General features: G+C 61.2%; 56 protein-coding genes (2 of these 56 running past the window's edge). 27 read left to right on the top strand and 29 right to left on the bottom strand.

The window, feature by feature from the left end:
• From HBN54_RS12005 to HBN54_RS11975, 7 genes are all read right to left on the bottom strand, one after another.
• Nucleotides 1-1349 carry the 5' portion of an efflux RND transporter permease subunit gene (locus HBN54_RS12005; RefSeq protein ID WP_235955506.1) on the bottom strand. 10 nt of this gene lie to the left of the window's left edge, so only the first 1349 of its 1359 coding nucleotides appear in the window; the start codon lies at nt 1347-1349; the stop codon falls past the left edge of the window.
• Between the two features lie 227 nt (nt 1350-1576).
• Nucleotides 1577-1963, bottom strand: a complete 387-nt coding sequence (locus tag HBN54_RS12000; RefSeq protein WP_168673449.1) for an HYC_CC_PP family protein — start codon at nt 1961-1963, stop codon at nt 1577-1579.
• 230 nt (nt 1964-2193) lie between these two features.
• A complete protein-coding gene (locus HBN54_RS11995) occupies nt 2194-3054 on the bottom strand; it encodes a formate/nitrite transporter family protein (protein ID WP_168673448.1) in 861 nt (286 codons plus the stop codon).
• Between the two features lie 151 nt (nt 3055-3205).
• Nucleotides 3206-3580, bottom strand: a complete 375-nt coding sequence (locus HBN54_RS11990) for a DUF6799 domain-containing protein (RefSeq protein WP_168673447.1) — start codon at nt 3578-3580, stop codon at nt 3206-3208.
• Between the two features lie 287 nt (nt 3581-3867).
• Nucleotides 3868-4077, bottom strand: a complete 210-nt coding sequence (locus HBN54_RS11985; RefSeq protein WP_168673446.1) for a heavy-metal-associated domain-containing protein — start codon at nt 4075-4077, stop codon at nt 3868-3870.
• 135 nt (nt 4078-4212) lie between these two features.
• Nucleotides 4213-6699 carry a multicopper oxidase domain-containing protein gene (locus HBN54_RS11980; RefSeq protein ID WP_168673445.1) on the bottom strand — a complete coding sequence of 829 codons (2487 nt, stop codon included), beginning with the start codon at nt 6697-6699 and terminating at the stop codon, nt 4213-4215.
• Between the two features lie 180 nt (nt 6700-6879).
• Entirely contained in the window at nt 6880-7266 is a 387-nt protein-coding gene (locus tag HBN54_RS11975; protein ID WP_168673444.1) for a helix-turn-helix transcriptional regulator, read from the bottom strand.
• Nucleotides 7267-7951: 685 nt separating this feature from the next.
• On the opposite strand from HBN54_RS11975, the gene HBN54_RS11970 reads away from it, so the two are divergent.
• From HBN54_RS11970 to HBN54_RS11960, 3 genes are all read left to right on the top strand, one after another.
• Nucleotides 7952-10222 carry a heavy metal translocating P-type ATPase gene (locus HBN54_RS11970; protein ID WP_168673443.1) on the top strand — a complete coding sequence of 757 codons (2271 nt, stop codon included), beginning with the start codon at nt 7952-7954 and terminating at the stop codon, nt 10220-10222.
• 106 nt (nt 10223-10328) lie between these two features.
• Nucleotides 10329-10706, top strand: coding sequence for a cupredoxin domain-containing protein (locus HBN54_RS11965; protein WP_168673442.1), 378 nt, complete (start codon nt 10329-10331; stop codon nt 10704-10706).
• Nucleotides 10706-11341, top strand: a complete 636-nt coding sequence (locus HBN54_RS11960; protein WP_168673441.1) for a helix-turn-helix domain-containing protein — start codon at nt 10706-10708, stop codon at nt 11339-11341. The genes HBN54_RS11965 and HBN54_RS11960 overlap by 1 nt, the downstream gene beginning before the upstream one ends.
• Before the next feature lie 221 nt (nt 11342-11562).
• On the opposite strand, the gene HBN54_RS11955 is transcribed toward HBN54_RS11960, so the two are convergent.
• From HBN54_RS11955 to HBN54_RS11940, 4 genes are all read right to left on the bottom strand, one after another.
• Nucleotides 11563-11736 (bottom strand): hypothetical protein, encoded by a 174-nt coding sequence (locus HBN54_RS11955; protein ID WP_168673440.1) that lies wholly within the window; start codon nt 11734-11736, stop codon nt 11563-11565.
• Nucleotides 11737-11811: 75 nt separating this feature from the next.
• Nucleotides 11812-12270, bottom strand: coding sequence for a hypothetical protein (locus HBN54_RS11950; protein ID WP_168673439.1), 459 nt, complete (start codon nt 12268-12270; stop codon nt 11812-11814).
• A gap of 66 nt (nt 12271-12336) precedes the next feature.
• Complete coding sequence (locus tag HBN54_RS11945; RefSeq protein ID WP_168673283.1) at nt 12337-12549, bottom strand: hypothetical protein; 213 nt, start codon at nt 12547-12549, stop codon at nt 12337-12339.
• A gap of 144 nt (nt 12550-12693) precedes the next feature.
• The gene (locus HBN54_RS11940; RefSeq protein ID WP_168673438.1) at nt 12694-13611 is read right to left on the bottom strand and encodes a DUF58 domain-containing protein; all 918 of its coding nucleotides are present in this window, start codon (nt 13609-13611) and stop codon (nt 12694-12696) included.
• Between the two features lie 274 nt (nt 13612-13885).
• On the opposite strand from HBN54_RS11940, the gene HBN54_RS11935 reads away from it, so the two are divergent.
• On the top strand, nt 13886-14254 hold the full coding sequence (locus HBN54_RS11935; protein ID WP_168673437.1) for a DUF3276 family protein: 369 nt from the start codon (nt 13886-13888) through the stop codon (nt 14252-14254).
• 247 nt (nt 14255-14501) lie between these two features.
• Entirely contained in the window at nt 14502-15602 is a 1101-nt protein-coding gene (gene ychF / locus HBN54_RS11930) for a redox-regulated ATPase YchF (protein WP_168673436.1), read from the top strand.
• A 192-nt stretch (nt 15603-15794) separates the two neighbouring features.
• Here the strand turns inward: ychF and HBN54_RS11925 are convergent, their stop codons facing one another.
• On the bottom strand, nt 15795-17264 hold the full coding sequence (locus tag HBN54_RS11925) for a M48 family metalloprotease (RefSeq protein WP_168673435.1): 1470 nt from the start codon (nt 17262-17264) through the stop codon (nt 15795-15797).
• A gap of 264 nt (nt 17265-17528) precedes the next feature.
• Between HBN54_RS11925 and HBN54_RS11920 the strand changes: the two genes are divergently transcribed.
• Nucleotides 17529-18401, top strand: a complete 873-nt coding sequence (locus HBN54_RS11920) for a hypothetical protein (protein WP_168673282.1) — start codon at nt 17529-17531, stop codon at nt 18399-18401.
• Between the two features lie 273 nt (nt 18402-18674).
• On the opposite strand, the gene HBN54_RS11915 is transcribed toward HBN54_RS11920, so the two are convergent.
• Complete coding sequence (locus tag HBN54_RS11915; protein ID WP_168673434.1) at nt 18675-20141, bottom strand: M48 family metalloprotease; 1467 nt, start codon at nt 20139-20141, stop codon at nt 18675-18677.
• Nucleotides 20142-20258: 117 nt separating this feature from the next.
• Nucleotides 20259-21590: a type IX secretion system plug protein gene (locus tag HBN54_RS11910; protein ID WP_168673433.1), complete on the bottom strand. Its 1332-nt coding sequence runs from the start codon at nt 21588-21590 to the stop codon at nt 20259-20261.
• Between the two features lie 160 nt (nt 21591-21750).
• Between HBN54_RS11910 and HBN54_RS11905 the strand changes: the two genes are divergently transcribed.
• Both HBN54_RS11905 and HBN54_RS11900 read left to right on the top strand, forming a co-directional pair.
• Nucleotides 21751-22386: a carbonic anhydrase family protein gene (locus tag HBN54_RS11905; RefSeq protein ID WP_168673432.1), complete on the top strand. Its 636-nt coding sequence runs from the start codon at nt 21751-21753 to the stop codon at nt 22384-22386.
• Nucleotides 22387-22634: 248 nt separating this feature from the next.
• Nucleotides 22635-23093: a hypothetical protein gene (locus tag HBN54_RS11900; protein ID WP_168673431.1), complete on the top strand. Its 459-nt coding sequence runs from the start codon at nt 22635-22637 to the stop codon at nt 23091-23093.
• Nucleotides 23094-23362: 269 nt separating this feature from the next.
• Here the strand turns inward: HBN54_RS11900 and abc-f are convergent, their stop codons facing one another.
• Both abc-f and HBN54_RS11890 read right to left on the bottom strand, forming a co-directional pair.
• On the bottom strand, nt 23363-25273 hold the full coding sequence (abc-f, locus tag HBN54_RS11895) for a ribosomal protection-like ABC-F family protein (RefSeq protein ID WP_168673430.1): 1911 nt from the start codon (nt 25271-25273) through the stop codon (nt 23363-23365).
• A 204-nt stretch (nt 25274-25477) separates the two neighbouring features.
• Nucleotides 25478-28141, bottom strand: coding sequence for an AsmA family protein (locus HBN54_RS11890; protein WP_168673429.1), 2664 nt, complete (start codon nt 28139-28141; stop codon nt 25478-25480).
• Between the two features lie 207 nt (nt 28142-28348).
• Between HBN54_RS11890 and HBN54_RS11885 the strand changes: the two genes are divergently transcribed.
• Both HBN54_RS11885 and HBN54_RS11880 read left to right on the top strand, forming a co-directional pair.
• Nucleotides 28349-28906, top strand: a complete 558-nt coding sequence (locus HBN54_RS11885; RefSeq protein ID WP_168673428.1) for a DUF1572 family protein — start codon at nt 28349-28351, stop codon at nt 28904-28906.
• Nucleotides 28907-29016: 110 nt separating this feature from the next.
• Nucleotides 29017-29577, top strand: coding sequence for a 2'-5' RNA ligase family protein (locus tag HBN54_RS11880; protein ID WP_168673427.1), 561 nt, complete (start codon nt 29017-29019; stop codon nt 29575-29577).
• An 81-nt stretch (nt 29578-29658) separates the two neighbouring features.
• On the opposite strand, the gene HBN54_RS11875 is transcribed toward HBN54_RS11880, so the two are convergent.
• The 4 genes from HBN54_RS11875 to HBN54_RS11860 all read right to left on the bottom strand — a co-directional run bounded on the left by HBN54_RS11875 (nt 29659) and on the right by HBN54_RS11860 (nt 33663).
• Nucleotides 29659-30291 carry a DNA-3-methyladenine glycosylase family protein gene (locus HBN54_RS11875; protein WP_168673426.1) on the bottom strand — a complete coding sequence of 211 codons (633 nt, stop codon included), beginning with the start codon at nt 30289-30291 and terminating at the stop codon, nt 29659-29661.
• Nucleotides 30292-30312: 21 nt separating this feature from the next.
• Nucleotides 30313-30975 (bottom strand): metallophosphoesterase, encoded by a 663-nt coding sequence (locus HBN54_RS11870; RefSeq protein WP_168673425.1) that lies wholly within the window; start codon nt 30973-30975, stop codon nt 30313-30315.
• Between the two features lie 49 nt (nt 30976-31024).
• Entirely contained in the window at nt 31025-32305 is a 1281-nt protein-coding gene (locus tag HBN54_RS11865; RefSeq protein WP_168673424.1) for a cation:proton antiporter, read from the bottom strand.
• Nucleotides 32306-32619: 314 nt separating this feature from the next.
• Complete coding sequence (locus tag HBN54_RS11860; protein WP_168673423.1) at nt 32620-33663, bottom strand: threonine aldolase family protein; 1044 nt, start codon at nt 33661-33663, stop codon at nt 32620-32622.
• Nucleotides 33664-33925: 262 nt separating this feature from the next.
• On the opposite strand from HBN54_RS11860, the gene HBN54_RS11855 reads away from it, so the two are divergent.
• Nucleotides 33926-34231, top strand: coding sequence for a hypothetical protein (locus HBN54_RS11855; RefSeq protein ID WP_168673281.1), 306 nt, complete (start codon nt 33926-33928; stop codon nt 34229-34231).
• A gap of 180 nt (nt 34232-34411) precedes the next feature.
• Here the strand turns inward: HBN54_RS11855 and HBN54_RS11850 are convergent, their stop codons facing one another.
• Nucleotides 34412-34915 (bottom strand): metallophosphoesterase family protein, encoded by a 504-nt coding sequence (locus tag HBN54_RS11850; protein ID WP_168673422.1) that lies wholly within the window; start codon nt 34913-34915, stop codon nt 34412-34414.
• Nucleotides 34916-35054: 139 nt separating this feature from the next.
• On the opposite strand from HBN54_RS11850, the gene HBN54_RS11845 reads away from it, so the two are divergent.
• Nucleotides 35055-35756, top strand: coding sequence for an NUDIX hydrolase (locus HBN54_RS11845; RefSeq protein WP_168673421.1), 702 nt, complete (start codon nt 35055-35057; stop codon nt 35754-35756).
• 17 nt (nt 35757-35773) lie between these two features.
• Entirely contained in the window at nt 35774-36262 is a 489-nt protein-coding gene (locus tag HBN54_RS11840) for a hypothetical protein (protein ID WP_168673420.1), read from the top strand.
• An 8-nt stretch (nt 36263-36270) separates the two neighbouring features.
• Here HBN54_RS11840 and coaD read toward each other — a convergent pair whose 3' ends face one another.
• The 3 genes from coaD to HBN54_RS11825 form a co-directional block, all read right to left on the bottom strand.
• Nucleotides 36271-36738, bottom strand: a complete 468-nt coding sequence (gene coaD, locus HBN54_RS11835) for a pantetheine-phosphate adenylyltransferase (protein ID WP_168673419.1) — start codon at nt 36736-36738, stop codon at nt 36271-36273.
• Between the two features lie 109 nt (nt 36739-36847).
• Nucleotides 36848-37666: a DUF3822 family protein gene (locus HBN54_RS11830; RefSeq protein ID WP_168673418.1), complete on the bottom strand. Its 819-nt coding sequence runs from the start codon at nt 37664-37666 to the stop codon at nt 36848-36850.
• Nucleotides 37667-37851: 185 nt separating this feature from the next.
• Nucleotides 37852-38355, bottom strand: a complete 504-nt coding sequence (locus HBN54_RS11825) for an NUDIX domain-containing protein (RefSeq protein WP_168673417.1) — start codon at nt 38353-38355, stop codon at nt 37852-37854.
• Nucleotides 38356-38589: 234 nt separating this feature from the next.
• Between HBN54_RS11825 and HBN54_RS11820 the strand changes: the two genes are divergently transcribed.
• From HBN54_RS11820 to HBN54_RS11805, 4 genes are all read left to right on the top strand, one after another.
• Nucleotides 38590-39033 carry a PaaI family thioesterase gene (locus tag HBN54_RS11820; protein ID WP_168673416.1) on the top strand — a complete coding sequence of 148 codons (444 nt, stop codon included), beginning with the start codon at nt 38590-38592 and terminating at the stop codon, nt 39031-39033.
• A gap of 1 nt (nt 39034) precedes the next feature.
• The gene (locus HBN54_RS11815) at nt 39035-39406 is read left to right on the top strand and encodes a hypothetical protein (RefSeq protein ID WP_168673415.1); all 372 of its coding nucleotides are present in this window, start codon (nt 39035-39037) and stop codon (nt 39404-39406) included.
• Nucleotides 39407-39680: 274 nt separating this feature from the next.
• Nucleotides 39681-41111: an ATP-dependent DNA helicase gene (locus HBN54_RS11810; protein WP_168673414.1), complete on the top strand. Its 1431-nt coding sequence runs from the start codon at nt 39681-39683 to the stop codon at nt 41109-41111.
• A 170-nt stretch (nt 41112-41281) separates the two neighbouring features.
• On the top strand, nt 41282-41818 hold the full coding sequence (locus HBN54_RS11805; protein ID WP_168673413.1) for a DUF1573 domain-containing protein: 537 nt from the start codon (nt 41282-41284) through the stop codon (nt 41816-41818).
• A 136-nt stretch (nt 41819-41954) separates the two neighbouring features.
• Here HBN54_RS11805 and HBN54_RS11800 read toward each other — a convergent pair whose 3' ends face one another.
• The 4 genes from HBN54_RS11800 to HBN54_RS11785 form a co-directional block, all read right to left on the bottom strand.
• Nucleotides 41955-42332, bottom strand: coding sequence for a DUF423 domain-containing protein (locus HBN54_RS11800; RefSeq protein WP_168673412.1), 378 nt, complete (start codon nt 42330-42332; stop codon nt 41955-41957).
• A gap of 59 nt (nt 42333-42391) precedes the next feature.
• On the bottom strand, nt 42392-43597 hold the full coding sequence (locus HBN54_RS11795; protein ID WP_168673411.1) for an aspartyl protease family protein: 1206 nt from the start codon (nt 43595-43597) through the stop codon (nt 42392-42394).
• A gap of 616 nt (nt 43598-44213) precedes the next feature.
• Nucleotides 44214-45284, bottom strand: coding sequence for an o-succinylbenzoate synthase (locus HBN54_RS11790; RefSeq protein ID WP_168673410.1), 1071 nt, complete (start codon nt 45282-45284; stop codon nt 44214-44216).
• A gap of 49 nt (nt 45285-45333) precedes the next feature.
• Nucleotides 45334-45597, bottom strand: a complete 264-nt coding sequence (locus HBN54_RS11785; protein WP_168673409.1) for a KGG domain-containing protein — start codon at nt 45595-45597, stop codon at nt 45334-45336.
• Between the two features lie 276 nt (nt 45598-45873).
• On the opposite strand from HBN54_RS11785, the gene egtB reads away from it, so the two are divergent.
• The 6 genes from egtB (at nt 45874) to HBN54_RS11755 (ending at nt 52278) form a co-directional block, all read left to right on the top strand.
• Nucleotides 45874-47250 carry an ergothioneine biosynthesis protein EgtB gene (gene egtB / locus HBN54_RS11780; RefSeq protein WP_168673408.1) on the top strand — a complete coding sequence of 459 codons (1377 nt, stop codon included), beginning with the start codon at nt 45874-45876 and terminating at the stop codon, nt 47248-47250.
• Between the two features lie 87 nt (nt 47251-47337).
• Nucleotides 47338-48294, top strand: a complete 957-nt coding sequence (gene egtD / locus HBN54_RS11775; RefSeq protein WP_168673407.1) for an L-histidine N(alpha)-methyltransferase — start codon at nt 47338-47340, stop codon at nt 48292-48294.
• 108 nt (nt 48295-48402) lie between these two features.
• On the top strand, nt 48403-49506 hold the full coding sequence (locus HBN54_RS11770; RefSeq protein WP_168673406.1) for a pyridoxal phosphate-dependent aminotransferase: 1104 nt from the start codon (nt 48403-48405) through the stop codon (nt 49504-49506).
• 321 nt (nt 49507-49827) lie between these two features.
• The gene (locus HBN54_RS11765; RefSeq protein WP_168673405.1) at nt 49828-51186 is read left to right on the top strand and encodes an MATE family efflux transporter; all 1359 of its coding nucleotides are present in this window, start codon (nt 49828-49830) and stop codon (nt 51184-51186) included.
• A gap of 85 nt (nt 51187-51271) precedes the next feature.
• Nucleotides 51272-51856, top strand: coding sequence for a DUF922 domain-containing protein (locus HBN54_RS11760; RefSeq protein WP_168673404.1), 585 nt, complete (start codon nt 51272-51274; stop codon nt 51854-51856).
• A gap of 68 nt (nt 51857-51924) precedes the next feature.
• Complete coding sequence (locus HBN54_RS11755; protein WP_168673403.1) at nt 51925-52278, top strand: tRNA-binding protein; 354 nt, start codon at nt 51925-51927, stop codon at nt 52276-52278.
• Here the strand turns inward: HBN54_RS11755 and HBN54_RS11750 are convergent.
• Nucleotides 52275-52685: a DUF4296 domain-containing protein gene (locus tag HBN54_RS11750; protein ID WP_168673402.1), complete on the bottom strand. Its 411-nt coding sequence runs from the start codon at nt 52683-52685 to the stop codon at nt 52275-52277. The two genes, HBN54_RS11755 and HBN54_RS11750, sit on opposite strands and share 4 nt — an antisense overlap.
• A gap of 139 nt (nt 52686-52824) precedes the next feature.
• On the opposite strand from HBN54_RS11750, the gene HBN54_RS11745 reads away from it, so the two are divergent.
• From HBN54_RS11745 to HBN54_RS11730, 4 genes are all read left to right on the top strand, one after another.
• The gene (locus HBN54_RS11745; protein WP_168673401.1) at nt 52825-53727 is read left to right on the top strand and encodes a DUF58 domain-containing protein; all 903 of its coding nucleotides are present in this window, start codon (nt 52825-52827) and stop codon (nt 53725-53727) included.
• A 130-nt stretch (nt 53728-53857) separates the two neighbouring features.
• Nucleotides 53858-54742 carry a hypothetical protein gene (locus tag HBN54_RS11740; protein WP_168673400.1) on the top strand — a complete coding sequence of 295 codons (885 nt, stop codon included), beginning with the start codon at nt 53858-53860 and terminating at the stop codon, nt 54740-54742.
• Between the two features lie 77 nt (nt 54743-54819).
• The gene (locus HBN54_RS11735; RefSeq protein WP_168673399.1) at nt 54820-55842 is read left to right on the top strand and encodes a vWA domain-containing protein; all 1023 of its coding nucleotides are present in this window, start codon (nt 54820-54822) and stop codon (nt 55840-55842) included.
• A 164-nt stretch (nt 55843-56006) separates the two neighbouring features.
• A protein-coding gene (locus HBN54_RS11730; RefSeq protein WP_168673398.1) for a YggS family pyridoxal phosphate-dependent enzyme crosses the window boundary here: on the top strand, nt 56007-56320 show its 5' end (the start). 361 nt of this gene lie beyond the right edge of the window; the window shows 314 of its 675 coding nt (coding positions 1-314); the start codon lies at nt 56007-56009; its stop codon lies off the right edge, out of view.

Raw genomic sequence — 56320 nt, 5'->3', positions numbered from 1 at the left:
ACGCGAGATGCCTCGGCTGCGCTCGGCATGACGTTCTTTTTAATACCCGGCGGCTCGGGTATGCCCGCACCCGCCGCTTCCTCGGCCGCCTGATGCAGCGCCAGGTTGCGGTAAGCATTCTCGGCCATCACAATACCGTTATCGACAATCACCCCAATGGCCAGCGCAATGCCCGTCAGCGACATAATATTGGACGAGATGCCAAAGGCATTGAGCAGAATGAAGCTGGCCGCGATGGTAATCGGAATCTGGAGCAGGATGCTCAGGGCGCTGCGCCAGTGGAAGAGGAAGACCAACACCACCAGCGACACCACGGCCATTTCCTCCAGCAGCGTGTGCTGGATGTTGGCCACCGATTCTTCGATGAGGCCGCTGCGGTCGTACACGATGTTGAACGACACGCCGGCGGGCAGGCCCTTGGCTACTTCGGTCATTTTGGCCTTCACGCGGGTAATTACCTCGTCGGCGTTCTCGCCGTAGCGCATCACCACGATGCCACCTACGGCCTCGCCCTGGCCGTTGTGGTCAAAGATGCCGAGGCGAGCTTCGCCGGTCATTTGCACCGTACCCAGGTCGCGCAGGCGCAGGGGCACGCCGTTGGGGCGGGTGAGCACCGGCACGTTTTCGAGAGTGGCCACGTCCTGGATGTAGCCGTTGGTTTTGATGATGTAGCCCGTGCCGCCCTGCTCAAATTTGCGCCCGCCGGCCTCGTTATTGTTGCTGCGCACCGCCGCCAGCACCTGCGGCAAACTCACGTTGTAATAGGTGAGCTTGGTAGGGTCCACGGTCACTTGGTACTCGGGCTGGAAGCCGCCGAAGCTGGCCACCTCGCTCACGCCGGGCACGGTTTGCAGGCCGAATTTCACGTACCAATCCTGCAGGGCGCGCTGCTCGCCCAGGTCCAGCTTGGGCGCGTTAAGGGTGTACCAGAGCACATGTCCCACGCCCGTGCCATCGGGGCCCAGGGTGGGCGTGAGGCCGGCCGGCAGCAGGCGCTGGGCGTAGTTGAGGCGCTCCAGCACCCGCTCGCGGGCCCAGTAGATGTCGGTGTTATCGTTAAAAATGACGTACACGAAACTCATGCCGAACATGGAGGCGGCGCGCACGGCTTTAACCTGGGCCAGCCCCTGCAGGTTGGTCACGAGCGGATACGTCACCTGGTCCTCGATAATCTGCGGCCCGCGCCCGGCCCACTCGGTGAACACAATCACCTGGTTTTCGGACAAGTCGGGAATCGCGTCAATCTTGCTGGCCCGGATGGAGAAAATGCCCCACACCAGCAGTGCGGCCGATAGCAGCAGCACCACGCCCCGGTTGCGCAGGGATAAGGAAATAAGTCGCTCAATCATTTGATTAGTTGCTGGTAGTTGAGGAGGCTGTTCAGGATTTCGGCAGCACGTCATGCTTCATCTGGCGTCCGCTTGTCGAAGCATCTCTCCTGCTTCGTTGCTACCAGCATTGATTACTTACGCGGTAGAGATGCTTCGACTGCGCTCAGCATGACTTTCTCAAAAACAGCCGTACGCGCGAAAGCCCCACGGCCGAACGGCCGGGGGCACCAGGCAACACCCAAAAGCTAAATCAGGAAGGCGTGGCCCCGCACGTAGGCGGGGCAGGCGGGCGGCGGGGCGGCAGTAGCCCGTAGCGGCGCGGTCGGCTCATCGGCCGGATAAGTGAGGATTGGCAAGCGGTAGGCCAGCCGCAACTCGGGCGGCGCAGGCACGGCCAAGAGCACCGGCAGCTTGAGCTGCGCGGTGTTAAGCTTCACATCTTTGAGGGTACTGGTTACCTTCTGGTCGTGGCAGCAGCCGGCGGGCTTTTTGGGCACCGGGCAGCAGCAAGCTGCCTCGTGAGCCACCGAAACGCCCGTCATTGTTTCCCCACAGAAGTGCATGCTGTAGACCAACCCGGGGCTGGACAGCAGGTAACTGATGAGGAGGAACAGACTAAGGAGGCGCTTCAAAGCAGCAGAACAACGAGTTAGCGGAGGATATAGCCGCGTACAAAGGTACGGCGGCTATCCAGCCAGGGTTTACACAATTCAGTGGCTGGCCTTACATAATTTGTGCCTGTCCATCCACGACTACCAGGGTAGCGGCCAGCATCAGGAAGGAGTAGGGCAAGGGTTTTGGTGGTGCGTCTGGGAAAGAAAAAAGGGGTGAGAAAGCAAATGAACAGTTATTCGCCGACAACTTATGCGGCCTGTTTATCGGCATGACTATTACCACCTTTGGTCACTACTTGCGCGTGGTTGAGGCCGGCCACCAGCAGCACCCCGCCCAGAATATTGCCCAGCAGCGCCGGCACCGTGAACCCGCCCAGCACCTGTCCCCAAGAAGCTCCACCCGATGCGGCCAGCGTAAAGACCTCTACGGTGCCGGCAATAACGTGGCTGAAGTGGCAGATGCCCACGACATAGGTGATGATGATAATTACCCAGATGCGCCCCGTGTCGGCAAAAGGTAATATCCACACCATCAGGGCAATCATCCAGCCGGCGAATATGCCGCGCAGCAGCACGGTGCCGAAGCTGGGGGCCAGCTCCTCCTGGCCCATGTGGGCAAACTCGGCCCGGATGGCGGGCTCGAACGCGTCGGAGTGCGCCACCACCAGGGCCAGGGCCAGGCAGCCCAGCAGGTTGGCTACCAGCACTACGCCCCACAGCCGCAGCACATTTCGCAGGCTGCGCCAGGTGGGCAGCTCCAGCAGCGGCAGAATCGGGGTGAGCGTATTTTCGGTGAACAGCTGCTGCCGTCCCAGTATCACCACCAGGAAGCCCAGGCTGTAGCCCAGGTTGGCCACCAGCGGACGCCAGGCCGAATCGGGCAGGTAGTGCACCATCACCCCCTCGGCCATCATCGATAGCCCCATCGACAGGCCCGCCGCCAGCCCCGACCAGAACAGCGCGTCCGACGGGCGGGCCAGTTCCTCCCGGCCTTCTTTGAGGATGGCTTCGTGAATGATTTTGCTGGATGGCGCGCTACGCTCTTTGGCCTCCTGCTGCTCTTCCTGCGCGGTTGTGGGCTGACTGGTGGTGGGTAGGGGTTGCTGCATCGGCGTAAGTGGGTTTTCAGAAAAAGGATATCCTCTCTATATACTGAAAACTACGACGGTGGTTCACCGTTGCCCGGCTACAGCCGCGTGCGTTTCAATGCCACGGTGACGGGACTCGCGCTCATGCGGTGGCGACTGTAGGCCGGGGCGCCTACATTTTCATTTTGCCCATCTTCCCGTCTTTCATCATGCCGGATTTTTTCATCTCGTCCATCGATTCCATCTTGCCGCTCATCATCATGCACTGGCCGTCTTTCATCTTCATGGTGGTGCCGTCCTTCATTTTGCAGGTGCCGTCGGTCATGCAGGTGGTGCCGTCGGCCATGGTCATGTCGGCGGTCATGGGCATCATCTTGCCGCCTTTCATCATCATCATTTTGCCGTCTTTCATCATGCAGCAGTCCTTGGACATCTTGCCTTTTTGCATGTGGCCGGCCATAGGCTTGGCAGCAGGAGTGGTTTGGGCCTGGGCATCGGTGAGGCCGGCAAACAAGAGGGCGGCCAGGATATAGGGAAGCTTTTTCATGAGTAGGAGTGAAGAATTATTGTTGGGAAAAATTGAATAGCTGGCCGGCCAGGCACCCTTCTGCCAGTTATTTGGAGACAAAATGTCGGCGCGGAATCAGTGGTAGCAAAGGTCTGCCGGGGCTGGATGGGAGGCCATGACAAGTGCGGCCTTGATGAATGAGCTTTATCATGTTTTGCGAGGCCATCCGTCCGGGAAGCAAATGCTCAACAGCGGTGCAGGCACGGAACCGCCGCTAACTAAAAACGCCCGGCGTTACCGGGCGTTTTTAAGGAAGGTGCCAGGCGTTAGGCCGCCTGAATCCGGAAACCGGCCTTCTCCACGGCCTGCACCACCTGCTCGGCCGTGAGCTTATCGGAGGTGACGGTGAGAATCTTATCGGGGTTGGCGGTATCTACCTGCCAGTTGCCGGCGCCGGCTTCCTGGTTGAGGGCGGGCGTCACAGATTTGATGCAGCCGCCGCAGTTGATGTTAGTTTTGAATTGGAGCGTTTTCATGTTGATTAGAGCTAAAGGACCACCGGTGGTCCGTATGAATAAAACGCACAAAGCGGCCGCGAGGTGCTACCAAAGGGGTACAGAATTGCGCCCCCGGCTTGCATGATTACCCGGCTCAGGCACCTGCTTCCGGGCTTAAAAGCGCAGGTTCAGGCCGCCGCCGCCGCCGAAGCGGCTGTCGTAGCTGCCCATCAGCGAGAAGTTGCGCGAGAGCAGGTATTCGGCCCCGCTGCGCCACACGACTTCTTTGGAAAAGCGGCGGTTATTGTCCAGCTTGTTCACCCACCCAAAGTCGGCCTGGTACTCGTAGTAGCCGGACACGAGCAGGCGCGGCATCACCATAATGGCCCGGCCTAGGCTCAGGCGGGGCCGCAGCTGATTGTCGATGCGGGCATCGAGGCTGAACAGGTAGGGCGTCAGGAAACGCACGCCGACCACGGCCGTGGTGGTGGTTTTGGTGACCATCCGGCCCGTGGCCCCGGGCTCGTTGAGTGGGGCGGGCTGCTGCTGCCGGGAGTTCTCCACGTTCACGCCCCCAAACACGCGGAAGTAGTCGTAGAGGTAGCGCTCGTAGGTGGCCTCCGATTCCATGTTGCGGTTCCAGCCGTTCTCCACGCTCAGGTTGAACTGGTTGCGGACGTTGGACGACACCAAGTTCAGGTTGCTCATGTGCGAGGCCACGCCGAGCATGCCCCAGGTATAATAGCGGTTGGTTTCGTGCACCAGCGTGCTCTTTGGGTAGCCCGACATTCGCGGGTCGCGAGGCGTGTCGTAGCTCACCACGCGGCCCATGCCGCTCATCAGGTGGTAGAGGACGTGGCAGTGCAGAAACCAGTCGCCCGACTCGTTGCCCAGCACTTCGATGGTGACCTGCTTCATGGGCGGCACGTTCACGGTGTGCTTCAGGGGCGAGTATTCGCCGTTTTCGTTGATGACCCGAAAAAAGTGCCCGTGCAGGTGCATGGGGTGGTGCATCATCGTCAGGTTGTTGTAGGTGATGCGGGTAATCTGGTTGCCCCGAATCGGGATTTCATCGGCCGACGACAGCGGCACGCCGTTCATGCTCCAGATATAGCGCTTCATGTTGCCGGTGAGGTTGAGCAGGATTTTGCGCACGGGCACGGTATCGGCATAGGCCGTTTTCTGCGGGGCCCGCAGGTAGTCGTAGTTGTACTCGGCGAACATATCCATGCCGCCCATGTCCATCCCCGCCATCGGTTTATCGGCGCCCATCTTCATGCCGGCCATCGGCTTATCAGCTCCCATCTTCATCCCGGCGTGAGCCGTGTCGGCGGGCATTTTCATGCCATTCATCTTCTTCGTGCCGTCCATCGGCATGCCGGCCATGGCTGGCTTGGGTGGTGCGGGCTGGTCGTTCATTTTCATGCCGGCCTTCTGGTCGTTGCCACCCATTTTCATGCCGCCCATTTCCTTTCCGTCCATCGGCTTGTCGCCGCCCATTTTCATGCCGCCCATCTTTCCATCCTTCTCTTTCTTGCCCATCTGCATGCCCCAGTTGGCTTTCATCTGCTCGGGGTCGACGTGGTGGGGGCGAAATTTGAGGGCGGGCGCGCCCATGCGCATGTCCATTTTGGCCATCTGCTGCATGAGCGCGATTTTGTCGGGCCGGGGCAGCACCGGGGCGGCCAGCACCGGTCCCGTGCCCAGATAGGCCGACGCGGTGCCGGAGCCGTCCTGCGCCATAGCCCGAAACTCCAGCTTGCCGCTGGGTGGAATTGTGACCAGGAAATCGTAGGTTTCGGCAATGGCAATGAAGGTTTTGTTGTGTTTCACCGGCACTACGTCCTGCCCGTCGGCCGCCACCAGCAGCGGGTCTTCGCCCCCAAACGTCATCCAGAACTGCGTCGAGGTTCCCCCGTTGATGATGCGCAGGCGCACCCTTTCGCCGGGCTTAAAATCGGGGTATTCCTGCACCGGCTGGCCGTTTACCAGGAAGGCGTCGTAGTACACGTCGGCAATGCCGAAGCCCTCCATGCGCTGCTTCCAGAAGTTGAGCTGCGCCCCGAAGGCCCCGCGGGCAATTACGCGGTTGAGCGGCGTGGCCGTGCCCTTGGCAATGTTGTACCACTCGGTGCCCCGCTTGAGGTAACGCAGCACATTCTTCGGCTTCTGGTTGGTCCAGTCCGAGAGCACGAGCACCAGCTCCTTGTCGTAGGTGAGGCGCTCTTTTTTGGGCTCGATGACGATGGAGCCGTACACGCCGCTCTGCTCCTGCAACAGTGTGTGCGAGTGGTACCAGTAGGTACCGGCCTGCTTGAGCGGAAATTCATATTTCAACTCCTGCCCCGGCTTGATGGGCGGCGTGTTGAGATAAGGCACCCCATCGTAGAAGTTGGGCACCAGCAGGCCGTGCCAGTGCACCGACGTCTCCACGCTCATTTCATTCTTGACGTAGATAATGGCGTAGCCGCCCTCCTTGAACCGAATGGTAGGGCCGGGAATCCCGCCGTTGACGGTCATGCCCTGCATGGTTTTGCCGGCCTTGCTCACCTGCTCCTGCCGAATAGTGAGGTGATACACGGCGGTATCCGTCTGGGCCCGGGCCGGCCGGACCGTGAGTAGCAGCAGCAGTGAAAAAAGGAAAAAAGGGTAATCTCTCATGGGGGAGTTGTTAATGAACCCGCCGCGCATAGCACTGTCATGACAGGGTATAATAGTGTAAAAACCACAGAGCCCGGCCACGAAGCGACCAGGCTTTGCTAAGCACGAAGCAGGGCAGTGGTTAGGCAGCTAGCCCCTGAGGCTCAAAGTGAATGAGGTTGAGCCTGTGCTACTTCTAACTTATACCCGTTCTGCTCCGCTTGGTTTTGCATCAACCGCCCCGGGGCTTGCATCATTTGGCGTTGCGGCTGTGGTCTGAGGGCGACCTGCCTCCTGCTGGCGGTAGGCGGACGGCGAGCACTGCGCAAAGCGCCGGAACTGGGCCGAGAAGTGCGACAGGCTGCCGTAGCCCAGCTGCCGGGCAATGCGCCCGATGTCGAGCCGGGAGGTCAGCAGCAGCTCCTGGGCGTAGGCCAGCCGGCAGCGCGTGATATAACCGAGCAAGCTTTCGGAGCCGGGCAGCTGGGCAAACAGGCCGTGCAGCTGGCGCACACTCAGGCCCATCTCCTGCGCCAGGGCAGGAATGAAATCGCGGTGCCGCGTGCTGCGGATTTTCCAGCAGGGCAAAGCCGGCCGCCGCCAGCACTTCCCGGACGCGGGCCCAGTCCAGTTGCTCTTCCGCGCCGGCCACGGTGGCGGCCCCCAGCCGCACATCGAGCACCCGCAGGCCCAGGCTTTCCAGCTCCTGCCGCACCATCCGAATACCCCGGGCGCAGACCATGTGCTTGATATAAAGCACACAGCCGGCCTCGGGCGCAAAGGATGGGGCAAGAACCATGAGTAAGTGCTTCAAGAGTATCCGAACAGGCAGCAGTCCTGGCCATTCGGATAGCTACCAAGCAGCTGCAAAAGTAGAATAGCCTATCCGATGGCGTCGGACAGCCGCTATTACCCGTAAAGCAGCCAAAGGGTGCCGGCGGGCCGACATCCGAAGCTATGAATCGAACGATAATGCGGCATTATGGCCTGCTCCAGGATATTTTCTGAGGTTAGCAAGCCGTTTTCGTACGGCATTTATTGTCGAAATAATGCAAGTACAGCACGTAATTCTATTAGGCCACCAATGCTGGCAACAGTACAAAGCCTGATATTCAATCCACCTCGAATGGTACTGCCATCCGTCAAATTATGCAATTCTGCGGCGGTATTCAGTACCAACTTCCCTGCCGGAGCGCCGTTCCTTTGTAAGGTGGCTGTGGGCTGCCTCCGCTGAGTAGCCATGCCCGGCAACCACCTGATAACCTGCATTTCTATGGAACCAACTACCAAAACCGAAACCCTCGACATCGAAGGCATGACCTGCGCCTCCTGCGCGTCGGCCGTGGAGAAGTCGCTGAGCCGGGCCCCCGGCGTGCAGAGCGCGATGGTCAATTTCGCCACCGAGAAGGCCACCGTGCACTACCTGCCCGGCCAGGCCAGCCCCGCCACCCTGAAGGAAGCCGTGGTCAATGCCGGCTACGGGGTGCTGGAGCGCGCCCCCGATACCAGCGCCGCTGAGCGCAGCGCCGAAATAGACCGCCAGAAAGCCCTGGCTTATCAGAAACTTAAGCGCCGCTTTTGGGTGGCGGTGGGCCTGGTCGTCGTCATCATGCCGCTGAGCATGCTGATGCTCTGGCCCGCCATGATGGCGCGAATCAACGTGCAGTGGCTCAACTACCTGCTGCTGCTGCTCACGCTGCCCGTGCTGGCCTACAGCGGGCGCGAATTCTACGTGTCGGCCTGGAATGGCTTTAAGCACCGGTCGGCCAACATGGACACGCTCATTGCCGTGGGCACCGGCGCGGCCTTTCTCTACAGCCTGGCGGCCACTGTGGTGCCCGGCTTTTTCACCAGCCGGGGCCTTATGCCCGAGGTGTACTACGACACCACGGCCACCATTATCGCCCTGATTCTGCTGGGCAAGGTGATGGAGCTGCGCGCTAAAACGCAGACCTCGGCCGCCATGCGCAGCCTCATCGGCCTGCAGGCCAAAACCGCCCGCGTGGTGCGGCCCGGCGGCGCGGAAGTCGACGTGCCCATCGAGCAGGTGCAGCTCGGCGACATCGTGGTGGTGCGCCCCGGCGAAAAAGTGGCCACCGACGGCCGCATCACCGAAGGCCAGTCGTCGCTTGACGAGGCCATGCTCACCGGCGAAAGCCTGCCCGTGGAAAAGAAAACCGGCGACCCGGTGTTCGGGGCCACGCTCAACAAAACCGGCTCCTTCCGCTTTGAAGTAACCAAAGTCGGCTCCGATACCATGCTCTCGCAGATTGTGAAGCTGGTGGAAGACGCCCAGGGCAGCCGCGCGCCCATTCAGCGGCTGGCCGATAAGGTTAGCTCCATTTTCGTGCCCACGGTGGTCATTATCTCCATTCTCACGTTCGTGATTTGGTTTGACCTGGCCCCGGTCGATACGCGCCTGCCGCTGGCCCTGGTCAATTTTGTGGCCGTGCTCATTATTGCCTGTCCCTGCGCGCTCGGCCTAGCCACGCCCACGGCCATCATGGTGAGCACCGGCAAGGGCGCCGAGCATGGGGTATTGATTCGCAACGCCGAAGCCCTGGAAAAAGCCTACCAGGTAAACACCGTGCTGCTGGATAAAACCGGCACCATCACCCGCGGCGAGCCGGCCGTGACGGACTTCGTGGTCCCCGGTCAGGACGGCCCGCGCCTGTTGCAGCTGGTAGCCGCCGTGGAGCGCCAAAGCGAGCATCCGCTGGCCGAAGCTGTGGTGCGCCACGCCGACGCCCAGGGCAGCAGCAGCCTGGCCACCACCGGCTTCCGGGCCGTGGAGGGCAAAGGCGCCACCGCCACCGTCGACGGCCAGGCCGTGTTCATCGGCAACCGCCGCCTGCTGGCCGACGAAGGCATCACCCTTTCGCCCGAGCTCACCGCCCAAGCCGAGCAATTGCTGAGCCAGGCCAAAACCGTGCTCTACGTGGCCGTGGCTGGGCAAGCCGTAGCCCTGCTGGGCGTGGCCGACACCGTGCGCGACACCTCCGTCGCCGCCATTAAAGAGCTGCAGGCCCTGGGCATTGAGGTGGTGATGATGACGGGCGACAACCCGCAGACCGCCGCCCAGGTGGCGGGCCAGGTGGGCATCACCCGCTACTTCGCCGAAGTGCTGCCGGCCGACAAGGCCGGCAAGGTGAAGGAGCTGCAGGCCGAGGGCCGCATCGTGGCCATGGTGGGCGACGGCATCAACGACGCGCCCGCGCTGGCTCAGGCCGACATCGGCCTCGCCATCGGCTCGGGTACTGATGTGGCGATGGAAGCGGCCGGCATCACGCTCATGCGCTCCGACCTGCACGGCGTGGTCACGGCCATCGAGCTGAGCCGCCAAACCATCCGCACCATCAAGCAGAACCTGTTTTTCGCCTTCATTTATAATACGCTGGGCATTCCCGTAGCGGCCGGGCTGCTGTATCCGTTCTTCGGCATCCTGCTCTCGCCCATGCTGGCGGCGGCGGCCATGGCGCTCAGCTCAGTTTCGGTGCTCACCAACTCGCTGCGGCTCAGGGGATTTTCCCCAATTAAAAATTAAAAATGATGAATTAAAAATGTGCGTTTTGCCCGTAGCAGCGCCGTTTTATTCAGGAGCCATTCGGGCTGATTTTTAATTTTTAATTCATCATTTTTAATTCAACAAAATGGACACAACCGCCATTATCGTCACCATCGTCGGCCTGGGTTTAGCCGCCTTTGTGCTGTGGTACTTCTTCTTCTCGGCCCGCCAGACGGCCAGCGCCGTTTCCTCGTCCAGCGGCGTGCAGGAAGTGGACATCACGGTGAAAGGTGGTTACTCGCCCGACATCATTGAAGTGGAACGCGGCAAACCCGTGCAGCTGAGCTTCTACCGCGACGAGGAAAACAGCTGCTCAGAAGAGTTGCTGATGCCCGATTTCAGCATCCGCCGCGACCTGCCGGCCTTCAAAACGACGCTGGTGGAGCTGCTGCCCGAAAAGGCCGGCACCTTCCCGTTCACCTGCGGCATGGGCATGCTGCGCGGCAGTTTGGTGGTCAAATAATGCCGCATCCCCTGAAAGCCGACGTCAGCATTGCCCACGTGCTGCCGCCGCCCGGCTCGCACCGGCTGCTGATTAAGAACATGGTCTGTCCCCAGTGCATCCGGGTGGTGGGGGAGGACCTGGCGGCCCTGGGTCTGCAGGTGCACCGCGTGGCCCTGGGCGAGGCCGACGTATCAACGCCCGATGGCGCGGCCCCCGACTGGGCCGCCATCCGGAGCCGCCTGCAGGCGGCCGGCTTCGAGTTGCTGGAAGACCCCCGCGACCAGCTCGTGGACCGCATCAAAACCCTGCTGGTGGCCCTGATTCACTACCCCCCGCCCGGCCCGCGCCTGCTCAACTACTCCGCTTACCTGGCCGAGCACCTGGAGAAGGATTACCACTACCTTTCTCACCTGTTCTCCGCCTCCGAAGGCCTCACGATTGAAAAATTCACCATCCGCCAGAAGGTGGAGCGGGCCAAGGAGCTGATTGGCTACGGCGAACTGCCCATGGCTGAAGTGGCGCAGCAGCTGGGCTACAGCAGCCCGGCGCACCTCTCGCGGCAGTTCCGGCAGGTCACGGGCCTCACGCCCACCGAATTCCAGAAGCTGGGCCCGGCCTCGCAAGCCCGTCGTAGTTTGGATTCGCTGATTTGAGCCGGAAACCGGTATGCCGCTCTTTAAGTAGGTAGCCAGTAATAGTTAGTCAGTAATCAGATTTCAGCTATCTAAAAATCAGTCAATTGATTTCTGTCTGACTAGCGATTACTGATGACTGACTACCTGGTAGGCCGGTCGGGCCGCATTGACACAAAAAAGCCTTCCCGCTACGCTACGTAGCGGGAAGGCTTTTGAATTGCTGAAGGATTGGAACCGGGCTATTTGCCGCCCGCCCGCCGCATGCGGTAGGAGTCGACCTGCTGGCGTAGCACGGCCAGCAGGGAACCATAGCGCTGCCGGGCTTCGTGGGTGTCTTCCAGCTGTTGAAGGCGGGAGTTGATTAGCTCCGAGAAATCTTCGACGGAATAGGTACGTTTCGGCGCGTTAATCACGGGCGGAGCAACAAGTTGAATCGGGCAGTATAGCGAGGTCGCTACGGCATATACGTAGCGCTTCAAAATTAAGACTTAAAACCGAAACAAGGGCCGGGCCGGATTCCAGATGCCCCATGGAATCATGAGCAGCACGAGCAGCAGCGCTACGCCGTAGTAGAGCAGGGATTTACGGTGCTTCTGGGTGCTGTCGGCGGTTTTCTTCACCACGATGCGGCCGACCTGGGCCACAATGGCGGCCAGAATCATTACGGCAACGTGCTCCATGCCGAAAAAGCGGGCGGTGGGGTCTTTCATGGCGCCGGCCTGCTTCATGGCGTTCAGGCCCCAGGGGCTGAGGCCGAAGTACAGCCCAAAGCCGATGAGCACCTGCAGCCACATAAAGCCCGAGAAAGCGGCACTCATGCCGTTATCGGCGCTGAGGTAGGGGCGGCGGCCGGAGTAGCCCACGTAGGCCCTGTACACGGCAATAGCGCCGAAGATGAGCACGAACCAGCGGGACCAGGAGTGCAGAACGAGAAGGGTTTGGTACATGATGAGGTGAAAAAAAGTAGCAAAATTACCCCGATGGCCGGGGCGGTAAAGGTACGTGGGAGGTGCTTACGGGCGTGGGGGCCGGCTCGCCCGCTCTTCGGCCGCCCGCTCGCGCATGGCCATAAACAGCGCGATAAATACCGAGACAAACGGCAGCAGCAGCCCCAGTCCAAACCACCGCCAGAACGAGCGGCCGTAGTTATAGGCAATGTAGCCGGTGATGGGCGCGAAGACGAGCAGCGAAACCCCAAAAATGAGCAGTAGGCGAAGAAGGAACACAGGAATTGAGGGGAATGGAATGATTGATTATGGTCATGCAGAGCGCAGCGAAGCATCTTTACCGCTTCGTTGGCTCGGTTGAATTACTACTGCGGGAAAAATGCTTCGCTGCGCTCTGCATGACGGTCTACCAGGGCCTTGGCTTTACCGCACCTTGCCGCGCTTCACCAGGTAAGCATACAGTACTTTTTCGAACGGCTCGCGCACGTCCACGGGCACGAAATCGATGCGGAGCTGGCCGCAGCGCAGGGCTAGCTCCTGCTCATAGGCCGTCATGGCCGCCTGGTACTGCTCTTTCACCTGCGAAGGCTGAAGCTTGATTTCGAGGCCGGTTTCCACGTCTTCAAAAATGTAAGGCCGCTCGGAAAATTCGAAATCCGCCTCGGTAGCCCGGTCGAGAATGTGGAACAGCAGCACCTCGTGGTGCTGGTGCTTGAGGTGTTGCAGGGCGGCCAAGGCCGTTTCCTGCTCCTCGGCACCGCGCCCCAGCATGTCGCTGAACAGGATGACGAGCGAGCGTTTCGGAATCTGCCGGGCAATGGCGTGAATGGTGCCGGCCACGTCGGTGCCCCGGCCGGTTTTGGGCGCGGGCGGGCGCTCCAGCAGCTGTTGCAGCGCTAGCAGCAGCGTGTGCCGGTGGGTGCTGGTGGAGCGCACCGGCGTTTGCAGCTCAATGGCGTCGGCGAAGGTGACGAGGCCCACGGCATCGCGCTGGCGGGTGAGCAGTGTAGTGAGCGCGGCGGCCGCCAGAATGCTGAATTTCAGCTTATCGAAGCCCGGCGCGGGGTAGTACATGCTGGGGCTCACATCGAGCAGAATATGCGCCCGCAGGTTGGTTTCTTCCTCGTAGCGCTTCACGAAAAGCTTGTCGGTGCGGGCAAAAACCTTCCAGTCGATGTGCCGCGTGCTCTCGCCGGGGTTATACAGGCGGTGCTCCGAAAACTCCACCGAAAACCCGTGGTAGGGCGACTGGTGCAGGCCGGTAATGAACCCATCCACGAGCTGGCGGGCCAGAAACTCAAGGTTCTCGAAGGAGCGGATGGCGGCGAGGTCGAGGGGCATGGGGTGGGCGGGGGAGGAGGCTTTGGGGCTATAAAGAACGGTCATGCCGAGCGCAGCCGAGGCATCTCGCTTGTGATAGTAAATCAATCGAAAGGATTACTGCTGCACGCGAGATGCCTCGGCTGCGCTCGGCATGACCGTTCTGCTTCCAAACGTTCTGTCTGCTTAACACCCCAGCCCCGCCCTCCGTTTATCTTTACCGCAACTTTCGTAAGTTAGGCCTTTCAACCAACCGACCGTTTCTATTTCCCACCCATACCCCCAACCCATCGCCGTGGACGACCGTCACGACCAGGAAGAAATTTATTCCCAACGCATTAAAGCCGGCAAGCGCACGTACTTCTTCGACGTGAAAGCCACCCGCGGCCAGGATTACTACCTGACCATCACCGAGAGCAAGCGCCGCCAGAACGGCGACGACTCCGTTTCGTACGAAAAGCACAAAATTTTCCTCTACAAGGAAGATTTCCTCAAGTTCGTGGATGCCCTGCAGGACGCCGTGGACTATGTGCGCGAGGAGCTGCTGAGTCCCGAGGAAGTGGCCGAGCTCGACCGCCCCCGCGAGTACGACGACCGCGACCAGCCCCGCCGCGAGGTGGAGCGCCCCGCCTTCGACCCCAACCGCAGCGACGACGCATATTAGGGCTTTTGATAAGCAGAAAGCCCGCCATGCAGCGCGCAGCGAAGCATCTTTACCTCATAGCAAACCAATCGACAGGAGTTAGTATCGAGGTAAAGATGCTTCGTTGCGCGCTGCATGACAGATGCCCCAAAACGGCGTAATCAGACTTTCGTCTGGCTGCGCCGTTTTGCGTTACCGCAAGCCGTACCTTTGCAGCCGAATTGCCCCCAATTCATAATTGATAATTCATAATTTATAATTCCAAAAAATGGGCCTCCGCTGCGGTATCGTCGGCTTGCCGAACGTCGGTAAATCCACCCTTTTCAACGCGCTTTCGAACGCCAAGGCCGAGTCGGCCAACTACCCGTTCTGCACCATCGAGCCCAACGTGGGCGTTATCACCGTGCCCGATGAGCGCCTCCAGATTCTGGAAGCCCTCGTGAACCCCAAGCGCGTGCTGCCCACCATCATCGAGTTTGTCGACATTGCCGGCCTTGTGAAGGGTGCCAGCAAGGGCGAAGGCCTGGGCAATAAATTCCTGGCCAACATTCGCGAGGTAGATGCCATTATCCACGTGGTGCGCTGCTTCGAGGACGAAAACATCGTGCACGTAGCCGGCGGGGTTGACCCCGTGTTCGATAAAGATGTTATCGACACCGAGCTGCAGCTTAAAGACCTGGAAAGCGTTGATAAGAAGCTGGTGAAATCGGAGCGCAGCGCCAAAGCCGGCGATGCCGTAGCCAAGAAGGAAGTAGCAGTACTTCAGCGTTTCAAGGATGCCCTGGAGGCCGGCCAGAACGCCCGCGCCCTCAGCGCCACCCCCGATGAGCTGGAAGCAGTAGCCGATTTGCAGTTGCTCACCATAAAGCCCGTAATTTACGTGGCCAACGTGGACGAGGCCAGCATTGCCAGCAATGGCAACAACCACGTAACCGCCCTGCGCGAGCACGTGAAGGCCGAAGGTGCCCAGGTCGTGCTGGTGTCGGCTGCCATCGAGGAGCAGATTGCCGACATGGAAGACCCCGAGGAAAAAGAGATGTTCCTGGGCGAGTACGGCCTCACCGAGTCGGGCCTGAACAAGCTCATCCGCGCCTCCTACGAACTGCTGAACCTGATTACCTACTTCACTGCCGGCGTGCAGGAGGTACGCGCCTGGACCATCCATCGCGGCGACAAAGCGCCCGCCGCCGCCGGCGTCATCCACTCCGATTTCGAGAAGGGTTTCATCCGCGCCGAGGTTATCAAGCTGCCCGATTATCAGGAGTATAAGACGGAAGTAAAAATCAAAGAAGCCGGCAAGATGGCCGTGGAAGGCAAAGAATATGTGGTGCAGGACGGCGACATCATGCACTTCCGCTTCAACGTCTAAGACCACTGATTAGCACGGATTTTAGCGGATTTCACGGATTTTGTGGACGTTAGAAATCATCAGAAAAACAAAAAGGCTTGCCACTCGGCAAGCCTTTTTGTTTTTCTGATTGCTGGATTGGGATTCGGACAGTGCAGGAATAATCGGCTACAAAATCCGTGAAATCCGCTAAAATCCGTGCTAATCAGTGGTCTATTTGCCTACCACTTTATATAGCATGCCCTTGGGCAGCTTGTCGGTGGTTTTCATGCCATTCACAATGGCCAGCTCCTGGTAGCGGCTCGACGGAACGCCGGCCGAGGCCAGGGCCGCCGCCAGCGTTTGGGTGCCGGTGGCGGTGCGGATGTGAATGTGCTCGGGCTGGCGGTTCAGCTTGCTGGCCTCCGTGAGGCGGGCGTATCCCTGAGCAGCCTGCTGAAACTGTGGCGCGTAGGAGCTGAACGAGGCCGGCTCGGCCAGTCCCACAAAAGCGTAAATGGACTTGCCATCCTGAATGAGCTGGGCCAGGACGTGGGCCGAGGAGCTCTGCTGGTCCTGGGCCTGCTGGTCGCCTTCAAACACGAGGGCCGGGAAGCCGTTGATGGTCGTTTTCTGGGCCTGCGCGTTAGCTACGCCAATGGCCTTGGCCAGGCCCGAGGCCGCCTCGTCGAGCGAGCCGCCCCCAGCGCCCAGGAATACGAGCAGGGCTTTGCCATTGGGCTCCTGCATCTGGAATTTATCGGGGGAGTTCTGCGATTTCCAGCCCGAGGGGATGGGGAAGCGGAATTTCAGGTCGGGGTGGTAAAACACGCTGTTTTCCACGAAGCCCTGGCGGGGGTCTTCGCCAAAAGTCAGGCCCTCGATGGAGCGCAGATAAGAATCGCGGTTCACGGCGAAGGTGCTGCGGCCGGCACTCTGCTTGGCCTGGGCGGCCAACTGCTTCACGCGGGTGTAGCGGTCGGCTGAGTTGGGGTGCGAACTCAGGAAAGTGGGGATGCTGCTACCGCTCTGCTCCTCGGTGCGCTGCAAGGTCTGGAAAAAGTCAGCCATGTGGCTGGCATCGTAGCCAATTTTGGTCGAATACTTTACGCCCAGACCGTCGGCCTCGTTCTCGTCGCCGCGGCTATACTTGAGCATCCACAGGCCCACGCCCTGCTGCACTACGCCGCCCACAGACTGCATCACCCGCGGAGCCACAATGGAGCCTAGCAGCATGCCAATGCCGGCAATGGTGCTGTTGCGCTGCTGCTTTTTGCCGTGCTGGGCGGTGATGTGGCCAAGCTCGTGCCCAAGCACGCCGGAGAACTGGGCTTCATCATTGAAATACGCCATGATGCCGCGCGTGAAGTACACGTGGCCATCGGGGGTGGCGAAGGCGTTGATAACGGGCGAATCGACCACGGTGAAGCCGTAGTCGCCGGGGCGGTCCGAAATGGCCGCCATGGCCTTGCCCCGCGCCGTGATGAGCTGCTGCAGCTTGGCGTTATTATACAAGCCAAACTGGGCGATAACGGCCGGGTCGGGCTTGGCGCCTTGCAGCGGGCGGGCGGCCGGAATAGCGCGGGCCGAAGCCGTGGCCGGGCGGCGGGCCGCCCAGTCGGTCATGCTGGAAGAGCTGGCCAGAGGCAGCAGTAATGAAAGCAGCGCGCCGGTGCGCAGGGCAGGAAGAAACGAAAGATTCATGGGAATAAATAAAGCGGAATTTACCGGTGAAGAACAGCGGATGGGCCTGCAACGGCGGCGGGGCAAATGCGGTTACGCCGCGCTACGGTTGGGCCCCATGGGGTGGGCGGTTAGCTTTGCGATGGCGCCGGCCGGGGCAGGCTCCGCTGGGGTTATGCCATTTTCCTGCCAGTTTGTGGCCAAACCAGTCACATTCACTCAAAACACACCCGATAACCGGGAACATTGCGTCTGATTTTGCCTGGTTGTATTTCAAATTTTAGGATGATTATTCCCCGTTCGTGGCCCGTGTGGCTGCCCGCAGCTTTTTTGTTTCTGGCGTGTAGCCGCCAGCCCACGGCCAGCAGCACCAGCCGGTTTGCCCCCGCGCCGCCGGTGGTGGATGGGCGGGCCAGCGAGTGGACCGACTCGCTGCACTACGACCCCATCAGCAAGCTGCAATACCAGGTGCTGAACGATGGCCGCGCCGTGTACCTGCGCATCAAAGCCGCCGACCCGGCCACGCAGGCCAAAATTGTGCGCCTGGGCCTCACGGTCTGGCTCGATACCACGGGCCGCAACCAGCACCAGTTTGGCGTGCATTTCCCGCTGGGCCAGATGGGCGAACGCGCCCCGGCCGAAGCACGCGACCAGCAGCCCGACAACCCCGCCGACTCGCCCGCCGACCGCCAGGCCGCCCGGCGCGAGCGCATGACGCAGGTGATTGCCAACATGCGCGAGATGGAGCTCCTCAATTACAAAGGCAGCAAGGAGCCCACCCTCACCGATGCCCAGTCGCAGCTCGGCGTGAAGGCCGCCCTGGCCGTGGATGCGCAGGAAGACCTGATTTATGAGCTGGCCGTGCCGCTACGGCTGCTCTACCATAAGCTGCCCGCGCTGGCCACGGGCCAGAAAGCCGTAGTCGGCATCACGCTGGCCGGTGGCCGGCTCACCATGCCCGGCCAGGGCGGCGGCGGCATGAGTGGGGGTGGCAGTGGAATGCGCGGCAGCGGTGGCGGGGGCGGAATGCGCGGCAGCGGTGGAGGTGGTGGAATGCGGGGTGGCGGCGGCGGAATGCGCGGTGGTGGCGGCTACGGTGGCGGCCAACAATTGAGCCCCATTGCTTTGAAAACCAGCGTGCAGCTCAGCGGGAAGTAGCTAGAGCAGTTTTCGGGTTTATGTACAGCTTAGGAGGCCAGCAGGCAGTAGCGCGAACTTTGTAGTTTGCGCCCCCGCGCCGTCAGCGTAGTTCTAACGGCGCGGGGACGCGAACTACAAAGTTCGCGCTACGTGTACACGAATCTGAAAACTGCTCTAAATACGCTTTTGTATGTTGCTCAGGATTAGAGTGCTGCAGGTTGAGTGCCTGACAGAGGCTTAACTAGCAGCACGCTGCTTTGCCTTCCATTGCCAGCAAACATCCGGCACCAGCTACCTCCTCACCACTTTAATCAGAGAACCGGCATTCACTTGGTCATTCAACTGCATGCCGTTGAGAATGGCCAACTCTTCGAGGCGGTTTTCGGGGGTGCCCTGGGCCAATAGTGCCTGGCGCAGGTTGCTGCGCAGGCGCAGCTTCTGGATGTGAATGCGCTCAGGCTTGCGGTTCAGCTTATCGGGCTCGGTGAGGCGGGCAAAGCCCTGGGCCACGTTGCTGAACTGCGGCGCGAAGGCCGGGAAATCGGCTGGCGCGGCCACCCCCATGAAAGCATAGAGCGACTTGCCATCCTGAATAATGTGGCCCAGCACCCGCACCCCGGCCACCTGCTGGCCGGTCTGGGGGTCTTGCTGCACCTGGTCGGCGGTGAATACCAAGGCCGGAAAGCCGTTGATGGTAGTGCGGCGCGAGTCGGTAGCTTGCAGATTCAACTGCTTTAGCACGGCTTGAGCTGCCTCCTCCGGAGTGGCGCCGGGGGCGGGCAGCAGCACGAGCAGGGCCTTGCCGGTGGGGTCGGCCATTTGAAACTGCGAGGGCGAGTTCTGCGACTTCCAGCCCGCCGGAATCGGGAAGCGGAACTTCAGCTCGGGGTGGTAAAATATGCTGTTTTCCACGAAGCCCTGCTTGGGGTCCTCCCCATACACCAGGCCGTCGATTAGGTGCAGGTACTGGTCGCGGTTCACGGCCAGCTTGGGGCTGCCGTGCTTCTGCTGCCACTGGTCGGCTTCCTGGTGCACGGTTGCGAAGCGGTCGGCCGGGTTGGGGTGGGTGCTCAAAAAGTCGGGGATGGCCGCCCCACCTTTGGCCTCCTGCTCGCGGGCCAGGGTCTGGAAAAAATCAGCCATCTGGCTGGCGTCGTAGCCAATCTGCGACGAATAGTCCACGCCCAAGCCATCGGCCTGGCTTTCATCGTCGCGGCCGAATTTCAAAAACAGCAGCTGCAGGCCCTGCGAGGCCTGCTGGCCAAACTGCGCCAGGCGGGGCGAGGCAATCATAGCCCCCATTAGCCCCACCTGCCCCAGGATGGAATTGGTTTGCTGCCTGGCCGAGTGACGGGCCGTGATATGACCAATTTCGTGCCCTAGCACGCCGGCAAACTGCGCCTCATTGTTGAAGTGGGCCATGATGCCGCGTGTGAAATACACGTAGCCGCCGGGAATGGCGAAGGCATTAATTACCGGCGTATCCACCACCCGAAACTGGTAGGTCAGCTCGGGCCGGTGCGAAATGGCCCCCATCTGCTTACCCTTTTCGTTGATAAAGGCCTGAATTTTTTTGTCCGGGTATAAGCCCATCTGGGCAATTACGGCCGGGTCCGATTCGGCCCCCATCGCCAGTTCCTGGCCTTCCGATACCAACATCACCTCCTTCTTGCCCGTCACCGGATTCACGGCGCAGCCCACCAGTACGGTAAGTAATACAGCTAGGGTAGCGCTTGATTGGAGAAGTGGTTTTTTCATGCGGAGCGTTCTGTCCGGGCCGAACCAGTGGGCCAGGGTTGGCCCAATCGTTGCCGGCCGCCGACAGGATTCCCTTGCAAACGCAGCCCAGCGCTACGGGTTGTGCGCAGGGCGTAGCTACTGGCGGCTGTTCATATCCACGGCTTTGTAGCCGATGAGCAGGTCGGCGCGGGTGCCGGGCGGGCGGTAGTACACCAGCAGGTCGTACTGGTTTTCGGTTTCGTAGTGCGTGCCTTCGAAGTACACTTCGTTGGGGGCTTTGCCAGCGGCTCCGGCCACGGCAAAATCGTAGTTATAGTAGCCTTGCTTGAGCAAGGCGTGGCCGGTGTAGAGCTGCTGGGCTTCGTCGTACTTCAGTCGGAACTCGTCCTTTAGCTGCCAGTCGGTGAGGGCGCCAAACACGTAGACCGGGCCGGGCGCGGGCTGCGGGGCTTTTAGCTGAAACTGCACGTCGGCGTAGTCGGCGTTGGTGGCGCCATTGCCGTATTCGCGGCTCTCGAACACGCGCTGGCCGTTGGAATCCACGTACTGGTTGTAGGCCGTCTGGCTGCGCGACACTTCGGGCTGCAGCTGCACCGTGGTCGCGGGCATGGCACGCGGGTCTACGTGCAGCACGCCAATGCCCACCGTCTGGATGGAGCGGGTATCGAAATACCGGTACTCGCTGAGGCCGGGAAAGGCATTCTCGAAGTTGAAATACTGGTAGTCGAGGCGTCGCTCGGCGTCGCGCACGAAGGTGGGGCGCAGGTTGTACTTGGCGTTGTCCCAGCGGAAGTTCTGGCGCAGCACCACCTTCACTTCCACGGCGGGGTTCACCAAATCCACGGTGCCGTAGCCAATGCTGAAGTCGAGCTGCTGCATGGTAAACCGCTCCTGCCCGCCGATGACGATGCCCGGGGCCAGCCCCACGCTCACCTGGCTCTCATACACCAGCAGCCGGCGCGACACCACCGGCACGCCGCCCGCGCTTTGCACCACCAGCAGGTAGTTGCCGCTCAGCTTCACCTGCGGGGCGCGCAGCCGGTAGTGGAAATACGGCACTTTAGTGCCCGTACCCACCCGGTAGTCGGTGATGAGAAACTCGTTGATTTCGCTCAGGAACTGCATGTCCGTCAGCACCGAAGGCTGCCAGTCCACGTCGCAGTGAATGAGCTTGGCGGTGAAGCGCTGGCTCTGCGGGCCCAGCACGTCAAACTCCAGCACGATGCTTGGGCTCTGGCCCAGCGCCACCACCGGCGGCTGCAATACCTCGTTGGGCCGGCCGGTATTCACGTAGCACTGCACGCTGCGCACGTCGGGCGCGTAGGTGTAGTCCTGGTAGCGCAGGGTTTTATCGGCGTAGTATTCGGGCGGGCGCTGGGTGCCGGGCGCGGTGCTGGTGATGGGGGTGCCCAGCGGCACGCAGGCAGCGGCCAGCAGCAGGAGGGAGGCAAGGGGAAGAAAGCGCATGGCACGAAAGTACGGTTGCCTGCCCGCCAATGCCGGGCGCAACGGCTGCGCAGCGTTATTTTACGTTACCAAAAGGGCGGCCCTGGTGCCCAGCCGGCATTGCCGGCCGCACGCAGCCGTCGTTCACATGTTCTCTTTCCCATTCCAATTCCCCCGCCCCATGCGCGTACACACCCAGGAAACCCAAGCCAGCCTCACGCCCAAAACGTCGCTGCAGATTTTAAAAGAAGGCAATAGCCGCTTCGTCAACAACCTGAAAGCCAATCGTAACCTGCTGGAACAAGCTGGCTACACCGCCGACGGCCAATTCCCGTTTGCCGTTATCCTGAGCTGCATCGACAGCCGGACGTCGGCCGAGCTGATTTTTGACCAGGGCCTGGGCGATGTCTTCAGCGTGCGCGTTGCGGGCAACATCATCAACGAAGACATTCTGGGCAGCATGGAATTTGCCTGCAAAGTGGCCGGCTCGAAAATTATCGTGGTGCTGGGCCACACCAAATGCGGTGCCGTGAAGGGCGCCTGCGACCACGTGGAAATGGGCAACCTGACGGCCCTGCTCAATAAAATTCAGCCGGCCGTATTCAACGAGAAAACCGAGACGGAAAACCGCACCTCCAGCAATCCGGCCTTTGTGGAAAAAGTATCCCTGATAAACGTGAAACGCACGGTGCAGGCCATCCTGGAGCGCAGCCCGATACTGAAAGAGATGATTGCGCAGGGCGAAGTGGGCATCGTGGGCGGCATGCACGACATTGCTACGGGCCAGGTGGCTTTCCTGGAAGACGAAGCGGCGTAGCGTATCAACGCCGCTGAGCGATATATACACGCATGTTGCTCAATGTACTAGCCCGGCTTCTCCGCACGACAGCCTCGGCCTTTAACTGGCAAGTAGCGGGTAGCAGGCCAAATCTGGTATGCTACCCGCTACTCAACTGCGTACTAAGGAAAAATACCCGCTATCCGGGTGACCGCTAAGTAGCGGGTATCGTAATGTTGGTGGCAATTATAAATCGACAAAACTCAATGTGGATAATCAGAATATCGTTGGACTTAACTGGAGACAAATTTTCCCCTAAGGAATTTATTAAAGAGCTGACAGACAACATTCATCTTTTCACAAGCAATGAACCTGACGACTTAAACGACAAAGACCCAGACGGAATATTTGGATTTGGTAGTTTAACTGTTCTTTGCCCCAAAATTTATGGACTGCAATATGAAATGACTGAATATGAAAAGTGGTATTTAGACTTCATAGACAATAACAAACAACTGATTGACAAAAATGGAGTGACCGAAATGAGTTTATACATAGAAATTTTTGACAACGGTGGACAATTAAACTTTGAAATCTTTTCAAGAGAATTATTAAAAAAGGTTGGACAATATGAAATTGCAATTCCAATTAGTTATTACAGGTTGACAACTGAACAAATAATTGAAATGCTTGACGAGACAGAAATTTCAAAAGAAGAACTCGAAGAATATATTCGTGTGGGCTGACAAAACTGCCACCAACAAGGGGCTTTGTGTAAGCGGGGCGGAAGAATAAACCATCGGCGGAAGTACGATGCTGTGCAGCGGCTCCCAGCAGGAAATTGTTTATTTAGCAGCGGTTTCTTTGTGCGGCTTTTCAATCTATATTTGGCTTAAGCTATGGGCGGAAGAATAACAAAACCCCCGCCTAGACAAAGCCCTAACGTTGCCATTAAAAAAGCCTCTCCAGAAGCAATTGCTTCCAGAGAGGCTTTCAGTTTTTAAATAGCTTTCGACTACACTTCCGCCAGCATTTCCCAACGGTCATTCAACTGCGCCAACTCCTTCTTTACCTGCTCAAATTTCATCGTTGCATCTTTCAGCTGCGATGAGTTTTCGTAGATTTTCGGGTCGGCGAGCTGCTTTTCGTAGCCGGCCAATTCCTTTTCCAGCGTGTCGATTTTGGCTTCTACTTCGGCCAGTTCTTTCAGCGCCTTTTTCTGGTCGGGCGAGGACGTTTTGGCGGGAGCAGACTCGGGTTTTTTGTCCTCCTTGTGCTGCGGCTTGGGGGCCGAGGGGCTGGGCAGGCCTGCTTTCTTGGCGGCCTTTTCGCGGTCTTCCTGCCAGGTTTCGTACTCGGCGTAGGTGCCGGGGTACTCTTTCAGCTGAAAATCCTCGATGTACCAGATTTTGGTGGCCACGTTTTCCACGAAGAACCGGTCGTGACTAATCACGATGAATGTGCCCTGGTACTGCTCCAGTGCCTGAATCAGGATGTTTACCGATACCATGTCCAAGTGGTTGGTCGGTTCGTCAAGCAGCAGGAAGTTGGCTTCCGAAATCAGGGTCTTGGCCAGGGCCACGCGGCTTTTCTCGCCACCGCTGAGGACTTTGATTTTCTTGAAAACCTCCTCGCCCGTGAACAGGAACGAGCCCAGTACCGAGCGCAACTCCATGTCGTTGCGCTTCGAGCCGGCCTCGCTCATCTCCTGCAAAATCTCGTTGTCGAGCGTCAGCGACTCCAGCTGGTGCTGGGCGTAGAACGACATAATCACGTTGTGGCCCAGCTGGTGCTTGCCGTTGGTGGGCGCTTCGGTGCCGGCCACGAGGCGCATAAGCGTCGATTTGCCCTTGCCGTTGGCGCCGATGAGGGCAATTTTGTCGCCCCGCTCGATGTGCACGTTCGTGTCGCGGAAAATCAGCTTTTGGTCGTACTTCTTCGTCACGTGCTCCATGCGCAGAATGTGGCGGCCGGGCTCAACTTTGAAGGTGAACTTCATGTTGATTTTGGCGGCGTCCTGGGCCACGTCCTCAATGCGCTCCAGCTTGTCGAGGGCCTTCACGCGGCTTTGGGCCTGCTTGGCCTTGCTGGCCTTGGCCTTAAAGCGCTCAATGAACTTCTCAGCCTGCCGAATCTGGGCCTGCTGGTTATCAAAAGCACCTTTCTGAATGAGGTTGCGCTCCACCTTTTCTTCGAGGTAGTAGCTGTAGTTGCCGGCGTAGGGCACCAGCTTGCCGCCAATCACCTCCACGGTGGTATTAGTAGTGCGGTCGAGGAAAGCCCGGTCGTGGCTCACGATGATGACCGCGCCTTCGTAGTCGGCCAGGTAGTTCTCAATCCACTTAATAGATGGCAAGTCCAGGTGGTTGGTAGGTTCGTCGAGCAGCAGGAGCGAGGGCTGCTGGAGCAGGATTTTGGCCAGCATCACGCGCATGCGCCAGCCGCCCGAAAAGCTTTTCAGCGGCTTGGTCAGCTCCTCGGTCGTGAAGCCCAGGCCTTCGAGAATTTCCTCGGCGCGGGCCTGCATGGTGTAGCCGCCCAGCGCCTCAAACCGCTCCTGCATGGTGGCCAGCTTGTCGATGAGGTCATCGGAATAATCGGTTTCGAACAGCACCAGAATATCGTCGATTTTCTTCTGCAGCTCCAGCGCTTCCTCAAAGGCCTGCATGGCTACGTGCAGAATGCTCTCGTGCGTGTCGTAGCTCAACAAATCCTGGTTGAGAAAGCCCAGGCTCACCTCTTTGCTCATCGAAATCGTGCCGCCGTCGGCCTTGTACTCGCCTACGAGCAGGCGCAGCAGGGTCGATTTACCGGTGCCGTTGAGGCCGATGAGGCCGATTTTATCCTTGGGCTTGATGTGCAGGCTGGCGTTGTCGTACAGCGCACGGGAACCGAAGTGGAAGTCGAGGTCGGAGATTGAAATCATGGGGTCGCGGGGTATTCAGGCACAAAGGTACGGCCGAGGGAGGAGCCGCCGGCTAAAAAACCACATTGCCCGATTGTGCAACTACCGAATGGGGCCGGAAAGTGCGAAACGGAATAGTGCGTTTGGGCGGACTTTGCTTCTTAATCGGTTATCCAACCAGGCAGTCATGCAGAGCGCAGCGAAGCATGACTGCCTTTTGTTGTTCTATTTGGACAAACCCTTCGGCAATGGCGCTTCGTCCTGGGCTTCGCTCAGCTTCTGGGCGATTTTCTGGGGCACGCCCACGTTGTTGAACAGGCCGCTTACTACGCCCTGCCGCCAGAGGGCGAACACCGAAAAGCGCGGCTCGCGGGTGCTTTTCATCTCGCCGGTTACCAGCTTGCCGCGCTTGCGCGGGTTCTGGTCCCGAATTACCACGACGTTGACGGCTTTAGAGATAACGCGCTTGATGAGGGTTTTCTTTACTTCTTCGTTCTTGTAGCCAAGCAGTTCCATCTGCAGGCCCGAATATTCGGCCCACATGGTGCCGGTGGAGCCCTTGCGGTCTGCCCGCATATCGAACCGGATGCGCTGCGCCTTGCCGCGCTTGAACTCGACCAGCTTGGTGGGCACGGTCATGGAATTGAGCATGGCAAACGGGCCGGGGCCGAACGCGCCCCAGATGCGGTGCCGGCCCTTGGGGTCAAGTAGATACATGGATACCTGGGCATCGAGCCGACACTGGTTCTGGAGGTAGGTGCTGGCCTTGCCGGTGAGGGGGTGGGCGGCAGTCTGGTGCCGGCGGTCGTTGCTCAGGTTATAGAACGTGCCGTTGAAGCGGTTGATGTTCATGGTGCCGGTGAGGGGCGTGAGCGGGCTGCGGTAGGTCGAGTACAGGTTGCCATTCACGAGGTCGAGCCGGGGCACGTCGATGATGACGGGGAGGTTGAGCATCTCCTCGGGCGATATTTTGGAGCGATTCGGGTTGATAGGGCCCCGGCCGTCGGAGGCGATGGTGACCACGGGGCTTTGCACGGTGACGCGCTTCAGGCGGAAATCGCCGTGCTCAACCAAGCCTTTGAAAGCGAGTCCGGCCAGGGTCAGGGCCTTCAATTTGATGGTAACGGCCGGGGCCTGGTAGCCCTTGTGCAGGTTCATGCCGATGGGCGAGAACTGGGGTTTCAAGAGCATGTCGCTGAATACCAGTTGCTGGGCATCGGTATCGAGGTGCACATGCGCGCTGCTGGCCTCGTAAAAGGGCGGGTCGAAGGGTGCCGACAGCTGGCCGGTGTTCAGCAGCCAGGCGCGGGCGTAGGCTATGCGGCCCGGGTCGGCATTGGCCGCCGAGTCGATGCGGATGGCGGTGGCCCTCACGTTCAGGTCGCGCACCTGGGGGGCGTGCCGCCAGCGGCCGAAAAGCAGCTCGCCGTGGTTCACCCGCACCACGGCCAAATCGGAGCGGCGCAGGTACTTCGATAGCAATTTCCAGAAGGGCGGGGGTGGCTGAACGGGCGGCGTGAAGTGGAGGTTGGGCCGGTCCAGGACCAGGGTTTGGGCTTGAAAGTGCTTTTGTTGAAGGGCTTTCGCATCGAGCCCGGCCAGTGCCAGGCTGGGCAGCACCAGGTCGACGCGCAGGCCACCGGGCTTGCCCTGCCCCGGCGCGGGCGGCCGAATCCGCACCGAGCGCAGCGTAAACGTGCCCGCCGAAGTCGACAGCTTCAGGCTACCCAGCGCCAGCGCATGCGCCGCCACAGTGGCCTGGCTGCGGCCCAGCGCCACTTCCCAGGCCTTGGCGAAGAAAATGCGTTGCGCGTTGGGCGCGTTCACCGAGTCGAAATGGATGGCCGTACCCGCCACTTCCAGACCATGGATGGTCGGGTCAGCTGCCGCGCCGGTTACGTGTACGTAGCCGCCGCGCACGGCCAGGTGGGCCAAATCCAGGCTTTTGAGATAATCCGTGGCCGACTTCGAATTTCCCGCCGAATTGTTGGCCGGTAAAACGGCCGTGAGTTGCGGTTGCTGAATCAGCAGCGAATCGGCCCGGAACCGGTGCTGGTGCTGCAACGCTGCCGCCCGCAGGCCCGTGAGGCGCAGGCGCGGCAGCAGCAAATCGACGCGGGGCTGGCCGGCACGGGCGGCCTCCAGCGGCTGCACGCGCCCGGAATCGAGCTGAATCAGGTGGTCGGCGGTGGCAATGGTGAGCCCGGCCACGGCCAGCTGGTGGCCAGCCGCCTGCCCCTGGGCGTGTTGCAGCAGCAGTTTCCAGCCAATGGCGTAGCCCAGGCGTTGCGAATCGGCCGCGCCGGCCGCGCTGATGAGCAGGTTTTGCGCGCTTAAATCGGCGCGTCGGAAGCGGGCCGTGGGCGGGGCCTGCGCCCCGCCGGGCTGGTAGTTGGCGCGGGTGTGCAGCAGGCCGAAGTAGCCAATATCCAGCCCTTTGAGCTTGAGCGGCAATTGCTCGTGCAGCGGCTTGCCGGTGTTTTTGGTGGGTTTTTGGGCTAAAGCCAGTACCTCAATCCGGGCCGAGTCCAGCACCACGCTATCAATGGGCACCACGCCTTTGTGTAGCAGCGCCAGCAGCCCGATGCCCGTGACATCGAGCTGCGCCACGTCGAGCCGGACGCGGGGCAGCGTATCGGCCACGGTGGCGGCGGGGCGCAGGCGCAGGCCGCTCAGCCGAATGGCGCGCTGCCACAGACTGGTGTGCAGCGCGCCCACCTGCAGGCGGTACTGGCCGTGGGTTTGGGTGGTCACCTGCTGCTCCAGCTTGCGGCGCAGCCAGGGGTCGAGCAGCTGCTGCACCACCAGGGTAATTCCCAGCAGCACGATTGCCATGCCGAGCAGCCACCAAACCCAACGGCGCGACCGGGGCGTGGGCGCTTCCGACACGGGGAGAGCGGAGAGCGGCGGAAGGGCGGTTGGTTTTGCTGGTTCGGACACGACTGGAGGCGGAAAGCGGGTAACGCAAATGGACCCGGTCAGGGTTGTGCTTTGCTTCGTTAAGTCGATGAAAAGACCAGGTTTGCCGACCAGCGGGCCGCTTGAAAATGCCAGCTGAACAGTTGCCACCTCGGTCATATTCATTACTTTTAGCCTATGCCTACCCCATCTTCCGCCGATGCCCTGGGCGCGGCCCTGCTGGCTGCCTTCCGCCACAATTTTCAGCAGTACAAAACCCTGGCCGACCGTGCCCTGGCCCAGCTCAGCGATGCCGAGTGGCTACAGCAGCCCGCGCCGGGCAGCAACAGCGCGGCCGTCATTATGCAGCACATGGCGGGCAACCTGCGCTCGCGCTTCACCGATTTTCTGACCACCGACGGCGAAAAGCCGACCCGCCAGCGCGACCAGGAATTTGAGGAGCCCCAGGACGGTGCCGGCATTCCAGCCCTGCGACAGGAGTGGGAGGCCGCGTGGCACGTCCTGTTCAATGTGCTGAACGAGCTGCAGCCCGCCGATTTGCTGCGCATCGTCACCATTCGGGGCGAGGCGCATACCGTGCTGGAGGCCGTGCAGCGCCAGGTGGCCCACTACGCCTCGCATGCTGGGCAGCTGGTGCAGCTGGCCAAAATCATTCGGGGCGAGGATTTTCAGTCCCTGAGCATCCCGCGCGGGCAGAGCCGGCAGTTCAATCAAACCATGCAAAACCGTAAATAAACCTACCCGTGCATCTACTTGGCCGTACTCCCGTAAGCAGTGAGCCGATATTTCAGCCCGATTTCCAATCCAGCTGCCCCACCGAAAACACCGATTGGCCCCCGCCCCACATGCTCGCCATCACCACGCTGCTCAGCCCGCCCCACGCCGCCCGCATCAACCGCATCATCAAGCGGCTCGAAAAGAAATTCGGCATCGACGACGTGCAGGCCACTCCCGACCCGCACCTGACCTACCAGCTGGCCGGCGTGCATAAGCTCTCGGCCCTGAAGGAAGTGCTGGCCGACGTGGCCGCCACCACCGAGCCCTTTTCGGCCTTCACCACCGGCCTGGGCGTGTTTCCGGGCGAGCGGCCCGTCATCTACATCCCGGTGCTGCGCTCCGACGCGCTCAATGCGCTGCACCACCGCATCATCGAGGCCACCGCGCCGCTATGCCTGCGCACCGATAAGTTCAGCGGCCCCGACTGCTGGCTACCGCACATCTCCCTGGCCCTGCACGACACCACCCCCGACCTGCTGGGCCCGGTGCTGAGCTTCCTCAACGAGGAAACCTACAACCTGAAAATCGAGATAAACAACATCGCCATTCTGCGGCAGCAGGGCGAGTTTTTTCTGCAGGAAGAAACGTTTGAGTTGGGCGCAAAAGTTGCGGTGGCAGCAGCGAAGTAGTATTCATAAATGCCATATTATCAGCTCGTCATGCTCTGCATGACTGTTCTGGCATGACCGTTTTCGCATCACCAAATACCCCTACACCGACGGTGGAATCTGCGTGACATTGTCCAGGCTCTGCCACAGGTACTTGCAGGCCAGGGAGCGGTAGGGCCGCCAGGGCTCGGCAATTAGTATCATGCGCTTTTGCAGGGCGCGGCCGGTTTCCTCCAGGCCGTAATGCCGGCGCATGGCGTTCTGCACGCCCAGGTCGCCCTCGGCGAATACGTCGGGCTGGTCGAGGGCGAACATTTGCAGCATTTGCGCCGTCCAGCGGCCCACGCCTTTGATGGCGGTAAGGTGCTGCGTGAAAGCATCTTCCGAAAGGCTGGTGAGGTGCTCGTAGTCGAGCAGGCCGCGCTCATTGTATTCGGCAATGGCTTTGAGGTAGCCGGCTTTCTGGCGCGAGAGGCCGGCGGCGCGCAGCTCGTCCTCGCTCAGGGCCAGTACTTCGCGCGGCTCGGGGTAGCCCTCGGGCGGAAACAGGGCCTGGAAGCGCTTCCAGATGGCGGCGGCGGCCTTGGTCGAAATCTGCTGGCTCACAATGGCGCGCAGCAGGGCCAGGTACAGGTCTTCGTGGGGGCGCGGGTGAATGGCGCGGCCTGTGGCGATGACGGCCCCCAGAATCGGGTCGGCGGCCGAAAGGTGTTCGATGGCGGCTTGGTTGAGCATCTGGTGGGGCATTAGGTGTGCCTAGTCCGGCAGGTCGGCGGGGTCAACGGGAATCATCACAATAGCAAGCACTTCGCCGGTGGGGGAGAGGCGCAGGCCCGTAAGGTTGCGCCCGAATACCGCCCCGGTATCGATGTACATCGTGTGGGAGTCGGGGGCATGCAGGGGTTCCCCGTCGTTAATGGGGGTGTGGCCCACCACTTGCAACTGCGGCAGCCGCCGAAGCGGCCCGCGTCGCCACAAAATGCCGTCGGGGTTGTCGCGGTCCATGACTACGGCCAGCGGGAAATCGGCCAGGCCGGCGTGGCTGACCAGCACATGGTCGTTTTGCCACAGCAGCGGGCGCTGTTCGAGCCAGGGCAGATGCCGGGCCAGTAGCCTGGGCTTTAGCTTGTATTGGTCTACGGTGCTGCGGCCGCCCCAGCTCAGCCAGGCGGGGTAGGGGCCCTGGGGGCCGAAATGGTGCAGCAGGCAAAGCTCATGGTTACCCATCAGGAAAGTGGTCGACTCGGGGTACTGCTCACTCAGCTGCCGGGCGAGTTCCACGGTTTCGGGGGTACCAGTGCCCCGGTCCACCAAATCGCCCACCTGAATGAGGTGCTCGGTGGCCGGGTTCCAGTGTTTCAGCAGCTGGCTGAAGGTGCGGAAGCAGCCGTGCACATCGCCGATGATGAATAGATTCATGGCTCAGAAAACAGTAAAAAGGCAGCGGAAAGGTCCCTTTGAACGTGCGTTAGGCATGTTTTTCTACTTCTTCCGGCTGCGGCTGCGCCACGCCCAGCCAGCGCACCAGCGGCCCAATGGTTAGGCCTTGGCCGATAATCGAAAATACCACCACCACGTAGGTGATGCCCACCAGCAGCTCGCGCGGCATGCTGGCGGGCAGGCTCAGGGCCAGCGCCACGGCCAGCCCGCCCCGCAGCCCGCCCCAGGTGAGCACAATGGTGCCGTGGTCGGAAACCTTAAACGTTGACCGGATGCGCAGCAGCCCCAGCGGCAGGGCCACCGCCACCATGCGGGCCACCAGCACCACCCCAATGGCCGCTACACCCGCCAGCACCGTGCGCCCGGGAATGTGCAGCACCAGCACCTCCAGCCCCATCAGCACAAACAGCAGCGCGTTCAGCACTTCATCAATGAGCTCCCAAAACTTGTCCACATAGTTCTGCGACTCATTGGAGAGCACCCCGCCGGTGCGGCTGAAATGGCCCACCAGCAGGCCGGCCATCACCATGGCCAGCGGCCCCGAAGTGTGCAGCCGCGTGGCCAGGGCCGTGCCGCCGGCCACCAGGGCCAGCGTGATGAGCACCTCCACTTGGTAGTTGTCGATGGTGCGCAGCAGCCAGCCCGTGCCCAGCCCCAGCACGGTGCCCAGCACCAGCCCGCCCACCGTTTCGCGCAGAAAGATGCCGAGGGCGTGGCTCAGCGTGACATCGCCGGGGCCCAGCAGGGCCACTTCCAGCGTTACCACAAACAGCACCACGCCCACGCCGTCGTTGAATAGTGACTCGCCCACAATCTTGGTTTCCAGGGCTTTCGGAATATTGGCCTTGGTCAGAATGCTAAGCACGGCCACCGGGTCGGTGGGCGAAATAAGGGCCCCAAACAGCAGACAATAGATAAACGGCGTGGGCAGCCCAAACCACGGCAGCATCAGGTACATGGCCCCGGCCACGATGCCTGTGCTCAGCGGCGTGCCCACCAGCGCCAGTATGCCCACCGGCCAGCGCAGCCGCCCCAGGCTGCGGGTATCAACGTGAATGGCCCCCGCAAACAGCAGGAACCCCAGCATTACCTGCATCACGATGGTGCTGAAATCCAGCTTGTTCACCAGATTCGCGAATTTCAGCACCGGCTTTACATCGAACCGGGCCAGCCCCACCAGCGCCAGCGATGCCACCAGCCCAAGCACCATCAGGCCGATGGCGGTCGGCATTTTCAAAAAACGCAGGTTGACGTAAGCAAAGGCGGCAGCTAAAACGAGCAGAAGCGCAAGGGCAGTGTATAAATCCAAGGTAACGGGGTAAGAGTGAGGGTAATCGGTAAAGAAAAAGGGCCGTCATGCGGAGCCTGTCGAAAGCATCGCCACCGCGCAATGCAATCCAATCGTAAGAAGCTGTTTAAGTGAGCTGAGAATATCGCTGGAACGGTGTAGAGACGCATCTTTGCGTCTCGTCGTTGAAGAAAATCGCCCAACGACAAGACGCAAAGATGCGTCTCTACACCGTTTAAAATCAGAAGAATTAATTCAAATTGCTTCCAAGGATTTACTGTTGCGGTAGTGATGCTTCGACAGGCTCCGCATGACGGTCGTACAACACCAAGGTTCTACGATATTTCCGCCAGGGCGGCCTCAATGCGCGCCACCATGGCGTCGTCTACGTCCAGGTGCGTCACAAAGCGAATCCACTGCGGCCCGAAGCTGCTGGCCATGATGCCTTGTGCTTCCAGCGCGGCCAGGAAACCGGCGGCGGGCTGGGTGTCGTGCAGGCGGAAAATGACAAGGTTGGTTTCCGGGTTCAGCACCTCGGCCACGTAGGGCTGTAGGCGCAGCGTGGCGGCCAGCCGGGCGGCGCGGCGGTGGTCGTCGGCCAGGCGGTCAACATTGTTTTCCAGCGCATACAGGCCGGCGGCCGCCAGGTAGCCGGCCTGCCGCCACCCGCCGCCCATCACCTTGCGGATGCGCTTGCACTTCTGGATAAATGCCTTCGAGCCCAGCAAGACCGAGCCCACCGGCGCGCCCAGGCCTTTGCTCAAACACACCGAGATGGAGTCGAAAGTTTGTCCATAATCCTCGCTACGCTGCCCGGTAGCCACCAGGGCATTGAAAATGCGGGCCCCGTCGAGGTGCCGCGCCAGGCCGTGCCGCTTCGCCACTTCGCTGATGGCCGCCATGTCGTCCCAGCTGTAGCAGCTGCCACCGCCCCGGTTGTGCGTGTTTTCCAGGCACACGAGGCGCGTGGTGGGATAATGCACGTTTTCGGGCCGTATGGCGGCTTCCACCTGCGCGGCCGTGAGGCGGCCCCGGTCGCCGGCCAGCAGCGCCACCGACGCGCCGGAGTGAAAGGCAATACCGCCCACTTCCCACAGGTAAACGTGGGCCGTCTGCTCGCAGATAACCTCGCTCAGCGGCTCGGTGTGGGCCTTGATGGCAATCTGGTTGGTCATCGTGCCCGAGGGGCAAAACAGGCCGGCTTCCAGCCCGAAGCGGGCAGCGGCGGCTTCTTCGAGGCGGCGCACGGTGGGGTCTTCCTCATACACATCGTCGCCCACGGGCGCGGCCCACATGGCTGTCAGCATGGCGGGCGTGGGGCGGGTCACGGTATCGGAGCGCAAATCAACCAGGGGCAGTTTGGGGTTTTCAGCGGGCATATGATGGGGACAATAGTAGGGAGCGAATGGGAACCGACGCGGCAAAAGCCGCCCGGAAACCTCCTGCGCCGCAAACCAGCGCTAAGCTCCCCGGGCCGGGCAAAGCCGCCGGGGCAAAAGTAGCGCCCGAAACCCGGGGACTATCCACGGCCCGAATACGCAGTAATTCAGCAAAATGCCTTGTGGGCTTGCACTTTCAAAATGAAAGCCCTACTTTTGCCCTCCGTTTCGTAAGCCCCTAGACTTTAACCAATCCGGCACCATGTCCGTTACCCGCCTCAAGCGCAAGCACCGCAAGAACATTGCCCGCGCCAACAATAAGAAGAGCATTATCAAGGAGTTGCTCCGCACGCCCGTCCTGAAAAACGTGGACCTGGAAGAGCTGAAGTCGCGCTTCACCACTCCTGGTGCCGCCGCTCCCGCTGCTACAGCTCCCGCCGCCAAGGCTGCTAAAACCACCGGAGCCGCCGACAACGCCGCCGCTTTCGACGCCGCTGATGCCGTGACCAAGCCGGTGAACGCCGACGGTCAGGAAGGTGAGCACCCCAAGCCCGAGATTGCGCTGTAAGTAATTTTTCGCTGGCCATTGGGCACGGGCCGAAGCAATTCGGCCGGTTGCCCCGGGTAGCCCAAAAAATCGACAAGCCCCGTTTCCTGTTTTGCAGGTCGCGGGGCTTGTTGGCTTTGCCACAGGACGGGTGTCGGCTGTCACGGTGGACTGCGTCCTCCTTCACAGCGGGAACCGTTCTCAGCTGCCGCGCTTGCCCAGTTCCACGGCCTGCAAATCCACCACCTTGCCGGCCTCAATGCCAAAGCGCAGCAGCGTGCGTACCTGGTGAAAGCCGTGCTGGCCGGCTGCGCCGGGGTTCAGGTGCAGCAGGTGCCGCCGGGGGTCGGGCATTACCCGCAAAATGTGCGAGTGTCCGGTGATGAACAGCCCCGGCCGCACGCTGTCGAGTAGGGGCCGGGCAGCGGGGGCGTAGTGCCCCGGGTAGCCGCCAATGTGGGTAATTAAAACCCGCAGCCCCTCAAGCTCAAAGTCTTGAACCAGGGGCTGGGACCTTCGCACGTCCGTGCCGTCGATATTGCCGTACACGCCCCGGAAGCGCGGCGCTAACGCCTCCAGCTCGTCCACCACGCGGGAATCGCCGAAATCGCCGGCGTGCCATATTTCGTCGCAGTCGCGCAAATGATGCGCAATTCGCTCGTCGAGGTAGCCGTGGGTGTCGGAAAGCAGGCCAATACGTGTCATGCCGCAAAGATGGGGGCACCCGGCGAATCAGTCCGGCCCCGTATCTTGCAGCCGCTGCCACCGACCAGACTCCTAATTCTTATTCCTGACTTCGGCGGCTTGCTTTGGCCCGACGTCTTTTCTCAATCCGCTTCTTCCGATGAACATTTTCATCAACGACATTCCGCTGGTTATCAAGAAACTCAGCGAAAAAGTGTACAAGCACAAATTTGACCTCATTCTCAGCCCCGACGACGACTTTACGTCTAAGGACCTGGTGGGCGATGTGCTGGTGCGCGACGCCGGCCCGCTGTTCATCGACCGCCTGCTGCGCCTCATGGAAGTGAAGAAGCTGAAAAAGCTGAAATCGCTGACCATGCTGGTCAAAAAGAAGAAATTCATCACCCTGCACTTCAAAGACCAGTTCAAAATTGCCAAGGCCGGCGGCGGGCTGGTGGTGAAGGGCGACCAGGTGCTGATGATTTACCGCCTCGGCAAATGGGACCTGCCCAAGGGCAAGCTCAAGAGTGATGAGGACCAAGCCGCTGGCGCGCTGCGCGAAGTGGAGGAGGAAACGAACATCAAGCTGGAGCTCGGCGAGGAATTGCCCAGCACCTGGCACAGCTACGCCTACAAAGGCAATAAGATGCTGAAGAAAACCAGCTGGTACCTCATGAAGTGCCTCGACGACAGCCTGATGAAGCCCCAGACCGAGGAGTACATCGAGGAAGTGCGCTGGATGTCGCCGCAGGAAGCCCTGGCCAAGCTGGAAGATTCGTACGCCTCCATTGCGCTGGTGGTGCGCCACTACCTCAGCAACATGGCTGGCAAGCCCACCAAAGAACCGGCAACCGGTAAATAACCGTACCTTACCGGGCGATGCAGTGGTCTCAAATACTTTTGGGTGGTGTGCTGATGGTTGGGATGGGGGCCTGTTCGGGCGCTCATGAGCCCAACCACGACCGTACAGCCCCCGCCGTTGCCACCGCCGCCCTGAAACTGCCGCAAGTGAATGTGGCTGGTCTGCTGCCGCTTACCATCGATGAGATAAGCCGACGATTGGGGCCGCGCCTGCCGGTGCCGGATGCCTTGCTGGACCCTACGCGGGCACCTTCAATCCATACCAATGAGCAGCCCGACTCGACCGTGCTGTTTCAGCACCGGGGCCTGGCCATTGTGGTGGCCTACGATGCTCAAACGCGCCAGGTGAATGAGCTAATGCTGATGGGCAGCAACGAGAACGAGCTGATGGCTCGCAGCGGCCTGCAGCTCAGCTCACCCGAATACCTGGTGCTGCCATTTTTCCAGCGCCAGCATCCCACGCGGTTTATGGGCCTGCGGGTGCTGGCGCTGGCGCTCAGCCAGTAGCTGCCGCGCTAGTGCGCCAGCGGCGGTAACGGAAAAGGCAGGAAAGCATCCACGTTGCCCCCAAAGCGGTGAATGTCGCGGATAATGGTGCTACTGATGGCCCCGAGCGTGGGCGAGGTCAGGAGGAACACCGTTTCCAGCCCGGCATTGATGTGCTGGTTGCCGTAGGCGATGGGCTTTTCGTACTCGAAATCGGGACTATTGCGCAGGCCACGTAGCAGGAAAGCAGCGCCGGTTTCCCGGGCAAACTCGGCCGTGAGGCCTTTGAAGGTGCGTGCCGAAACCCGGGGCTCGTTATCAAAAAGCCCGGCAATCAGGCCCTGCATCTGCTCAACAGGCAGGTAGCGCTGCTTGCTGCTGTTGGTGCCGATGGCAATAATGACGTGGTCGAACAGCGCCAGCCCGCGCTGCACAATATCGAGGTGGCCGTTGGTGAACGGGTCGAAGGAACCAGGAAAAAGGGCGGTGCGAGGCATTTGAGGGTAGTTATGAGTGAAAAGTTAAGAGTTAAAAGTTAGGAGTTTTCAACCGATGCGCTGACAACTACTAACTCCTGATTTTTAACTCCTAACTTTCAACTCTATTTCAGGCGAAATGCAGGCTGAAAAGGTCGAAATAGCGGTATTCGAACACATCATTGAGGCGGTAGCTGTACTCCACGTTGCCGGGGCGGGGGCCGAAATGCACGTTGCGCACGTAGGTGCGCAACAGGCTGAACACGGCCGAATCGGGCATGAGCTCGCCCCACACGGTCACGTCGTCCTGGTCGGGGTCGAGCGCCAGCTCCTGCATCACGAGGATGGTGTAGTACACCACGTCCTCGGCGGTGGTGCATGGGAACACGTTGCAGTACTCCAGGTGCTGGCCCAGCACGACCAGCGTGAGCTCCTGCGGGCCGGGGTTGAGATATAAGCGGCGGGGAGCTGCCGCGCCGCGCTGGTGCACCAGCCCGGCCAGCAGCGCGCTGGTGTGGTGCAGCAGCCGGCCGGTGGCCCCGTACGTGGCCGTGAGCCACTCGGCCAGGGCCGCGTCGGCGGCAAACACGTTCACCAGCTCCAGGCCGGGATGAGTAGTGTGGCGCACCACCTCGGTGGGCGTGGGGGTGTGGTGCAGGCGCAGGGCGGCGGCCTCGTCGCCGGCCCGGAATAGGGGAGACGGTAGCAGCGTAAACGCCCGGCCCGTGACGGCCAGCCGCACGGCGTTCCAGCCCCGCAGGCCCAGGAAATCGTGCTGGGCGGCCAGGGCGGGCACGCCGCCGCCGGGCAGCTGGTAATCTTCCAGCACGACGAATTTGCGCCGTTCCACATCGGCCACGGCCAGGTGCAGGCGGGCCGGGCTGGCCAGCAGGTACAGGTTGTAGGCCCCCAAGTTGGCGGGGTCGAAGGTTTCGTCGCGAAGACGCAACAGGGGAGGCAAAATCGCCGCCGACGCGGAAGAAGCGGAAGTAGTAGGAGCAGGCACGAATCGAAGCTAAACAGGCCAACGGCCGGGGCTAAAGATAAGGCTACGCCTGGCGAAGCCGCGAAAAATGCTCCGACCCGGGCCGGCAGATTTTCGCCTCAAATCCCGGGCTAGTGGCCGGGTACGGCTCAAACGAAGCGCATCTGGGGCACAAACAGGTCGTCGGGGCTGAGCACCATGCGAAGCAGCGGGTGCACTTGGGCCGGGGGCACCTGCAGCAGCTGCCGGGGCGTAAACCACTGCAGCTCGGTCAGGAGCTGGTGGTCGGCGGCGTGTTCGGGGTCGTGGCCCAGCGTGGGTTGGGCGTCGGCATCGGCTACCACTTCAAAGAACAGCTCCAGGGCCTGGAGCTTATCGGTGCTGAACTCGTGCAGGTGCAGAAAGCGCCCTACGCGCACCGTCAGGCCGGTTTCTTCCCGAAATTCCCGCACCAACGCTTCCTTCAGGCTTTCGCCAAACTGCCAGCCCCCGCCCGGCGGCGACCAGAACGGCGCATCCTTCGGCAGCAGGCCCCGGTGGGCCGCCAGCAGCATCCCCCCGCCGCGCAGCAGCAGCCCCCCAACCCGTACCCGCACTTTGCCGGAATATGCCTGAAGTAAATTGTCGGGGGAAATATTCGGCGAATCGAGCATAGCTTGGTGGAAAGAGTGGAAGGCCTACGGGTTGTCAGGAAGCAGCCTTGTACGGCAAACGGCCCTAAAACGACATTGTTTTACTAATAAAATCTGAGGCGGGGCAAGGAGGTGTTATCGAAGAGCTTATGGGTCGGCCTGGCTCCGCTGTTGCGCTGGGCTGGGGGCCTCCGCACTGGCCAATTGTTGCGCCCCGAGGTGCGGGGGGCCTGCGCAAGCCAGTACCTTTGGCGCATGAATTCCGAAAATAACTTTCCCGCTCCCGTTACTTCTACCGACCTCGAAACCCGCATTCGCCGCAAGCTGCTGGGTCAGGGCTTTATGCACCTCATCGGGGCCGACCTCACGGTTATCACCCCCGGCCGCGTCGAAGCCGAGCTTACCATCGCCAGCCAGCACTTGCAGCAGCATGGCTTCACGCACGGTGGTCTCATTGCCACGCTGGCCGATTTGGTCGCCGGCTTCGCCGCCGTAACGCTGGTGCCCGAGGGCGTGGGGGTGGTCACCTCCGATTTGAAAATCTCCTACCTGCACCCCGGCGTGGGGCAGCGGCTCCGCGCCATTGGATGGGTGCTAAAGCCCGGCCGCCGCCTGCACTTCTGCGAGGCTGAGGTGTGGTGCGATGAGTTGATGATTGCCAAAGCCAGCGCCACGATGGCCGTGATTGAGCCGCAGTAATATGAGCCAGGCTTTTGAGGGATTCTTGCCAGGCTACTTTCGTGTCTTTCAGGGGGGCGATGGCAGCTTCGTGGATATGCACGAAACCCACGGCAAGCTCGAAAGCCGTCAGAATATTCCCATTGCCCTGTTTCTTGCAGCGCGCGGGGAACGGGTACGCCTGCTGCCGGTGGCTGCCGTAAGTGGGGAGAAGAGCCCCGATGCTACTCGCAATGACATTTTCTGGGAGTTCAAAAAACCGTCGGCAATTAGTCGTAATGCTATCGACAAAGCCCTGCGGGATGGTAGCCGACAGGCCGACCGCATTTTGTTGTGGCTACCCAACGAGTTTCCTTTGAAGCTGCTGGAAGACGGCATCTATGACCGCACATAACGCACCCCCAATATCGTGGCTGTAGCAGTGCTGCTCGGGCGTGCACTTCATACGTTTAGCCGACAGGAAATAGTCGGTAACCTCTTTCGCGGCGTACTACAATAAAAAAATAGGGGTGCATGGTCGACCATGCACCCCTTGGTGGGGCCCGGGCTTTCGCCCCGGCCTAAATCGGTACCTAGGTGCCGACCTACACAAATATACACGGCTACCGGGGTTTAAGTTCTTCCTCTTTGCCAAGGCTTACATTTGTTAACTATATCCTGATTCCGTAGTGCTCTCCCTCCGCACCCCGTCCGTTCGCGACTACTTCCCCTACGAGCCCACCGACGACCAGGCCCTGCTCTTCGCCCAGCTCGACGCGTTTTTGCGCGACCAGCTGCCGGGCCGCAAGGTGTTTGTGTTGCGCGGCTACGCGGGCACCGGCAAAACCACCGTGGTGAGCGCCTTGGTGCAATGGCTGCACAAAATGCAGCGCAAATACACCCTGATGGCCCCCACAGGCCGGGCGGCGAAGGTGATGGCCGGCTACGCGGGCGTGGCTGCCAGCACCATTCACAAAAAGATTTACCGCCAAACTAGCGGTTCGCCCTCCGAGCGGCTCAACTTCCAGCGCCAGCCCAACCGCGCCGAGCAAACGCTGTACATCGTGGACGAAGCCTCGATGATTTCGGACGAAAAAGCTTTCGGCGAGAATGGCTTGCTGGATGATTTGATGGGCTTCGTATTCGAGAAAACCAGTAACAAGCTCCTCGTTATCGGCGATACGGCGCAGCTGCCGCCGGTGGGCCAGCTCCTGAGCCCGGCCCTCGACCCGGAGCTGCTGGCCCACCGCTTCCGCGCCGAGGTGGGCACCGTGGAGCTGCGCCAGGTGATGCGCCAGGCCCAGGAATCGGGTATTCTGGTAAATGCCACCGAGTTGCGCGAGGAGCTGCGGGAGCAAGCGCCCAATATCCAGCTGCACACCAAGGGCTTCCGGGATATTTTTAAGATGGGCGGCGACAAGCTGGAGGACGGCCTGCGCTGGGCCTACCGCCAGTACGGCCACGAAAACACCACCATCATCTGCCGTTCCAACCGCAACGCCAACCAGTACAACCAGCTTATTCGCCGGGCGTTGTTTGATGCCGAGGAGGAGATTGAGGGCGGCGACTACCTGATGGTGGTGCGCAACAACTATTACTGGCTGCCCAAGGAGTCGGAAATCGGCTTTCTGGCCAACGGCGACTTTCTGGAAATCAGGAAGGTCATTCGGCGGGAAGAGGTGTACGGCTTTCATTTTGCCCAGGCCCTGGTGCGGCTCGTGGATTATCCCGACGAGCCCGAAATTGAAGTCAAGCTATTGCTCGACACGCTGCACACCGAGAGCCCGGCCCTGCCCTCCGACCGCAACAATGCCCTGTATATGGCCGTGAGCGAGGATTATGCTCACCTCAAAACCAAGGCCGAGCGCTACAAGGAAATGCGCAAAGACCCTTACCTCAACGCCCTGCAAATCAAATTTGCCTACGCCCTGACGTGCCATAAGGCCCAGGGCGGGCAGTGGCAGGCCGTGTTTGTAGACCACGGCTTTCTGAAACCCGATGAGCCGCTGGCGGGCGAGTTTGCGCGCTGGCTCTACACGGCCATCACGCGGGCTTCGGAGCGGCTGTTTCTGCTCAACTTTCAGCAGAAGCTAATCAGCGACCCGGTGGAGGAAGACTGAGCCGCCCGGCAAACGCGGAATCATCCAGAGGCCTGCTTCGTTAAGAAGGAATGCTTCACCGTTTCTTCAGACATAGCCGGCTAGTTTGGTCAGAAATTTGTGAGTGCGTCCGAAAGCACTAAATTTGTTTATCCCCCAGCTCATCAACGTTTCATTCCCTTCTGAATTTTATGAAAAAATCCCTGCTTCTCGCCCTGAGCCTGACCGCTGCCGCTTACACCGCGCAGGCCCAGGCTCCGGCCGCTAAGGCCGCCACCACCGCCGGCCCCGCCATCACGTTCGAAGAAGTGAAATACGACTTCGGTTCCGTGGTGCAGGGTGGTACCGTCGACCACACGTTCAAGTTCAAGAACACGGGCACGGCGCCCCTCGTTATCTCCAACATTGGCGTGAGCTGCGGCTGCACCACCCCGGAGTGGACCAAAGCACCGGTTGCGCCCGGCAAAACCGGTACCATCGCCGCCCACTTCAACTCGACCGGCAAAATGGGCATGCAGAACAAAGTGCTGACCATTGAGTCGAACGCCGCCGCTGGCAGCGCTACCGTTTCGCTGGTTGGGGAGGTAAAAGAGGCCTCGACGGCCGCCGCCAACGCCACGCCGAGCATGACTGTGACCGACACCACGCCGATGGCCACCATGAAAGACAACGGCAAGAAGGTGAAGGAAAAGTCGGGCGACACCAAGCTGAAAACCAAAGTGAAATAAGCTTTCGGTAGCGACTGAAAACCTATAATATAAAAGGCCGGCTGCGCAAGCAGACGGCCTTTTTGGCTTCCTAACAAATGGTTTAAAGCGGAATGCTACGACGAATTTTCGGTCGTTGCACCACCCGGCTTCAAACCTACAGCTCGCGCACGGCCAGCGCCAGGCTCACCCAGCCGGCCAGGAACAGCAGCCCGCCAATGGGAGCCACCGCGCCCAGCTTGGTTACGCCCGTGAAGCACAGGGCGTAGAGCGAGCCGCTGAATACCACGATGCCGCCCAGCCAAAGCGCGCCCGTGGTGCCCAGGCTGCGCAGCTCGGGGCGGGTGGCCCAGAGCACCCCAATGGCCAGGGCCGCCAGGGCGTGGTAAAACTGGTAGCGCACGGCGGTTTCGAAGGTATCGGCGCGGCCGGCCTTCACCAGCATGTCGTGTAGAGCGTGCGCTCCGAAGGCCCCGATGGCCACGCCCAGACCGCCGAACAGGGCGGCCAGCTGAATTAAAAGTCGAGCTGTCATAATGAGAATAGGGGAGAATGGAGGCACGAAGGTAGCCCGCCGGCCCGCAAGCCGGGGCGTCAGATTTGGCGTTTGAGGCGCAGGGTGGCGGTGTGGAGGTTGCCGTCGGGCCGGCGCAGCACGAGCAGGAGCACGCGGCCGTCTTCAGAGTGCAGCATGCGGTCGAGCTGCGTCAGTGAAAAAGTATTCACTGGCAGGAAGTTGATACTGAGCAATTCTTCATCGGCCTCGACGCCAGCAATGGCGGCCGGTGAGTCGGGCACGACCCGCAGCACCAGAAACCGGTGGTAGCTCTCGCCGGTAGCCAGCAGGTCGATGCCGGACATATCGTGCTCGAACGGCTCCCGAAACTTGGTGTTGGGGCGGAGCAGCAGCCGGCGGTGCGGATAGTCGATAACCAGGGAAAACCGTTTCAGCAGCTCGTAGCCCACGTTGCCGTTGCGGGGCACGTCGATGCGCCGGTGCACATCGCCGGCATCGGGGAAGGAGGTGAGCACCGAGTGCATGGTGTAGCGGCCCAGGTGCAGGATGGGCACCCGCCCCAGAAAGCCCCGCACCGTGCCCGACAGCCCCCGGCCCAGCTCAGCCGGCAGGCGGCGGACGGGGGCCGCCATGCGCGCGTCCGAGTCTAGCTCCAGCGACAGGGCGTGGCTGGCTCCGGTATCGAGCACCAGCTTGAGCGGCATCGTGAGCGAGTCGTTGAGCTGCACGGGCAAGGTGACGTAGGCCTTGTTATTTTCCAGCGAGAGCGGCAGGCTCGACCAGCGCTTGCCGCGCGGCGTGCGGTAGGTGGCCGGGTCGGTAAGCTCCAGGGAAGACAGGTCCGAATGAATGGTGACCACGAAGCTGCGAAACAGCTCAGAGCCCAGAATCCCGCTGATGGGCAGCCCCACGTAGCCCGACAGGTTGAGTACATCGTCCGACATTACCAGCCAGCTCATGTGCCGGGCCACCGCGCCCGGCACCTCCACGCGCACGCTGTCGGTTTGGTAGGCGAGCAGGCCGGTATCGGCGCCGCCCATGCCCACCACCCGGAAATACTGCCCCCGGCGCAGGCGCAGCGAGTCGGCCAGTTGCGGCGACGTGATGATGGACGTGCCCACGCCGGAATCGAGCAGAAAATTGAAGGGCCCGGCCCCGTTCAGGCGCAGCTTCACCACTAGTAAGTTACGCTGCACCTGAAAGTTGAGCGTGGTCTGGTGGGTGTTGGGGCGGATGAAGGCGAAGGGACCGGGTGGCAGCGTTGGCTGAGCGCAAACGGGCAAACTCAGCCCCCGGCAAAGGACCCAGACAACCAGCAAATACACCAAGTGCGGGCTACGCATAATCGGGACGACTCAAGCAGACGGGTAAATAAAGCGAAAAGACACGCCATTATTAACAGTTGTCACGCAATGCCTGCTGCGGCTGGTGTTTTTGTCGCGGGCTTCTCGTCGCTGGTTTCTGGTTGAATGCTGTTGAGCCGTTTTTTAGGACGAGAACTAACCAGCAACCTGGCATAAAATCTACCCGTACACCATCCGTTATTGATTTCTTCTCCAAACCGGTCAAAAGCAGTCGGCAATTTTTGGTGCGGAAACCTTGCTTCTCAAGCAGAAGTTTTAATTTTTCATTGCTGGTTAAATAGCAATGAAGCTGTTTGGAAAGTCAGCCCAAAGTCGTTGCGCCGGTCCGACCGCCCTAGGCGGTCTGACCGGTTGCCGCGAGAACGGCACCAGGGCTTGTTGAGCCGATGCCAACGACAACCGGTCGGACCGCCTAAGGCGGTCGGACCGGCGCAACCCGATTTGCTAAACAGCTTCAATTGCAAATCACCAACCAGCAACGAGAAACCAGTAACTTCAATACTCCGGTACCGGGGCGTCGCCCCCTCACTGGCGTCTATTCGGGCGCTTCCCAGGCCTCAGTGGGAGCGTAGCGCAGCATCCCGTTGCTGATGTGCAGCGGCGCAGCTAAGTTATTGTGATAGAGCTGTCCCGTGCCCAGTCCCTGGGCGAAATCCCTCACGTCGTACTCGCCCGTGAGCTGGGCCACGGCGTTCAGGCCTACGTTGGATTCCAGGGCCGAAGTAATCCACCAGCCGATGCTGCGTGCCTCGGCCAGGGCAATCCAGTGGCGGGTGGCGGCGTGGCCGCCCAGCAGCGTGGGCTTGAGCACAATGTAGGCGGGCCGAACGGCATCGAGCAGGGCCGCCTGCTGCGCGGGGTCGGTCACGCCAATCAGTTCCTCATCGAGGGCAATGGGAATGGGGGAGGTGCGGCACAGCTCGGCCAGCTCGGCCGGTTGCCCCGCCGCAATGGGCTGCTCGATGGAATGGATAGCAAACGCCGCCAGCTGGGTCAGCTTGCCCAGCGCCTCAGCCGGCGCGAAAGCCCCGTTGGCATCCACGCGCAGCGTGAGGCGCTCGGGCGGCGCTACAGCTCTTATTTCGGCCAGTAGGCCCAGCTCGGTGGCAAAGTCCAAGCCCCCGATTTTGAGTTTCAGGCAGGAGTAGCCCGCCGCCAGCTTCTGTTGAATTTGCTCCCGCATGAAGGCCGCGTCGCCCATCCACACCAGGCCGTTGATGGGCAGCGCCGCCTCACCCCGACTGAAAGCATTGGAATAGAGTTGGTGCTGGCCGCCCCGGGCCAGGTCGAGCGCGGCGGTTTCGAGCGCAAACGTGAGCGCCGGCAGCCCCGAACCAACAAAAGCCGGAGCATCGGCCGCCGTGAAAGCAGCCAATGCCCCGGCATTGAAGCGGTGGCATAAATCGGTGATGGCGGTGGCGAAGCCAGGGCCGTAGTCGGGGCTGAGGCCGGCCAAGGGAGCCGCTTCGCCAAGGCCTTCTACGCCCGGCCGGGCATCATCAGTGAGGTGCAGGTACCAGGCCACATGTTCGGCCAGAGCACCCCGCGAAGTGCGGGCTGAAAAACTAAAGCGCAACGCGCGCTGCGAAAAGCGGAGATGAAGCATGGCGCAAAGATGCGCGCCACGCTTCATCGGTGGGTCGTGGCAGTGCGGATTAGTTTGCCTGGGCGCTTTTGCCCCGGCGGCTTACAAGGCCACCCTTGCGGCCGGCATCGCGGGCCTCATCGGCCGAAAAGCGGTGACCCCGGCCGCTGGCGTGCGATGCTTTGCCGCCTTCGCTGGCAATGCGGCGCTGGGTTTCGGGGCTCATGGCAGCAAAGCCGCGGCGGCTTTTAGTGCCCACGCGATTAGCAGGCCGGGTGTTGCTTTTGAGGGTTGGGGCAATAGCTACCTCGGCGGTTAGAGCGGCAGTTTTCATGTGAATAAGGAAAGATGATTTTGTATGTAGCAATGGTAGCTTGGATGGCCAACATTACCTACTAATCTTGTCGGCAATGGTTGTTTTTCTTGCTGAAAATAGGCGTAAATACCACTTTTTACCGATGAGCTTCTACGTATTTTTCGCTGTTGCTACGTGTTTAGTTCTTTTAAAAATGAGCTAACCGACCCCAGGATTTCGTAAGTACCTGTACAACCTCGGTACTGCTAATCCGGTTAGTGGTGCAGGCCCGACTACTTACCCGGCTTTTTTGTTATGACTCACGCCCTCGTTTCACCACCTGCTCCCCGCGTGGCCCCGGCCTGGCTGGCCCGGTATCGTGCCGTGCGCGCCCAAAGCCAGGCCCTGTGCGCGCCGCTGCTGCCCGAAGACACCGTGGTGCAGCCCATGCTCGATGTGAGCCCGCCCAAATGGCACCTGGCCCACACCACCTGGTTTTGGGAAACCTTCCTGCTGAAGGAGTACGCGCCCGGCTACGAGCTGTTCCATGCGGAATACGCCTACCTGTTCAATTCCTACTACAACTCCCTCGGCTCCAGGGTGAACCGGGCCGACCGGGGCACGCTCTCGCGCCCGGCCCTGGCCGATGTGCTGGCCTACCGTGCCCACGTCGATGCCGCGCTGGCCCGGCTCCTGACCGAGCGGCGCGACCTGCCCCCGGTATTTTTTGAGCTGCTGGAGCTGGGCCTCCAGCACGAGCAGCAGCACCAGGAGCTGCTGGCCACCGACATCAAATACATCCTCAGCACCAGCCCGTTGGCCCCGGCCTACCTTGGAGAGGACTTATTTGAGTTAAAAGTTAAAAGTGAAAAGGTAAGGGTTGAAGCAGGAGCCTCTGCCGAATCAGCTCTTAACGTTTCACTCTTAACTTCTAACTCAAAAGAAGCGTCCTGGCTGCCCGTGCCCGGCGGCGTGCACCGGATAGGCTTTCAGGAAAGCGGCTTTTGCTTTGATAACGAGCTGGCGGCGCATGATGTGCTGCTGGCCCCCTTCGAGCTGCAAAACCGCCTGGTGACCAACGCCGAGTTTCTGGCCTTCATCGAAGCCGGCGGCTACCGCGATTTCCGCTATTGGATGGGCGAGGGCTGGGACCTGGCGCAGGCCGAGGGCTGGGAAGCGCCGCTCTACTGGGTGCGGCACGCCGATGGCTGGCACCGCTTCACGCACCATGGCCTGCAGGCGGTGCGGCCTGAGGCCCCGGTTACCCACATCAGCTTTTACGAGGCCGATGCCTACGCCAACTGGGCCGGAGCACGCCTGCTCACCGAGGCCGAATGGGAAACCGCCGCCCGCCATTTCGGGGCCACTACTAGCGCCGGCACTTGGCTCGAAAGCAACCTCTTCGACCCGCAGCCCCTGCCCGCCGATGCCGACCCCACCCAATGCCACCAGCTGCTGGGCGACTGCTGGGAATGGACCTACTCGGCCTACCACGCCTACCCGGGCTACGCCCGCGCCGCCGGGGCGCTGGGCGAATACAACGGCAAGTTTATGGTGAACCAACTGGTGCTGCGCGGCGGCTCCTGCGCCACGCCCGAAAATCATATTCGCATCAGCTACCGCAATTTTTTCCACGCCGATAAGCGCTGGCAGTTCACGGGCATCCGCCTGGCAAGGTCATTTAACAATTAACATTTATCATTTAACACGCTTTCATCTTTCCCATTCCACCAAGCCGCCCGGGCGCAAATCCAGCGGCTGTTAAATGTTAATTGTTAAATGATAAATGTACTGACCGAACTGGCGCAGCACGTGGCCGAAGGCCTGCGCCGTGCGCCCAAAGCATTGTCGTCGATGTATTTCTACGACGACGCGGGCAGTCGCCTGTTTCAGCAAATCATGGATTTGCCAGAGTATTACCCCACGCGGGCTGAGTTTGCCATTTTTCGGGAACACGGCGCGGCCATCGCGGCGGCCCTGAGCCCGGCAGACGGCGGCGAGTTTGCGCTGGTGGAGCTGGGCGCCGGCGACGGGGCCAAAACCAAGCTGCTGCTGCGCGAGCTGCTGGCCGCCGGCAGCCCATTTACCTACGCCCCGGTGGATATTTCGGCGGGAGCCATGACGGGACTGGTATCCGCGCTGCAGCAGGAGCTGCCTGACTTGCAGGTGGTTCCAGTGGTGGCGGATTATGCCACGGCGCTCACCGAGCTGCCCACCCGGCCGGGCAGCAAGGCGGTGCTGTTTCTGGGCTCGAACATCGGCAACTTCGGCCCGGCCGAGCGGCTCGATTTCCTGCGCCAGCTGGCCGCGCCCCTGGCCCCGGCCGACCGCCTGCTAATCGGCTTCGATTTGCAGAAGGACCCGCGGCGCATCCGGGCAGCCTACGACGACGCGCAGGGCATAACGGCGGCTTTCAACCTCAACCTGCTCACCCGCCTCAACCGCGAGCTGGGGGCTGACTTTGACCTCGCCCACTGGCAGCACTACACGGATTACAGCCCCCTGAACGGGGCCGTGCGCTCCTTCCTGGTGAGCACCCGCGCGCAGCAGGTGCGCGTGGCCGCCCTCGAAGAATCCTTCGATTTCGCGGCCTGGGAGGTAATTCATACCGAGAATTCCTACAAATTCACCCTGCCCCAGATTGAAGCCCTGGCTGCCGAAGCCGGCCTGCGGGTGGTGGAATATTTCACCGACCCGGCCACCGATTTTGCCGATGTAGTGTTGGCTATACAATAGAGTTAGGAGTTAAAGGTTAGGAGGTAAGAGTTTGAAATATCAGCTCGCTAACTCCTAACCTTTAACTCATAACTCATAACTCTTAACTCCTAACTATCAATTCATCCCATGCTCAGCCTCGCGTCCGGCTACGGAAATTTTGCAGTACCCAAAGTAGCTCTGGCCGCCGCCGATGAAGCTCTGCGCCAAGCCCGGGAGCACGGCCAGCCCCTGTCCGTGAGCCCCGCCGCTGGCCTGCCCGAGCTGCGCGAAGCCCTGGCCCAGCGCTACCGCCAGCGCGGCGCTACCAGCGTTACGGCCGAGCAGGTACTGGTAACGGCCGGGGCCAAAACGGGCCTTTTTGCCGTGCTCAGCGAAATACTGCGGCCCAATGACGACGTGCTGCTGCCCACCCCCAACTGGTTCGGTTTCTACGACCTGGTGCGGCGGGCCAGCGGCACGTTGCGTCCGCTGCCGCTCAGCGCCGCCGACAACTACGCCTTCACGCCCGAAATGCTGCGGGCGGCCCTCACGCCGGCCACGCGGCTGCTCATCCTCAGCAATCCGGGTAACCCCACTGGCCGTGTGTATTCGCAGAACGAGTGGGCGGCTTTGCTGGCAGTCGCGGCCGAATTCCCGAACCTATGGGTGCTCAGCGATGAGATTTACGAAGGCATCAGCTTCGGGCCCGAGCCAGTGCCCACACTGCTGGCCCAGCCCGGCCCGCACGAGCGGCATGTGGTGGTGAGCGGCTTCTCGAAATCCCTGGCGCTGGCGGGCTGGGGCGTGGGCTGCCTGGTGGCCCCGCCCGAGCTGGCGCGGGCCGTGGCGGCGCGGCTGTTTAGCACCGGGGTGGCAGTGCCCGTTACTGCCCAGCAGGCCGCGCTGGCCGCCACGCAGCACGCCAACGCCATTGGCGCGGCGCTGTGCGCGCAGCTGCAGCCCACCCGGCAGCTGCTGCTCGCTGGCCTCGCGGCCCTGCCCGGCGCGTCCGCCGTGGTGGCCCCCGAAGGCACTTACTACGTTTTTGCCGATTTCACCCGCTTTCTCGCGCCCGGTTTGCCGTTGCCGGAGGCTTCCGCGCAGCTGGTGCGGCGCCTGGCCGCCGCCGGGGTAGAAGTGGTGGACGGGGCCACCTGCGGCGCGCCGGGCTTCCTGCGCCTGTCCTACGCCGTGGCGGAAGAGGACTTGCGGCGGGCGCTGGCCATTATTGAGGCCACGGTACGGGCGTAGAACTGCATAATCACATTTCCTCGTTGTTTGGTCTGTACCGGCGGTGCCGTTCATCAACGAGCCGCGAGCAGGCGTCTTTGTATCGGGCTGCGACGGTGATTTGACCCGTTCTGCGCGCGGGCGGCCCGTACCTTTGCGTGTCCTCACCCAGAACTATCTGACAGCTATCGAACGGCGGGTCGTTGCGCCGGTCCGACCGGTTGAAGTGAGCACGATTTCGCCCTGACGACAACCGGTCTGACCGTCTGGGGCGGTCAGACCGGAGCAACGGCTCCGGGTTTGGGGAAGGGCAAGACCTTTGCCGGGCTTTTTTAAGGAATTATGCTGAGTAATATTCGTCCTCATTTGCGGCCTACGCTGCTGCTGGCTTATCCGGTGGTGCTGTCGCAGCTGGGGCACATCATGGTAAGTTTCGTCGATTCGGTGCTGGTGGGGCGCACGGGTACCGTGCCGCTGGCCGCCGTGAGCTTGGGCGTGAACAGTACCAACGTCATCATGATTCTGGGCATTGGCCTGAGCATGGGAGCCGTGCCCCTGGTAGCTGCCGCCGATGGCCGCCGCGACCTGCCCGTGCTGGCCCGCCTGCTTGTGTCGTCCGTTTGGCTGAGTGTGCTGGCGGGGCTGGCGCTGGCGGGGCTGGGCCAGCTGGTGCCGCCGCTCATGCATTACCTGGGTCAGCCGCCGGCCGTGGAGGCCATGGCCGCGCCCTGGGTGCGGGTTATCAGCTGGTCGTTTCTGCCGCTGATGATTTTCCAGGGCTTCCGCGAGTTCGCCGAGGGGCTGGGGCTCACGCGGCAGGCCATGTGGCTGTCGGTATTGGCCAACGTGGTGAATGCTGCCTTGTGCTACGCGCTGGTTTTCGGCCACTGGGGTGCCCCCCAGATGGGGCTCATGGGCTCGGCCTGGGCCACGCTCATTGCCCGCATACTCATGGCCGCGCTCATGGCGACGTATGTGCTTATGGCTCAGCGCCTGCACCAGTACCGCGCCGCCGTGCACAGTTGGCTGCCCGACTGGGCCACGCTGCGCCGGCTGTTCGATTTGGGCGCGCCCATCGGCGTGCAGATGGCTTTCGAAGTAGGCGCATTTGCCACGGCCGCCATCATGATTGGCTGGCTGGGCGCGGTGCCGCTGGCCGCGCACCAGGTGGCCATCAACCTGGCTTCGATAACGTATATGGCGGCCAGCGGCATTGCGGCGGCGGCCACCATCCGGGTGGGCAAGCTGATGGGGGAAGGGGACATGCCGGCGGCGCGGCAGGCCGGTTTCGCGGCCTACGTGCTGGGCTTTGGATTTATGGCCACCATGGCGACGCTCTTTATTGCCCTGCGGCACCAGGCCCCGCTGCTTTATAGCCACGATGCGGCCGTGGTAGCGCAGGCCGGCACGCTGCTGCTCATCGCGGCCCTGTTTCAGGTGTCCGATGGCTTGCAGGTGATGGGCCTGGGCGCGCTGCGCGGGCTGGAAGACGTGAAGGTGCCTTCGGTGGTGGCCTTGCTGGCCTATTGGGCGGTGGCGCTGCCGCTGGGCTACTTCCTGGGTTTTCGGCTGCATTTTGGTGCGCCGGGCGTGTGGACGGGGCTGCTGCTGGGGCTTACCATTGTGGCGGGCGTGCTGATTGTGCGCTTCCGGCGCGAAACCGCGCCGGGCTACGTGCCCGAGCCGGTATCGGCGCAGTAGCGCGAACTACAACGTTCGCGCTGCGGTTCGCGCTATGGCGGCCGGCAACCCGCGCCGGCCGCGTGCATCTCATTACTTTGCCTCCATGCTTTCTTTTCTGATTTCGATTTTAACGGCCGCTGTGCTGCTCCAGGGCCCGGCCCCGAAACCCCAGCCAGCCGCTGCCCCGGCCACCAAACCCGTGCCCGCGCCGCCCATCCCGTGGTCGGCCACGCGGCGGCTCACGATGGCCGATTTTCAGGGCCATCCCGGGCTGTCGGACCGGCTGGCGGCCCTCACCTCGGCCGATATCAAGTCGAATGCCGCCTGCCGCGATTTCGTATTCAGCTCCACCGTAACGGCGGCATTCGACCCCAATACGTCGTGGTTTCAGAACCCCAAAACGGCTTCCGAAGCCCTGCTGCGCCACGAGCAGCTGCACTTCGATATCACCGAAGCCTATGCCCGCATTATGCGCCAGAAGCTGGTTGCCTTTGCTGCTAAGGCTGATTGCAATAAACTCCAGCCGGCTTTCAACAACGTGACCAAGGCCGTATATGCCGCCTGGGACAACGAGCAGAACCGTTACGATGCGGAAACCGGCCACGGCCTGAACGCCGTGCGGCAGGCGTTTTGGGAAAAGCAAACCCAGCTGAAACTGGAGCAGCTGAAGGCTTTCGCAGTGGAGTAGGTAAAAGCCACAAAACGGTTATGCTGAGCGCAGCCGAGACATGACCGTTTTCTAATTCTCCCCAAACCATGGAATCTCCATCTCCCACAACCCTCACCTGGGCCGAGTTTGAGCGCGTCGACCTGCGCGTGGGTACCATTCGGGAGGCGCGGGCTTTCCCGGAAGCGCGCCGGCCGGCGTATCAGCTACTGATTGATTTTGGACCGGAAATCGGCCTGAAAAAGTCCAGCGCCCAGATTACGCACCACTACACGCCGGAGGAACTGGTGGGCCGGCAGGTACTGGCGGTGGTCAATTTCCCGCCCAAGCAGATTGGGAAGTTTCGCTCCGAAGTGCTGGTAACCGGCCTGGCCGATGCCGACGGGCATATTGTGCTGGCTGCCGTGGCGGGCCCGGTGCCCAATGGGCAGCGGCTGGTTTAGTTGGTTTTGGGTGGCCCCCACTGGTCGGTGGCGGGCTTGCTGGCAGGGTTGAGCTTGGTTTCCCGATGGTTGAGCGTGTCGATAACGCCGGCGTAGATTTCGTTCAGGTCTTTGCCGTGGATGCCGTAGTAGCGGTAGCTGCGCTGGAAGGCCGAGTCGGTAACTTCGTGCTTCCACAGCAGGCTTTTATGCTGCGCCAGGTACAGGGCCCGGCCCGAATCGGGCGAAAGGCGGCTGCTTTCCACCTGGGCTTCGAGCTGATGCAGGTCGGCCAGCATCTGGGCCATGTGCTCGCGGGGTATCAAATCGGCGGGCATAGGGGCCTCTTCAGGGCGCTGGCAGGCGGGCAAAGCCAGTAGGAGAGGGGCCAGCACCAGGCCCAGGCAGCAACGGCGGAATGATTTCACGTCGCAAAGTTAGCCCAGCGCCGTAGCTTCGCCATTGGAGAGTTAAAAGTTAGGAGTTAAGAGTTGCGAACTTGATTTCTCACCCTCAACCTCACAACTCCTAACTCTTAACTCTTAACTCCCAACTTTTAAATCCCCCATGAACCCCTCTGTGCCCTCGGCGCTCACCGACCTGGTGCGCCGCCTGCGCCACCTCGAAATCCGCATTCGCAAAGCGGTGGAGGCCCAGCTACAGGGTGATTTTCACTCCGTATTCAAAGGCACGGGCCTGGAGTTCGACGACGTGCGCCTCTACCAGTACGGCGATGAAGTGCGCGCCATCGACTGGAACGTGAGCAGCAAGGGCCACGGCACGTTCGTGAAAACCTACAAGGAGGAAAAGGAGCAGCAGGTGCTGGTGCTGCTGGACGTGAGCGCCTCGCTGGACGTGGGCGACGGCCAGCGCCGCAAGCTCGACGTGGCCCGCGACATTGCGGGGCTGCTGGCGCTGTCGGCCGCCCGGCAGGGCTCGGCGCTGGGTCTGTTCGCGTTTTCCGACCAGAAGGAGCTGTATCTGCCGCCCGGCAAGGGGCCGCGGGCGGCGTATGCGCTCATCAGCCGGCTGTACTCGCTGGTGCCGGTTTCGGGCCGCACGGGGGTGGGGGCGGGCATCCGGCAGGCGCTGGGGCTGCTCAAGCGCCGCAGCTTGGTGGTGCTGGTGTCCGATTTTATTGATGGCAACTACGAGCGGGAGCTCACCATGCTGGCCCAGCGCCACGACCTGATAGTGGTGCAGCTGCAGGCCCCGCGCGAGCGCACGTTTCCGGCCCTGGGCATTGTGCCCCTGCGTGATGCCGAAACCGGCCAGGTGCGCTGGGTGAACACCTCCAGCCCCGATTTCCGGGCCCGCCAGGAAGCCACCGCCGAGCGCCAGGAAGCAGAGCTACTAAACATATGCCGCCGCCACCGCACCGGCTTTCTGGCCCTGAGTACGGAGGGCGATTTTGTGCCCCAGCTGGTGAATTTGTTTCGTCATCGTCGTCAATCGGGCCGCCGTGGGTAAGCATCGCATCGAGCATTGGGGAGAGGGAAAGACCGTCATGCAGAGCGCAGCGAAGCATCTTGCCCGAGGCAGTAACTGTTTTTTGAATAGTGGATTACTACCCCGGGCAAGATGCTTCGCTGCGCTCTGCATGACGGTCTTTCTAATAAATAGCATTTCCGCCCAGGCCCAGACTACCCCGACGCCCATTCCGCAGGGCCGCTTTCAGAAGCAAACAACCCTAGTGGGCGAGCCGCTCGACTACGAGCTGCGCTACGAGCACGCGCCCGATTTGGAAGTGGTTTTTCCGGACTCACTGGCCCGGTTTGCGCCGTTTGAGTACGCGGGCAAAACCTTTTTTCCTACCCGTACCCGAGGGGGCATCAGCCTCGACCGGGCCGTGTACCACCTGCGCACGTTCCGGCTCGATTCGGTGCAAACCCTGGCCCTGCCCGTGGCCGTGCTGCAAGGGGCCGATACGCTGAGCATTCTGCCGCCGCCCAGCCGGGTGCGCCTGCGCCGCACGGCCGCGCCGCAGCCCAACGCCACCGAGCTGCCCGACCTGCGCCAAAACCTGGCCCTGGTGCCCATCGAGCCCATTTTCAACTACCCTTACTGGATTGCCGGGGCGCTGGCGGTACTGCTGCTGCTGGCGGGGGGCGCGGCGCTGTTTCGGCAGGGGCTGGTGCGGCGCTACTCGGCCTACAAGCGGCGCAAAAACCACGGCTATTTCCTGGCGCAGTTTGCGCGGCACGTCGAGCGATTCGAGCTCTCGCGCTCGGCCACCAACGTGGAGCGCGCCGTGGTACTCTGGAAAAACTACCTCGCCGGCCTCGAAAACAGCGGCCTGAACTCCTTCACCACCCGCGAAATCGTGGCGTATTTCGAGAATGATTCCGATGTGCGCAAAGCTCTGAACGCTACCGATAAGGTGATTTACGGCAACGTACAAACCGAAGAAGCCGCCGAAGTTGACCGCGCCTTTCAGCGCCTGCGCGGCTTTGCCGAGCGGCGGTACGCGTCCGTCACGGGGTAGCGCATACAGGTAAAAAAGAACGTCATGCTTCGCTGCGCGCTGCATGACGTTCTTTTGTCATTCGTATACCATTTTAATTGAACGACTTTTTCAACCTTCTGCGCTATACCACGCTGGCCGGCTACCAGTGGCAGCAGCCGCGCCTGCTGCTGCTCATTGCGGCCGTGCCGCTGCTGTTTGGGCTGCGCTGGCTGCTGGCGCGGCGGCGGGCGCAGGTGGTGGTGGCCTTTGCGCCCGGCCCCGTGCGGCGCGACTGGGCGGCCGTGCTGCGCTTCGTGCCCGATGTGGTGCTGGCCCTCGCCCTCAGCTTCGCCATTGTGGCGCTGGCCCGCCCGCAGCGCACCGATGAGCGCGTGGAGCAGTCCGGCCGGGGCATCGACCTCGTGCTGGCCCTCGACGTGTCGGGCTCGATGGAAATTGAAGACCTGCGCCCCAATCGCCTCGAAGCCGCGAAGCGCATTGCCACCGATTTTGTGAATTCCCGCGCCGGCGACCGGCTCGCCCTGGTGGCCTTCGCCGGCGAAGCCTACTCCCTGGCCCCCCTCACCACCGACTACGACCTGCTGCGCGAGGACCTCCGTAGCCTGCGCGTGGGCATGATTAAGGAAGACGGCACGGCCATTGGCACGGCCCTGGGCGTGGCCACCAACCGCCTGCGCGAGTCCACGGCCAGGTCGCGGGTGTGCATCCTGCTATCGGATGGCGAGAACAACGCCGGCAGCCTCGACCCGCTGCTGGCCGCCCAGCTGGCCCACGCCTTCGGCATCCGCATCTACACCATCGGGCTGGGCAAGGACGGTTTTGTGCCCTACGGCCAGGACTCCCTGGGCCGCACCCGCTACGTGAACACCCGCCTCGACGAAACCACCATGCGCCAGCTGGCCGCCGCCGCCGATGGCCGCTTCTTCCGGGCCACCGATACGGGCGCTTTGCGCGAGGTGTTCGCCCAAATCAACCGCCTCGAAAAATCCGAAATCAAGCAGCTGCGGTTTCGCAATACCAAGGATTTCTACCGGCCGTATCTGTGGCTCAGCATTGCGCTGTGGCTGCTGTGGCTGCTGCTAAAAAGCACGTTTCTGAGCAACCCGCTGGAGGACTGACATTCATTTAACAGTTATCATTTAACATTTAACAGTTGTTCAGCGGTTACAAGTGGCAGGGGCCTTTCCCCGTGCGTGGAAGCAGTGTAAGCGCACTGGTTAATTGGGAAATGGCAAGTGAGCTGATGAAAACAAATTGTTAAATGTTAAATGATAACTGTTAAATGACAAGCTCCATCGCCGATAACATTCACCGCATCAACGCCGAGCTGGCCGGCACCGCCGCCCGCCTCTGCGTCGTCACCAAAACCCACCCCGTCGAGCTGCTGCAGGAGGCCTATGCTGCCGGGGCGCGCTGCTTTGGCGAAAACCGGCCCCAGGAAATGGCCGCCAAGCAGCCCCAGCTACCCACCGATGTGGAGTGGCACCTCATCGGCCAGCTCCAGACCAACAAGGTGAAGCTGCTGGCCCCATTTGTGCACACCATCCAAAGCATCGACAGCCTGAAGCTGCTGCGCGAAATCGACAAGCGTGCCGC

This window comes from Hymenobacter artigasi (assembly GCF_012275535.1).
Lineage (GTDB): Bacteria > Bacteroidota > Bacteroidia > Cytophagales > Hymenobacteraceae > Hymenobacter > Hymenobacter artigasi.
Note: the sequence above shows the minus strand (reverse complement) of the source record. Positions and strands in the feature narration are given on the sequence as shown.

Coding starts and splice junctions, on each gene's coding strand:
- HBN54_RS11985 (WP_168673446.1), bottom strand. CDS start 4,077: ATGAAAACGCTCCAATTCAAAACTAACATCAACTGCGGCGGCTGCATC.
- HBN54_RS11765 (WP_168673405.1), top strand. CDS start 49,828: ATGCTGAGTAATATTCGTCCTCATTTGCGGCCTACGCTGCTGCTGGCT.
- HBN54_RS11745 (WP_168673401.1), top strand. CDS start 52,825: ATGAACCCCTCTGTGCCCTCGGCGCTCACCGACCTGGTGCGCCGCCTG.
- HBN54_RS11755 (WP_168673403.1), top strand. CDS start 51,925: ATGGAATCTCCATCTCCCACAACCCTCACCTGGGCCGAGTTTGAGCGC.
- HBN54_RS11960 (WP_168673441.1), top strand. CDS start 10,706: ATGCCGCATCCCCTGAAAGCCGACGTCAGCATTGCCCACGTGCTGCCG.
- HBN54_RS11910 (WP_168673433.1), bottom strand. CDS start 21,590: ATGCGCTTTCTTCCCCTTGCCTCCCTCCTGCTGCTGGCCGCTGCCTGC.
- HBN54_RS11785 (WP_168673409.1), bottom strand. CDS start 45,597: ATGAAAACTGCCGCTCTAACCGCCGAGGTAGCTATTGCCCCAACCCTC.
- HBN54_RS11995 (WP_168673448.1), bottom strand. CDS start 3,054: ATGCAGCAACCCCTACCCACCACCAGTCAGCCCACAACCGCGCAGGAA.
- egtB (WP_168673408.1), top strand. CDS start 45,874: ATGACTCACGCCCTCGTTTCACCACCTGCTCCCCGCGTGGCCCCGGCC.
- HBN54_RS11965 (WP_168673442.1), top strand. CDS start 10,329: ATGGACACAACCGCCATTATCGTCACCATCGTCGGCCTGGGTTTAGCC.
- HBN54_RS11825 (WP_168673417.1), bottom strand. CDS start 38,355: ATGCTCGATTCGCCGAATATTTCCCCCGACAATTTACTTCAGGCATAT.
- HBN54_RS11940 (WP_168673438.1), bottom strand. CDS start 13,611: ATGCCCCTCGACCTCGCCGCCATCCGCTCCTTCGAGAACCTTGAGTTT.
- HBN54_RS11790 (WP_168673410.1), bottom strand. CDS start 45,284: ATGCTTCATCTCCGCTTTTCGCAGCGCGCGTTGCGCTTTAGTTTTTCA.
- HBN54_RS11845 (WP_168673421.1), top strand. CDS start 35,055: ATGAACATTTTCATCAACGACATTCCGCTGGTTATCAAGAAACTCAGC.
- HBN54_RS11880 (WP_168673427.1), top strand. CDS start 29,017: ATGCTCGCCATCACCACGCTGCTCAGCCCGCCCCACGCCGCCCGCATC.
- HBN54_RS11770 (WP_168673406.1), top strand. CDS start 48,403: ATGCTCAGCCTCGCGTCCGGCTACGGAAATTTTGCAGTACCCAAAGTA.
- HBN54_RS11950 (WP_168673439.1), bottom strand. CDS start 12,270: ATGTACCAAACCCTTCTCGTTCTGCACTCCTGGTCCCGCTGGTTCGTG.
- HBN54_RS11905 (WP_168673432.1), top strand. CDS start 21,751: ATGCGCGTACACACCCAGGAAACCCAAGCCAGCCTCACGCCCAAAACG.
- egtD (WP_168673407.1), top strand. CDS start 47,338: ATGATAAATGTACTGACCGAACTGGCGCAGCACGTGGCCGAAGGCCTG.
- HBN54_RS11815 (WP_168673415.1), top strand. CDS start 39,035: ATGAGCCAGGCTTTTGAGGGATTCTTGCCAGGCTACTTTCGTGTCTTT.
- HBN54_RS11800 (WP_168673412.1), bottom strand. CDS start 42,332: ATGACAGCTCGACTTTTAATTCAGCTGGCCGCCCTGTTCGGCGGTCTG.
- coaD (WP_168673419.1), bottom strand. CDS start 36,738: ATGCCTCGCACCGCCCTTTTTCCTGGTTCCTTCGACCCGTTCACCAAC.
- HBN54_RS11840 (WP_168673420.1), top strand. CDS start 35,774: ATGCAGTGGTCTCAAATACTTTTGGGTGGTGTGCTGATGGTTGGGATG.
- HBN54_RS11760 (WP_168673404.1), top strand. CDS start 51,272: ATGCTTTCTTTTCTGATTTCGATTTTAACGGCCGCTGTGCTGCTCCAG.
- HBN54_RS11920 (WP_168673282.1), top strand. CDS start 17,529: ATGATTATTCCCCGTTCGTGGCCCGTGTGGCTGCCCGCAGCTTTTTTG.
- HBN54_RS11925 (WP_168673435.1), bottom strand. CDS start 17,264: ATGAATCTTTCGTTTCTTCCTGCCCTGCGCACCGGCGCGCTGCTTTCA.
- HBN54_RS11915 (WP_168673434.1), bottom strand. CDS start 20,141: ATGAAAAAACCACTTCTCCAATCAAGCGCTACCCTAGCTGTATTACTT.
- ychF (WP_168673436.1), top strand. CDS start 14,502: ATGGGCCTCCGCTGCGGTATCGTCGGCTTGCCGAACGTCGGTAAATCC.
- HBN54_RS11870 (WP_168673425.1), bottom strand. CDS start 30,975: ATGAATCTATTCATCATCGGCGATGTGCACGGCTGCTTCCGCACCTTC.
- abc-f (WP_168673430.1), bottom strand. CDS start 25,273: ATGATTTCAATCTCCGACCTCGACTTCCACTTCGGTTCCCGTGCGCTG.
- HBN54_RS11885 (WP_168673428.1), top strand. CDS start 28,349: ATGCCTACCCCATCTTCCGCCGATGCCCTGGGCGCGGCCCTGCTGGCT.
- HBN54_RS11970 (WP_168673443.1), top strand. CDS start 7,952: ATGGAACCAACTACCAAAACCGAAACCCTCGACATCGAAGGCATGACC.
- HBN54_RS11855 (WP_168673281.1), top strand. CDS start 33,926: ATGTCCGTTACCCGCCTCAAGCGCAAGCACCGCAAGAACATTGCCCGC.
- HBN54_RS11990 (WP_168673447.1), bottom strand. CDS start 3,580: ATGAAAAAGCTTCCCTATATCCTGGCCGCCCTCTTGTTTGCCGGCCTC.
- HBN54_RS11820 (WP_168673416.1), top strand. CDS start 38,590: ATGAATTCCGAAAATAACTTTCCCGCTCCCGTTACTTCTACCGACCTC.
- HBN54_RS11875 (WP_168673426.1), bottom strand. CDS start 30,291: ATGCTCAACCAAGCCGCCATCGAACACCTTTCGGCCGCCGACCCGATT.
- HBN54_RS11980 (WP_168673445.1), bottom strand. CDS start 6,699: ATGAGAGATTACCCTTTTTTCCTTTTTTCACTGCTGCTGCTACTCACG.
- HBN54_RS11850 (WP_168673422.1), bottom strand. CDS start 34,915: ATGACACGTATTGGCCTGCTTTCCGACACCCACGGCTACCTCGACGAG.
- HBN54_RS11805 (WP_168673413.1), top strand. CDS start 41,282: ATGAAAAAATCCCTGCTTCTCGCCCTGAGCCTGACCGCTGCCGCTTAC.
- HBN54_RS11740 (WP_168673400.1), top strand. CDS start 53,858: ATGACGGTCTTTCTAATAAATAGCATTTCCGCCCAGGCCCAGACTACC.
- HBN54_RS11860 (WP_168673423.1), bottom strand. CDS start 33,663: ATGCCCGCTGAAAACCCCAAACTGCCCCTGGTTGATTTGCGCTCCGAT.